We start from the raw sequence: 54,442 nt of genomic DNA, 5'->3' as shown, positions 1-54,442 counted from the left end.
CAGCCCCAAGCCCAACTTGCAGGTGGATTCTGGCGATGCCCTGGCCACCATGAAGCGCTTGGCAACTTCAGGCAAGCGATTTGATTTGGTGGCACTCGACCCCCCGTTTCGAAGTGAGTTGATGCATGCCACCTTGCCTTCCATCCCCAATTTACTGAAACAAGGTGGCTTGGTGTACGCTGAATGGCATGAAAACCTGTTCGCCGACGAGCCCGCACTGTGCAAGGCTTTGAATGTGCAAGAAATTGAGGCTTTGCGCCATTTAAAAGCAGGCCAAGTGCACGCTCATTTGTTCGCCCTGCCTGCTGTGTGATACAAAGCGGGAATAGAGTTAATCACACGCAAACCTTTGACATGGAGATCAGCGATGCGCGTTGCTGTATATCCCGGAACATTTGATCCCTTAACCCGTGGCCACGAAGATTTGGTGCGCCGTGGCGCGAAGATTTTCGACAAGCTTGTAGTTGGTGTGGCCGACAGCCCCAACAAGAAACCATTCTTTTCGATGGACGAGCGCGTGCAAATTGCCCGCGAGGTGTTAAGCCACTACCCGAATGTGGAAGTGAAAGGTTTTCGCGGTTTGTTGAAAGACTTTGTTCGCGAGAACAATGCCAACGTAATTATTCGCGGCCTGCGCGCGGTCAGCGATTTCGAGTATGAATTTCAAATGGCAGGCATGAATCGCTATTTGCTGCCCGACGTGGAAACCATGTTCCTGACGCCGTCTGATCAATACCAGTTTATTTCCGGCACCATTGTGCGGGAAATTGCCTCACTGGGCGGCGATGTCAGCAAGTTCGTGTTCCCTTCGGTTGAACACTGGTTGAACCAGAAGCTGGGCTTGAACCCGCAGCAGGTTGCCAACAAATAAAAGTAGGTTTATGGCTTTAATCATCACCGACGAATGCATTAACTGCGATGTGTGCGAGCCCGAGTGCCCCAACGGCGCAATCAGCATGGGTGAGGAAATTTACGAAATAGACCCCAGCAAATGCACGGAATGTGTGGGGCATTTTGATGAGCCGCAATGCGTCGTGGTGTGCCCGGTTGAATGCATTCCCCTTGACCCGGCCCACCCAGACACCCGGCAGCAATTGCTGGGCAAGTTTTTCAAACTACACCCCGACAAAACGCCTTATTTGCCTGTGGGCGTGCCTGCCGCTGATTCTGCGGCGCCTGCCAAGCCAGCGCCCGCTGAGGGTTGTTGAACCGGGCACAAAACAAGGCTTGAACTTTCTAAAGGGTGTTCGTTCAACACCCTGAACCAGCCGTCTTGCCAAGCCCAGTAGGGCTTGTCTTCCCGAATTTTGCTTTCGTCTGCAACACAGTTCAATTCGCGCACCTGCTGCTCGGCCGGAATGCCTTCACTGCCCGCAATTGTTTCAGGCAACAGTTCAAGCAGGCCACTTGATGCCTCGTAATTCATGTTGAAGGTCCACGCTTGTGCATCTTCGTGTGTGTACGTCCATTCCGCTTTTTTCAAGGCCCAGTTTTGCGCTGGCAAACCACCTTCAAACTGCTGCACTGAAAACGCGGCTTGGTGCGTTTCAGGCAGATCGTCGCGGCGCACGTAGGTGCGCAAGTTGTCGCCATTCACTTTCACAAAAGGCGCACCTTGCTCATTGTTTGCTTGCAAAATTCGAAGCACCAGAAAGTCCTGTTCAGCGCTGGCCGTCCAAGGGAATCCGCCCCACTGGCCATCAATATCCGTTGTGAGTTTTTTCAGGCTTACTTCCCGCACTGGGCCCAGTTCAGCTTGGGCATTCATGGCCACATACAATTGGTTGTCAACTTCCGGTGATTTCACGCTTAATCGCCAGCCCAAACTGAATTGATTCTTCTCGGGGGTATCTCCAATCTGGAATTTCAGTTGTTCAAGTTTGCCGATGAGTAGTTGCTGGGCTTGTTGGTTGGAAACTGAAAACAACGCCTGTTCAATTTCAAGATTTCTTAAAGCAAGTTGGGGTGTGAAGAAACCGGGGTTGGCCACTTGGGTGCTTTGCCAGGCGCGTGCGGTCAGCGCCACTGGCAACACGGGTGTGCAGCTTAATTTAAGACCACTGCAATCGACCTGTTTTTCGGCTTGAACAGCAAGGCCTTTTAGCGTGAGAGTATCGATCTGAATTCGCTTTTTCTGAAACGAATCATAGCCATTCGCCCCCACACGAAGCAGGGCGATTTTCACATTTTCTTTGCGTGTGGGGTCGTCAATTTCAATTTCTGAAATCATGAGTTGCGGGTTCATTGACAAAGCAAGAACCACGCGTTTGGCGTTGATGGTTTGGTCTGGATACTGGTTCTGGATGCTTTGCAGGCGTGGCTCCCACACGAAGCGGGGCACCACAATGCCATGTGCAACAATAACCACCACCACAATCAAAAGAAGGGTTGCTGCAATTGTTGTAAGAACTTTTGACATGGCCGGGTGCTGCAAGTTGAAACTGCCACAACCGTAGCACACAATTGCGTCTGCCAAAAAACAAGGCCCCGCAGGGCCCGGTTTTTAGCGCTGAATGTCAGGTTTAAACATTGAACAGGAAGTTCAGCACGTCGCCGTCTTTCACTACATATTCTTTGCCTTCCGCCCGCATTTTACCGGCTTCCTTGGCACCATTCTCGCCCTTGAACTGAATGTAGTCTTCAAAGGCAATGGTTTGTGCACGAATGAAACCCCGTTCAAAATCGGTGTGAATAACACCTGCTGCCTGGGGTGCTGTGTCGCCAATGTGAATGGTCCATGCACGCACTTCTTTTGGGCCAGCGGTGAAGTAGGTTTGTAAGCCGAGTAACTTGAAGCCCGCGCGAATTACGCGGTTCAAGCCGGGTTCGGTCATGCCCATGTCGGCCAGGAATTCCATTTTGTCGGCGTCGTCCAGGTCGGCCACCTCCGCTTCAATGGCAGCACACACTGCAACCACCGGCGCATTTTGTTTGGCGGCATATGCTTGCAAGCGTTCTACAAAAGGGTTGTTCTCGAAGCCGTCTTCAGCCACATTCGCCACATACATCGCGGGCTTGGCAGTGATCAAGCCAAAGCTTTTGATGGCAAAAAGTTCTTCTTCATCCAGGCCCAATGCGCGCACAGGTTTGGCTTCGTTCAACTGGGCTTCACAGCGCTGCAAAATTGCCAATACCTTTGCCGCTTCTTTGTCGTTCGCACGGGCTTGTTTTGCCAGGCGATGTATGGCCTTTTCCACTGTGCCCATGTCGGCCAGGCACAGTTCGGTTTCAATGGTTTCAATGTCAGAAAGTGGGTCCACTTTGCCGTTCACGTGAATCACGTTGTCGTCTTCAAAGCAGCGCACCACGTTCACCACTGCGTCGGTTTCGCGGATGTGGGCCAAAAACTGGTTGCCCAGGCCTTCACCTTTGGATGCACCGGCCACCAGGCCGGCGATGTCAACGAATTCCACCGTGGCATGCAAAATTCGCTCGGGCTTTACAATTTCAGCCAGCTTGTGCAGGCGTTCATCTGGCACTTCAACCATGCCCACATTGGGTTCGATGGTGCAAAAGGGATAATTTTCTGCTGGAATACCCGCTTTCGTCAGCGCGTTGAACAGGGTGGATTTACCGACGTTGGGAAGGCCAACGATGCCGCATTTGAGGGTCATGAGAATTCGCTAAGTGCTTAATTGAATGGGGTGAATTGTACCTTGTTCACCCCATGCTGTTCACTTTTGAAGTCTAAATTTGGTTGCCGCCTGTTCCAGCTGGTTCACAACTTCAAGAATGGATTGGGTGCTTTCAAGGTTTTTGTTCAGGGCTTTTTCACTGGTGTCCATCATGGTCACAATTCGAATCAGGTTTTTTGACACCAAATCGGATGCCCTTGCCTGTTCAGCGACTCCGTTGGTGATGCTGTTGACTTCGGCCAGCGAGCGCTGTGCTTGCTGCTCGGTTTCAACAATGGCGCTCACTGCAAGGTCGGCATAGCTCCTTGAACTGGCAATCGAGCCAAGTCCATCGCCCACTGCACCTTCAACCACTTTGGCCAAGCTGTTCAGTTCAGCGGTTGTTTCTGAAATTTTAACGGCAGACACAGAGCTCATTTCCGCTAGTTTGCGAACTTCATCGGCCACCACGGCAAACCCCCGACCCTGATCCCCAGCGCGTGCTGCTTCAATTGCGGCGTTCAATGCCAGCAAATTGGTTTGGTCTGCTATCTGTTTAATTTCGTTGGTCATGGTGGTAATTTTTAGCGTGGCCTTGATAAAGTCGCCCACACTGGCCGACATGTGTTGAACGGCATTTTCCACATTGCCGATTTCAGACACCAGCACAGTAATTCTTGTTTTGCTTTGTTCGGTTTGCTCCAGGCTTTGTTGCACATTGCCCAGCACTTGGCCTGCGGATTCCGACACCTCTCCCATGCTGCTGCCCAATTCCTCGACCGCAGCGGATGTGCTGGTGGTTGATTCAGACACTCCTGACGATGAGTGCTTCAGCACTTTGGAAGACGAGTTCAACATCTCGGTGATCGACTTCAACTGGTGTGTGCCACTGATCATGGACGACACAGTTTCACGCAGCCCGTTGCTCATTGAATTCAGGTTGTTCAGAAGTTTGCCCGTTTCATCGTCGCTGGTGTTTTGAATGTTCTGCGTTAAATCGCCGCTTTCAATTGCCTTGCTGATTTCGATGGCTTGTTGAAGCGATGTGCGCATGTGTGTAATTGCCCGGAGCGCCATTGTGGATGCCAACGCGATGGCCAACAAGGCGATGATGCTTGCAGTTAAAGTGAATGTATTGATGTGCGAAATATTTGCTTCTGTGGCGCTGGTCATTTCCAGGTTCAACTGATCAGCGAACTTGTTAAATCCGCTTACTGCTGCGCTGGCTGCCTGATAGCAATCAGTCAGCATCAGCTGAATAGCAAGATCGAAGTTCCTCTCATTGGTGGCAGTTTCAATTTTTCCAACCACCGCTTTTAAGGCAGTCCAACCCGCAATTCCTTCATTCAGGTGCTGGCTGGCTTTGGCCGAAAGTGAGCGTTGTTTCAATTTGCCGACAAGCGCGTCTACCTGCACGGCCAAGTCCTGATACGTACTTTGGTAGTAGCGCACACGGTCAATCGGTGCACCGGCCTGCGTGGCGAACAGTGCATCGCGCAAATTCACGCGGGCGCGTTGAATGAAGTTCAATGTGTTGCCCACATCAATAATGGGTTCAACATTGAGCTGAACTTTGTTGGTTTGCCCCTTTAATTCGTATGCAAAGACTGAAAGAATCGAGATGGAGAGGACGATTAAAATACTTATCGAAACCGTTAATTTTTTCGCAATCGTCCAGTTTTTCATACGGCAATATCCTAGCTACATCAAAGGGAGTAGCAATGATATGTTGTTGCACTCTCGCCCAGTTCCCCCGCAATGTGTGCCCTGAACAGGTGATTGGATAAACTTACCCAGGGAATTTTTAACCCCCGTTTAACTTGTCCAGCCAGTTGGAAAAGTCATCTGCCATGCGTTCGCTTTCGCGAATCGCGCTTTGCCACATGGGTATGCGCACGCTGTGGTCAAATTTGTAGCGCTTGAAGTCGCTGCGGTCAGGAATTTTTTTGGCAGGCAGGCTAGCAACAAATTCTGGCGAAGGGCACACCAAAATCACATTGCTCATCCATTCTGGCCGGGCTTTGCGCACTTTCAAAAACTTGTCCAGCCAACCGGGTGTAACAGTGGGCGCAAAGTGTGGGTACAGCACCAAACCGTCGAGGCGGTGGTAGGGCAGGGCCAGGTGGTAATCCGTCAGCCCACCATCCCAAAAAGGGCCTTCGTGATGTTTCACTTCAGCTGCATCATCAGCCAGTGCCTGCGCAATTTTGTGCACCGGGTTCAGCACAAACGGAATGCTGCCGCTGGCCAGCAGCGCATCGTGAATATTCAATGCATCCAGATTTTCAATTCGGGTCGGAATGCGGTCGAATGCTTGTTGTAGCCACTCTGTGTTGGCCCCGGGGGTTTGAAACACCCAGCGCTCGAAATAGGTTGCCAATTTGTTGCGGTTTACACTGTTGGCCAGCACAGCGGATGCGAAACCACGCATGCGCGCGTGTTGCTGTTGAGCCTGCGCATAATGCAGTGGCGTTAATCCTTTGTTTACCCACACCAGCAACTCTTTGCCCACAGGTTTCACCATGTGTTGCGCTTCTTCCGCAACCACGGCCTGCACCATCGCTTGGCAAACCCGGCTTATTTCATGGCGGTCCACACCCTTGCGGTAATCTTGCGCTTCCACATACTGCTGGGCCAGGCGTTTGAATGTGGCTGCAGGGTTGCTACTGGCTGCGGCCGCCATGCGCCACGCGCCGATGGACGCACCGATTAACTGCAAGGGCTTCACACCTTTTTCAGCGCGGGTTTTTAAGTGGTCCGCGCCCAGCCAATCGTTGAACAAATACTGGTCTAGCCCTTGCAGAATCAAACCTTTCGGGCCGCCTGCTGCGGCGGGAATTGCGCAAATGTCTTCAGGCTTCAAACCTTTGTTCGCAATGTGCGCTTTGGCGCGTTCGCCCAGAATAATTTGAATGCTGCTGCTCATACACACTCCGTGTGAATGTGGGTAGTGGCCTGCCCAATTTGTCCTTTCAGAATAAGTTCTGTGTGCTTCAGCAACACGTCGATTGATTTGTCGATCACTTGTTGTTGATCGCCGCTTGGGCGATGCAACACAAAATCAGCCACGCCCTGTTGCAGGTTCAGGCTGCGGGGGTGGCCAATGCCGATGCGTGCGCGCCAGAATTCGTTGCTACCCATGTGGGCGTGAATATCTTTCAAGCCATTGTGGCCTGCATGGCCGCCACCTTTTTTCATCTTGATTTGGCCGGGCAACAAATCCAGTTCATCGTGCGCCACCAGAATTTCTTCAGGCATTATTTTGAAAAACTTGGCCAGTGTGCCCACTGCCTGGCCCGACCGGTTCATGAAGGTGGTGGGAAACAGCAGCCACACGTCTTCACCTGCAAACTTGATGCGGGCCAGGTCGCCAAAAAAACGCTTGTCGCTTTGTAAAAACACATTGTGTTTGCGCGCCAGCGCTTCCAGATACCACACGCCAGCATTGTGGCGAGTGTCTGCGTACTGGGGGCCTGGGTTGCCCAGGCCGACGATCAACTTGATGGGGGTGTTGCTGGACATGAAAAAACAGCCCTGTGAATCACAAGGCTGTATTTTCACCGATTATTTGATTGCAGTGGCGGCTTTGATACTCGAAGTTTGATCAACTCTGCGCCAAGCACTGACCAGCGCCATCAAACTGGCGGTGGTGATGTTGTCGTGAAAGCCCACGCCAAACTTGCTGCCTGGCACATTCGGCACACTCACTTCAATAATGGCCATGGCCTTTGATTTGGCACCCTGGCCCACGCTGCGTTCCTCGAAGCCCACAATGTCCATGGGCACACCAAGGGCTTGCACAGCGGCATCCAGCGGGCCGTTGCCCACGCCCTCTAGCCGTGAAGTTTCGCCGTGTTGTTGCACGGTAATTTCAATGCCTTGGCCACCCTCAGCATCAAATACCTTATGACCGATGTAGCGCGGCTGGCTTTCGTCATTTTGCAAATAGGTTTGTTCAAACAAGGCCCACAAGGCAGGTGATGTCATTTCCGCTGCGGTGCTGTCACTGACTTTTTGCACCACACTTGAAAACTCCACTTGCATGCGGCGTGGCATTACCACGCCATGTTCGCGTTCCAGAATGTAGGCAATGCCGCCTTTGCCAGATTGGCTGTTCACGCGGATCACGCTGTCATAAGTGCGGCCCACATCAACCGGGTCGATGGGCAGGTAAGGCACTTCCCAAATGGCATCGGGCTTTTGAATGTCGAAACCTTTTTTGATGGCATCCTGGTGCGATCCTGAAAATGCGGTGTACACCAAGTCGCCCACATACGGATGACGAGGATGAATAGGCAACTGCGTGCAACTTTCCACCACACGGGCCACGGCATTGATGTCGGAAAAATCAAGCTTGGGGTGCACGCCTTGGGTGTACATGTTCAAGGCCAGCGTCACGATGTCGACATTGCCACAGCGTTCGCCATTGCCGAACAAACAACCCTCAACACGTTGTGCGCCGGCCATCATTGCCAATTCAGCAGTGGCCACGCCTGTGCCACGGTCATTGTGTGGGTGAACGGAAAGCACCACATGTTCACGGCGATTCAAGCGCCGATCCATCCACTCAATTTGGTCGGCGAACACATTGGGTGTACTCCACTCCACAGTGGTGGGCAGGTTGATGATGATCTTTCTGCCGGGCCCGGCTTCCCATGCCTCAATGGCGGTGTTGCAAGCTTGTAAGGCCACGTCCAGTTCTGTCATGTTGAAACACTCGGGCGAGTACTGCAAAACCCATTGTGTTTCGGGGTGTGCGTCAGTCAGTTCCTTCACTTTCTGCACACGCTTTTTCACCATGTCGATGACTTCAGGCACAGTCATGCGGAACACCGTATTTCTCCACACGGGTGCGGTGGAGTTGTAGATGTGGACGATGGCGCTTTTGGCACCAATCACCGATTCCACTGTTCGCTCGATGAGGTCGTCTCGAGCCTGGGTCATGACCATGGGGGTAACGTCTTCCGGAATCAAATCGTTGTTGATTAAATGCCGAACCACGTCGAAGTCGATTTGCGAAGCGGCGGGAAAGCCGACTTCAATTTCCTTAAAACCGATGCGCACCAATTCCTTGAAGAAGTCCAGTTTTGTGGCCACACTCATGGGCTCAAAAATCGCTTGGTTGCCGTCGCGCAAATCGGTGCTTAACCAGATTGGCGCATTCTCAATGGCCTTGTTGGGCCATGTTCTGTCGGGCAGGTCCACTTTGTAAGCGGGGCGATATTTGGTGGCGGGGTTCTTCAACATGCTGCGTTGGCCTCCTTGGGCCGTTTCAAATTAAGTACCGATGAAGAACAGTGTAGGCGCTTTGCAATGAAATATGATTGCGTTTATTGCTTTGATAAAAAGGTTATTTGGCAGATAATTGCGCTTATCAATAAATTAATGGCATAAAAATTGATATGCAAGAACTTGACCGCTATGACAAACGCATTTTGACCTTGCTGCAGGCTGACGGGCGAATGAGCAACCAAGACCTGGCCGATGCCATCGGCTTGTCGCCTTCGCCCTGCTTGCGGCGTGTGAAAGCGCTGGAAGAGGCGGGGCTGATTACCGGCTACCGTGCCTTGGTGGATGCGAAAAAACTGGGGTATAGCCTGATGGCGCTAATTTACATTTCCATGGATCAGCATACGCCGGAACGCTTTGCCAGTTTCGAGGGCGGCATTGCTGCGATTCCCGAAGTGCTGGAATGTTTGCTGATTACGGGGCAGCAGGCCGATTACCAGTTGAAGGTGATTGTGGCCGACATGGATGGCTATCAGGATTTGTTGTTGAACAAAATTACGCGCATCAAAGGCGTAACCGGGGTGCACACCAGCTTTGTGCTGCGTAGGGTGGTGGACAAAACCGAGGTGCCTGTTTAATTTTGCAGCAGGTTTTGAATCATGATGCCACCACCACCAATCAGCACACCGAAGTAAACAATGGATGCCACATTGGCCAAGTGGCCCAGCAGCACGGCTGTGCCGTCGCGTTGAATTAGCCCCACGGCCAGAAACAACAGGGCGATACCCGGAATGGTGTTGCTAAAAGGAATGAAGCCAAAAGGCGCCATCAATAGCACTGCGCCCAAAATTAAGCCAAGGTCATTTAAAAGATTCATTCCACGGCCTGTGGTTAGCCATGCCAAGCGGTGGGGTTTGCTGATTTTTTCTAGCCGCGGAATCCAGACCATGCCTTTTTCCAGGGCATTGCGCAGTTTGTCTGCAGGCAGTGCCCGTTCTTTAACGCGCTTGGGCAGCCACAAAGTGCGGCCAAACAGTCGACTAACACCGATCAACAAAATGGCAGCGCCGAATACGGTGCTTACACCGGGAATAGACACCGGTACCATGAACACCAGCGTGAGGAAAGCGACCAGCAGCAACATGCCATCTCGACCTACCAGGTCTAGAATTTCACCCAGACTTACGGTGGTGGAGGGAAGCTGCGCAATGACCTGCTTGATTTGGTCGCCCAGTGGCAGTTCATCGAAATTCTTGGTGTGGTTCAATTCGAGCATTGTGATGATTGTTTACTAGAGGCACATTGTGCCCATAAAAAAAGCCGCTGGACCAAGGTGCAGCGGCTTTCCAAAGACTAATGTCGGTCTGGCGATTTATTCGTCGCCTTTCACAGCACCTGCCTTGATTTTCACTGAAACCACTGACAAGTCTTGCTGACCGTGGTTGGGAATGCTGACGCCTTCAGGGAACTGCAGTTCAGTCACGTGAATTGAACGCTTGGTCACATCCAATACGCTGCAATCGACTGCGATGAATTCTGGCAGGTCTTTCGGCAGGCATTCGATTTCGATCTGGTTGGCTACAAAGGTAACCTGGCCAGCGTACAGCTTAACGGCCGGGCTTTCCAGGTGACCAGAGAAGTGCAAAGGCACGTTCATGTGGATTTTCTGGTTGCCGTCGATGCGCTGAAAATCGATGTGCAGCAATTGTGGCTTGTAAGGGTGTGACTGGAAGTCGCGCAGCAACACTTGCTGTGACTTGCCGTCAATTTCCAGGTCCAGAATACTGGAGTGGAATTTTTCTTTTTGCAGGGCGTGCCACAAGGGGTTGTGCTCAATTTGCACAACCTGAGCTTCTTGATTTGCGCCATATACAATGCCAGGTACCTGGCCTGCACGACGCAGGCGGCGGCTCGCTCCGGAACCCTGCTCTGTGCGGGATGTTGCAACTACTTTCATGTTGATTCTCCAAAATTGACTTCACCGCGACCAGTGAAACCAAATTATGCGGCACTTAAGGGCGTCCGCAAAAAAGCCCAAAAAACTTTCTACTGCTGATTCACTTCTTAATCGATAAATAGCGAGCTGACAGAGTCAGAGCGCACAATGCGGCGAATGGTTTCGGCCAACAGTTCGTCGACACTCAGCACACGAATTGTTTTGCTGCTGCTCGCTTCGTCGGACAAAGGAATGGTGTCAGTAACCACCAGTTCATCCAGATCAGATTCTTCAACGCGTTGAATGGCACCACCGGACAAAACAGGGTGTGTACAGTAAGCCACCACTTTTTTCGCACCGTTCGCCTTCAAGGCGGCAGCTGCTTTACACAGGGTGTTGGCTGTGTCGACCATGTCATCCATGATCACGCAGGTGCGGTCTTTTACGTCACCGATGATATTCATTACCTCGGCCACATTGGCGCGTGGACGACGCTTGTCGATGATCGCCAAATCACAGTTCAAGCGCTTGGCCAGTGCACGGGCGCGAACTACGCCACCCACGTCGGGCGACACAACCATGAGATTGTCTAGGTTCTGTTTCCACACGTCGCCCAGCAAAACGGGCGATGCGTAGATGTTGTCCACGGGAATATCGAAGAAACCCTGAATTTGGTCGGCATGCAGGTCCATCGTCAAAACCCGGTCGACGCCCACCACCTGCAACATGTTGGCCACTACCTTGGCAGTAATCGCCACGCGTGAAGAACGCACTCGGCGGTCTTGACGGGCATAGCCAAAGTAGGGAATTGCAGCGGTAATGCGGCCAGCAGATGCGCGCTTCAGCGCGTCGATCATGACCATCATTTCCATCAGATTGTCGTTCGTGGGTGCGCAGGTGGACTGCAGCACGAACACATCTTTGCCGCGCACGTTTTCATTAATTTCGACCATGACTTCGCCGTCGGAGAAACGACCCACAGTGGCCTTGCCCAGCGGAATGTTCAGCTGTTTGGCCACTGACTCGGCCAATGCTGGTATCGCATTGCCGGTGAAGATCATTAGACTGCTGTCGCTTGCCATTGTTTACCCCGGGGCTTGACGTGTGCGTTGGCGAAATAAAAAAAGGGCCAACCTGTGGCTGGCCCTTTTTGGTATTGGCAGAGGAGGAAGGATTCGAACCTTCGAATGCCGGAATCAAAATCCGGTGCCTTAACCAACTTGGCGACTCCCCTAAAAACTTTTATCGATTCAGTTTGGCTTTTTCGGTTTGCTTGAATCAAGTGGCTTATGCCACGATTTCACATTCAAACCATTTTCCAGCCTGTAAGTCGGGTGCTTCGGCTACTGCTGCCACTGCATTGCTGGACTGGCTTGGGCTGGCAAACACAGCAAACATGGCGGAACCGGAACCTGACATTCGAATCAACTGCGGGTTGAATTTCGCAACGCTGCTTGAAAACGCTTCAAACTGCTGTTCCCATTCGGGAAAGTTGCTTGACACAACAGTTTGTAATGCATTCTGTGTGTTGGACCGAATAAAGCCCATTAACCCGCTGTTCACTCGGCTTGCCGAATCGAAGACCGCTATTTTGACGTCACTTGAGTTGCGTGTCAATTGCGGATCGCTAAAAATTTTCGGTGTTGGGCAAGAAAGTGGTGGTTTATAAACAATTAGATGACCACTCGCCCCTGCAATCGGGGTAATTATCTCGCCGATGCCTTCTACGAATGCACTTTTGTCTTGTAAAAAGAAAGGCACATCGGCTCCCAAGGCCAATGCGATGTCATCCATTTGAATGGGCGAGAGCAGATTGCCGTAATGTTGGTTCAGCATGCGCAGCACTGTGGCCGCGTTGCTGCTACCGCCGCCCAACCCGGCTTGTTCAGGAATGTTTTTGCGCACTTGAATGCAAACCCGTTGGGCTTGCTGAATATTGGCCAGTTCAAAAAATTTTTCGCATGCTCGAACAGTCAGGTCGGTGAGCTTGGGAATGTGAACCAGATCGCCTAGTCTTTCAATGTGAAGCTGGTCATCCGGGCTGGGCTGTAACGTTAGCTCGATCTTGTCACTCAAGGTGATTGGACAAAACACACTTTGCAGAAGATGGTAGCCGTCCGCCCGACGGCCGGTGACGTGCAAAAACAAATTGATTTTTGCTGGGGAACAAGCGGACAGGTGAACGGGGGGGGCGAGGGTACTCACGCTTTCAGTTGTTCAATGAACCTTGCGGAATCAGGTCAATGCGTCCGGAAGTTTCGTTCGCGATAAAAACGATACGGTAACGGCCATTTTGATTTTCCCATGACCAATTGGCAGGCAAGGCTGGTAACTCGGTGGGGTTGGGATTCTCCATCCACTGAACAAGTGCCTCGGCGGGTAGTTCAACCGGGAACATCAGGTCAAACAGGCTTTGCCAGTCTTTGGCCAGGTAAACCCGGCCATCTGCGGCACGAACCTCGTAAAAATTCCCCAACCGTTTCGCACTGCCCAAAGAGGGTCCCAAGGTTGAATTGACTTCCATGTAGGCGATTTCAGGTGCTAGGCTGGGCCCCGATCTTCCTGAGCGCCATTCATAGCTGCCAGACACGGATTCAGCCTCAACTTTACCGTCGGCTTGTTGAACTTTCCAGATCAAGCCAAAGCGGCCATAGTGACAACTGGACTGTAGTGCTTTGCAATCCACTTCAATACCGCTTTCCTGGCCCAATGTGCTGCAGGCGCCAAGCGTTGCTGCCACCAGCCCAATGCATGCAAAGCGCAACAGACGAAAATTACCCGATACCATGCGCTTAAATTTCCTCCAGTTGTTGCACCAGTTTCTTCAAAGCTTGGCTGTTTGGGTAACTCACGCTCAATTTGTTGCCCAATTGGCGTGCTTCTTCTTTTTTGCCGGACCTGATCAAGACTTCAAGCAGATGCAGGCCAATTTCTTCGTCCTGGCGCAATCCGTAGGCCTTTTTTAGCGCCGCTTCAGCACTGTCGATTTCACCAAGGCGGTAGTGCACCCAACCCAGAGAGTCCAATATGAAAGGATCATTCGGTGCAAGTTCAACCGCTTTTTTGATCAGTTCCATGGCTTCGTTCAGCCGGATGTTGTTTTCAGCCCAAGTGTAGCCCAGCGCATTGTAGCCATGCGGATTGTCAGGATTCACCGCGATTAGCCTTCTTAGATATTGCTCCACACGGGGAAGGTCGTCTTGACGCTCGGCGACCATGGCGCGTTCGTACAGCAAATCAGGCTGGTCCGGAAAAGTGGAAAGTGCTTGCTCCAGTTCCGTGGCTGCTTCTGCCGGCGCTTTGCGGGATTCCGCAAGTTGTGATTTGGCCAGTGCAAGGCGAACCGATTCATCCTCATTTTTTGCTTTGTACTGGTTCAGCACGCGTTTGGCCGCTTGTGCGTTGCCTTGTTTGTCAAAGAGGGCGGATTTCTTGAGTTGAACATCGATGTTGTCGGCCGCATTTGGCGTGCTGTCCAGCCATTTCAGTGCCGACACAAAGTCTTTCCTTTCCACGGCCATGTCAGAAAGCGTGGCATGAATCAGCACCTCATTCTGACGGTCAGCAGCAGGAGTTTTGTTCAGGTAAGTCCTGAAATGTGTTTCGGCGCCTTTGTAGTCTTTAAGTTGAGTGAGTACAAAACCCTGGCTTGAATACAGCGGAATGTTGTTGGGTTGAAGCGCCAGCATTTCCGCGAAGCGTTGGCGCGCCTGCTCCCACTGCCCAAGCTGGGTGTGGTTGCGTGCCAGGTAAAGGCGGGCGCCAAACCAGTCGGGGTTTAACTGTGCCTGGGCATCGATCAACTTCATGGCAGCATCGGTGCTGCCATCGCGTTTTTCCATGAATTGGGCGGTCAGTACGTAGAAGCGTTCTTGCGGAGAAATGCGCAACACGTTTTCCATGTGCCCCACAGCCTGCGCGTGCAATTCCGATGAGTTGGCGAGCTGAGCCAGCAGCGTTTGAATATTCAAATCATCGGGCGCGTTGCCAAACAGTTCAAGGCCGGTTTGATAGGCTTTTGTTTTGTCGGGGATGCGCGTCAGCATGTCGAGCGCCACTTTCTCTGGGCTTACACCGCCAAGGCCGGGGTTGGAATTTTCAACCTTTTGGACTTCCGCCAGGTATGCGCGCAGGGCTGGTAAAGCCTCGTCTACTTTGTTGGTGCCCAGTTGAAGCAACATAATGGATCGGCTGGCTTGCTTATCTTCTGGCGCTAGCTCGGCCCAAACCTTTGCAGCGGTCAATGCCAGTTCAAGCTGGCCTTCACCTAGCCCCAGTTCAACAGCTCTTTTGGCCAATTCGGGGTTGTTTTGCTGTTTGGCCGCTTCTGTATAGGCCAGCATGGCAGAATAAATGTCACCACGTTGGCTGGCTATTTCAGCAGTCAGCAGGGCAAACAAAGGGTCTTGTTTCACCATTTCTGCGACGCGGGCTTCATAGGCCTGCTGTTCTGGCGGTATTTCCTTTTCAGCGCTGGATTGTGCGGCAGGTGCTGTTGCACAGCCTATCAACGCGCTGGTGGCCAGTAAAATCGCAGTACTGCGAACGGTCCATTTAAAACAAGTCATACTGTTGAACCCAAAAACATTGATGAATCACCATTCTTTTTTATCACATTAACAGATGCGCGTGCGTGCTTTAGCTTATGCCTGAATTACCCGAGGTAGAAATCACCAAAAGAGGCGTGGCCCTGCATTTCACAGGTCAACGCCTGTTGGCGTGCACAGTGCGCCAGCCCCGCTTGCGCTGGCCTGTTCCTGTTGAAGTGCAAAGTTGTGTAAAGCAGATTTTGCAGGGGGTGGACCGCCGCTCGAAATACATGTTGATGGATTTTGGCGTGCATGTGCTGGTTGTGCACTTGGGCATGTCGGGGTCCATGAAAATTGTGAGCGCAAGCACCCCTTGGGACAAACATGACCACATCGAATGGAATTTTGGCGACAAGGTTTTGCGCTACAACGACCCGCGCCGTTTCGGCAGTGTTGAATACGCCGCAAAGGCACCCGGTTGGGAATCGATGTTCCCAAGATTTGCAAAGTTGGGACCCGAACCATTCAGCGATGCATTCACCCCCGAGTCATTTTTCAAAGCCACGCGGGGCAAGAAAATTTCAATCAAAGCCCTGTTGCTTAGTGGACTTGCTGTGGTGGGTGTGGGCAATATTTACGCCTGTGAAGCACTGTTTCGAAGTGAGATTCGACCCGGCAAGGCTGCTGGTCGTCTAAGCCGTGCAAATACGACAGCTTTGCATGCAGCTGTTGTTGCGGTGTTGGCCGAAGCAATCGAGCGGGGCGGATCTACTTTGCGCAACTTTCAAGCCATTGATGGTGAATTGGGGCACTTTCAGTTGCACTGCGATGTGTATGGTCGGGAAGGCCAACCCTGCAAACGTTGCAGTGGGGTAGTGAAACGCCGGGTGATGAATCAACGAAGCACCTTTTATTGCGCGCAATGTCAGAAATGAGTTCAGAAATGCCCTCAGCTTTAAACCTGCTTAATGGCCAGCCTTTTGCAGACGTTCTGGTGCGCTGGCAAAAGCAGCATGGCCGCCAAACCTTGCCCTGGCAGCACACTGGCGACGCCTACAAGGTGTGGCTAAGCGAAGTGATGTTGCAGCAAACGCAAGTGGCCACAGTGCTGGCCTACTATGCAAAATTTTTGCAGGTCTACCCCACCGTGGCTGACCTGGCTGCAGCGCCTGAACAAGATGTGATGCAGCTTTGGGCCGGCTTGGGTTATTACACCCGTGCGCGGAACTTGCATGCGTGTGCCAAACAGGTGGTGGCGAGGTTTGGCGGCCAGTTTCCGCACACGGTGGCTGAACTGGAAAGTTTGCCTGGCATTGGCGAGTCCACGGCCGGAGCGATTGCTTCGCTGGCCTATGGTGTACAAGCCCCCATTCTGGACGGCAATGTGAAGCGGGTGTTTTGCAGGTACTACGGTGTGGAAGGGTACCCTGAGCAATCTGCGATTAAAAAGAGTTTGTGGCGCATCGCAGCAGGCAACGTGCCTGTGGCCCAGCCGGGTGTTTACAACCAGGCCTTGATGGATTTGGGGGCCACCTGCTGTGTGCCACGTAACCCGAACTGTGCAGCTTGCCCTTTGATGAAGAGTTGTGAGGCGCTTCGCAAAGGCATGGTGGGTTTGTTGCCCACGCCAAAACCCAAAAAGGCACGTCCAGAGTTGTTTTTCATCAGCTTGCTTGTTGAGGATGAGCACGGTGGTGTGCTGCTTGAACTTCAAACCGAAAAAGGCGTGTGGCAAGGCTTGTGGATGGTACCCAGCGTTCAGTGTGCAAGCGCACCCAGCGTTCGGGATATTCAGCAGTGGCTGGATGCGCGCCTCGGCGATTTTTCACTGCTAGATTTCAGGGCCCAGCTTGTGCAGCAGCTCGATGCGCTTGATCAACAGAATTGGCTTGTTCATGAATTAACCCACCGAAAAATGCATTTCAAGGTGCTGCATGTAAAGGTGAACGGCGAGTGGCCCCAGTGCTACACGCCCAATGAAAAACCAGTGCCTAAAATTGTGCACAAGTTGATTGTGCAGGCAGCGAACCAGAACGGCTCAGTCCAGGGTTCGGTGGCGAATCAAAACGCTCTCGATTTCTGACAATTGTTTTTCAGTGAAACGGCGTGCAAGTGTTTCAGCTACATACACCGAGCGGTGTTGGCCGCCGGTGCAGCCGATTGCCACTGTGACGTAGCTGCGTTGTTCATTCAAATAAGAAGGAAGCCATTTTCGCAGATACGCTTCAATGTCGTTGATGAGTTCGTCACTGCGTAGATCGCTTTGTATGTGGTGTTGAACCTCAATGTCTTTGCCGGTCAAGGGGCGAAGGTTTTTGATGTAATAGGGATTGCTTAGGCAACGCACATCGAAAACAAGGTCCGCATCGCTGGGCAATCCTTTCTTGAAACCAAACGTTTCAAAAACAAGCGTCAGTTTTGCAGATTCCTCTTCAACTGTTTCCAGCACCCATCGACGCAATGCATTGGGCAACAAGGCCGATGTGTCAATACAGCTTGCAATTTCCCGAAGTGGTTCCAGCGCTTCACGTTCGGCATCCACACATTCCTGAACCGTCGCTTGTTCACCAAGGCGCGCGCTCATGGGGTGGCGTCGTCGGCTTTCTGAATAACGGGTGACCAATGTTTCATCGTCTGCATCCAGGAACAGGATGCGGACATCGGTGCCACTGGTTTTCAATGCACCAACGATTTGGGGCACATCCACGATGTCTCTGCCGGTGCGTGCATCAGCAGCAATGGCAATTTGTGAAATACCTTCGGTGGACAAGCGGTTGATTACCTGCGGAATAAACGACGGTGGCAGGTTGTCGACACAATAAAAATGTGAATCCTCAAGTGCGCGAATGGCCACTGATTTACCCGATCCGGACAAGCCGGTGACCAACACCACTTTCATTTCAATCGTGCCCCATGTCGGTTTCTGTATCTGGGTCTACCTGCAAATGCTCAATACCGCCGAGTTCGCTAAGCATGGCTTTTTGCTGTCGAATCATGAATTCATCCAGTGTGTTGATGCCCCGCATCTGCAGAATGGAATTGCGCACCGCAGCTTCGAGCAAAACCGCAAGGTTGCGGCCTGCGGCAACTGGCAAAATTGCTTTGCGAATTGGCAAGCCAAGCACTTCCTGAAATTGTTGCTCGGTCACCAAGCGTTCCTGGTGAAGTTCAAGCGAGGCTTTGCGCACCAGGTGCACAATCAGCTTCAGGCGCATTTTGCGCCGCACGGCGGTTTCACCAAAAATTGCCTTAATGTCCAATAGGCCAACACCGCGCACTTCCATCAGGTTGCGAATCAGTTCCGGGCAGCGGCCTTCGATTAAATTGGGTGCAACGCGTGAAAATTCGACCACATCATCGGCCACAAGGCCATGCCCGCGTGAAATCAACTCCAAACCCAATTCGCTTTTGCCAAGTCCCGATTCACCACAAATCAGCACGCCCATGCCCAGAACATCCATGAATACACCGTGCATCATGGTGGTGGGTGCAAGCCATTTGTTGATGAATACGCGAAGGAAGTCGATGATTTCCGCGGCGGAAAGCGGCGTGGCCAGCAACGGAATATTGGCTTCGTCGCAGGCTGCCTTTAGTAGCGGGTGAGGCTGGAATGATTCAGCCACGATGATTGCAGGTGGGTCGCCTTCGACGAGTTTGTCGATTTGGTGTTTTTTGCGGTCGTCGCTGATGCGCGCGAAGTATTCAATTTCTTGACGACCAAACACTTGAATGCGACCGGGGTGAATGGTGTTCAGGTGACCCACGAGGTCAGAGGACGCAAAGCACTGCAGGTCGAGGTGACGTTCACCACCGTTCAAACCCCCAAGCCAATCCAGCTTGAGTTTGTTGCGGTTGGCTTCGATCAGTTCTTTCAGTTGCTTCACAGGCGTTTAACTCGCGGGTTGGTAAGGCTCCCAGTTGGCGATAAGCTGGTGCGTGGCGCCGGGATCAGCTTCGGTCATTAATTTCTCGCGGAAATCTTTGTCGGACAGCATTTGAGCCAGTTCTGACAGTATATCCAGATGATGCTGGTTTGCGCTTTCCGGTACCAGTAAAAACATGAGCAGCTTAACGGGTTGGCCGTCGGGTGCATCAAAGGGAATCGGGTCTTGAACCCGCACCAAAGATGCGATCGGTTCGCGCAGCCCTTTGATGCGCCCGTGCGGCACCGCGACTTGCTGACCTAAGCCGGTGGAGCCCAAACGTTCGCGCGCAAAGAGGCTGTCAAACACCTTGGACCTTGCGATGCCTTGGTTGTTTTCAAAGACCAGGCCTGCTTGTTCAAACACGCGCTTTTTGCTGGTGACCTGTGTATCCAACAAGATGTTGGATGGTGGAAGTAGATTTGCGATTAAGTTCATCGCTGTTGATTCCTGGGACCCGCCTTTAATCGTGGGGCCGATTATACGCCATAAAAACAGAAAAGGCGGATTGAACTCCGCCTTTTGATTTTCCCTGAAATTACAGTGGTTTATTCAGCTTCTTCAACCGCTTGGTGTTTCAAGGGGGTGTGGTTGTGGTTGGTTAGCTTGTCTTTGTGACGTAACACCTGCCGATCCAGTTTGTCGGCCAGCGCGTCAATGGCGGCGTAAAGATTTTCGTGCGTAGCTTCGGCATGAATGTCTTTGCCGCGAACGTGCAGTGTGACATCTGCCCTTTGAACAAGTTTGACGACCGAAATGGTCACCGAAGCATCAATGACATGGTCAAAATGCCTTTTCACCCGATCCAGTTTCTCGATCACGTAGTTTCGAATAGCTGGGGTAACTTCCAGATGATGACCATTGATGTTCAAGTTCATAAGGTATCTCCTTTCGTTGCTGCGGGGGAAGCTTTAACAGTTAAAGCGACTTGCGCATGTTCACCGGGGGGATTTTCAGTGATTCCCGGTATTTAGCGACCGTGCGTCTTGCGACCACGATGCCCTGTTGACCGAGTAGGTCGGCGATTTGGCTGTCAGATATCGGCTGCTTGGCGTCCTCCGCAGAAATCAGTTGCTTGATGAGTGCACGAATTGCCGTGCTGGAAGCCTGACCACCTGAATCGGTAGAAACATGACTCCCGAAGAAATACTTTAGCTCAACCAACCCATAGGGCGTCAACATATATTTTTGCGTGGTGACCCTTGACACGGTCGATTCATGCAGTCCCAACAAGTCGGCAATTTCTCTAAGAACCAAGGGCTGCATTGCGATTTCGCCATGGTTGAAGTAGCCGATTTGTCGTTCAACGATCGATTGGCTAACCCGTAAAATAGTGTCAAATCGCTGCTGGACGTTTTTTAACAGCCAGCGTGCTTCTTGCAAGTGGGCGCTAAGTTGTGCGCTTTGGCCTCGATGGGACCGCAAGATGGAGGCATACATTTCATTGATGCGAATTTTTGGCATTACATCAGGATTCAGTTGAACATGCCACTGGCCGCTAAGTTTTTTGACAATGACATCCGGCACGACATGGTCATCGTCAATTCGACGGAAACGGGCACCCGGAAAGGGTTCCAGCGAACGAATGATCTGATGGCAAAGCTTCAGCGCGTCTTCTTCAATGTTCAAGGCTTTTTTCAGCTTGGTGAAGTCGCGTTGGGCCAATAAGCCAAGGTGGTCGCGAATGATGGCTTGGCAGCTGGCGTAAAGACTGGCTTGGCTGGTGATGTCTTTGCGCTGGGCCAGCTGCAGCATCAGGCATTCAGACGCGTTGCGCGCGCCCACGCCGGATGGGTCGAAGCTTTGCAGCAGGCGAAGTGCGGCACTGAGTTCTTCGAATTCAAGGTCAGGTTCGTCTTGCAGGGTCTCCCACAGGTCTTCCAGTTCCACGGTCAAGTAACCGTCGTCGCTCAGGTAGTCGATCAGCCACAGCACCAGATTTTTGTCGCGTTCGGAAGCCTGCGTCATGCGCAATTGGTCGATCAGGTGTTGGTGGAGGCTGCTGTCGGGTGCAGCCAGTTGCAGACCTGGTTTTTCTTCGTCGCCATCGGCGCCAGCACCGCTGTTGTCGCGCCAGTCGCCTTCCCAGTTGTCCTGAATGGAATCGATGGTTTCGCGTTGAACAATGTCTTCACTCTGGTTGTCTTGCTCAGCCTGTTGATCGCTTACAGGATCAGGGGCTTTACGCGGATCGGGTTCCGCCTCAAAGTTGTCTCCTTGGGGCTCATGCAACTCACCGTTGCTACTGTCCAGACTCAAGGTGCGTTCGCCCTCGATCGCTTCTTCGTCGGCCAATTCAAGCAAGGGATTTTCGGCGAGCGCCTGCTGAATTTCCTGCTGCAATTCCAGCGTGGAAAGTTGTAGCAAACGAATGGATTGTTGCAGCTGAGGCGTAAGCGTCAGGTTTTGCGAAACTTTAAGCTGAAGGGATTGTTTCATGCGGCTTTCAGCTTTACATCCGGAAATGTTCGCCGAGGTACACCCGGCGTACGTCGTCGTTTTTTACGATTTGCTCGGGGCTGCCCGAGGCCAAAACCCGACCTGCGCTGATAATGTAAGCGCGGTCGCAGATACCCAGTGTTTCACGTACGTTGTGATCGGTAATCAGCACGCCAATGCCTTTGGACTTCAAAAACGCAACAATGCGTTGAATTTCCAGCACGGCGATCGGATCAACGCCAGCAAAAGGTTCATCCAGTAAAATGAATCTGGGTTGGCTGCCCAGTGCGCGCGCTATTTCAAGTCGGCGGCGCTCACCGCCTGAAAGCGATGCGGCCAGGGAGGTGCGAATGTGGGTAATTTGCAGGTCGTTCAGAAGGTCTTCGACTGCCTGGTCCACTGTTTTGTCTTTCGGTGGATTAATTTCCAGCACAGCACGTATGTTGTCTTCTACTGTTAACTTCCGGAAAACCGACGCTTCTTGCGGCAAATAAGACAAACCTGCGCGGGCCCGCTCATGAATGGGTTGTAGCGTGATGTCACGACCTTCAAGGCAAATATTGCCTTCATCAGCAGCCACCAAACCTACAATCATGTAAAAACAGGTGGTTTTGCCAGCGCCGTTGGGGCCGAGCAAGCCCACCACTTCGCCGGTGTCAACATGAAGGGAAACGTCTTCAATCACCCGTTTGCTGCGGTAGGCTTTGCGCAGGCTAAGCGCCTGGAGGCGGCCTTGGCCAGTCAGTGTTTGTGCGGCGGTGTTGTTGCTCAATTTGCTGGTTCCGAAGCTTGGGTTTTTGGCTTGATCACGGCCTGAACGCGAGAGCCGCCGGTTTTGCCGGGCGTGCCCAGTACATTCAAAAACTCGGTGTTCTGTTCGTAAGTGATTTTGTTGCCCGAAATGGACTCGGTCAGTTGACCATTGGTGCTTTTCTGAATGCTGGCGCCGCCTGTCAAAGTGACGATGGATTTGTCACCATCAAATTCAATAGAATTGCCTGTGCCGTTAATCAACAACACCTCGCCAGGCGTTTCAGAGTCGCGCTGTTGTTTGAATCGTGCGGGCTTGCCCTCAACCTTGGCGAACTGTGTGCCATCACTGCGTTCTGTCAGGGTCAGTTTGTCGCCCCGAATGACCAGGCTTCCGCGTGTCAGCAACACATTGCCGCTGAACACGTTGACGTTGGACTTTTCGTTGTAAGTCATTTGGTTGGCATCAATTGTGGTGGGCTGTTGCTTGTCTGATTGCAAGGCTTGTGCAGCAGAACCCATCGCGAGCATGCCTGCAAGTGTTGCTGCAGAAATCCATGGTGTGAGTTTCATTGTTTTGCCTCTAAGCGAAACTTGACTGAACCTTGCGCTGTGAGTTCGCCGGTGTCGTTGTTAAGGGTAGCCCCCAGTGCTTCAAACCTTTGACCGGGCCTGACGACCAGAACTTTTTTGTCGGTTGAGATCTCGTTGGTAATGTTGTCGACTTTCATTTCGTCAGAGGTCAGGGTGGTGGTCAATCCTTCATTGTTGCTGTTCACGATCACGTTTTCTTTCAGGAAAATTTGATCCTCGTCCAGCAGGTAAACGCCTTTGTCCGCATTGGCTTTCACCATCACATTGGCAGGCTCAAACTGCTCAAGCTCGGGTTTTTCGATGTTCCAGACATTGCCTTGCGGGATGTGTTCTGCGAATTCGCTACGAATGATGGAGTACTTGTTTTCCGCGAGGTTGTGGCTTTGTACGGAAAAGTTTCGTAAATAGTAATCACTGGTGGTGGGGTCGGCTTTTCCCTGTGTGCCGAACAGGCTTAATTCAGACTGAACCGCAAACCAGTACGACGCCGCTGCCATGAGAAATGTCAGCAGCAGCGGGATGAATTGCGAAATCAGGTTGAAGAAAGCGCTGATAGGTCTCACTGGGATTCCCAGGGGTTTTTGTAACCCGCTTGGTTCATCAAAATGAAATCACACAGCTCGCGCGCTGCGCCGTCTCCGGGCGGGCGGGTGTTGATCCAGTTTGCAGTGCTTTGCATGGCTTGGGGCGAGTGTGGTGTGGTGGCTGCCAGGGCAACCTGTTGCAACACAGGGTAATCTGGCCAGTCGTCGCCGAAAAAGCCACATTCTTGCCACTGTAGGCCGAGCGACTCGCGTATTTCATCGTAGGCGCGAAGTTTGGTTTTACAGCCTTGCACCAGCTGGTAAATGCCCAGGTCTTTGGCACGCTTTTCAACAATGGTGCTTGATCTGGCCGTGATCCACACCACTTTGATGCCATGGTCCATTAAAAGCCGAAGCCCTTGCCCATCGAATACGCTAAAACGCTTCATGGTCTCGCCATCGTTTCCGAAGTAAAGCCCGCCGTCGGTCAGGGTGCCATCGACATCGAATCCCATTAACTTGATCTGTGAAGCAGCTTGAACTGCGGTGGGTTTGTTGTTCATTACACTACCTTGGCTTCAAACAGATCATGGAAATTCAGCGCACCAACGATTTGATTTTGTTCGTCGGTTACCACCACTTGGCTGATGTGGCACACCTCCATCATGCGGACCGCTTCAACAGCCAGTTTTTCGGCAGAGATGGTTTTGGGTGCACTGTTCATGACCTCACTAACCGACAAACCCCGCAAATCGAGGCCCTGTTCAATCAAGCGACGCAAGTCGCCATCGGTGAATATGCCCAGGAGCCTGTTGTCAGGTGAGGTAACAGCTGTCATGCCCAAACCCTTCTTGGTAATTTCCAGAATGGCATTTGAGATGGTGGCTGAAGGAGGTACTTTGGGGATTCGGTCGCCCTTGCGCATTACATCGCTGACATGGGTCAGCAATTTGCGGCCCAAGCTGCCGCCAGGGTGCGACATTGCAAAGTCTTCTTCGCTGAAGCCCCTTGCTTTCAGAACCACCACGGCCAGCGCGTCACCCATGGCCAAGGCAGCAGTGGTGCTGGCTGTGGGTGCCAGGTTCAAAGGGCAGGCCTCCTTTTCTACACCACAATCCAGAACCAGGTCTGCTTGGCGCGCCAGCGCAGAGTCAAGTTTGCCGGTCATGGCCACGATCTTGGCACCGCGGCGTGTGATGGCAGGCAGTACCGCAACCAGTTCTTCGGTGCTGCCTGAATTGGACAGCGCAATGACCACGTCGTCGTGGGTAATCATGCCCAAGTCGCCGTGCGAGGCTTCCGTGGCATGGACGAAAAAAGAGGGCGTGCCCGTGCTGGCAAAAGTGGCTGCAATTTTCTTGGCCACCAGGCCAGACTTCCCGACGCCGACCAGAATAACCCGGCCAGTGCAATTCAAAATGGATTGGACTGTGTCGGCGAACTGCGTGTCCAGACGGTCAGCCAAAGCCGATACTGCGTTGGCTTCAATTGACAGCGCTTCCCTGGCCAAGGCTAGAAATTCATGATTGTCGATATTCGACGGTGTTGTTGGCATGGCGGACCCTGATAGACTTAGCCCCAAAGGAGCTTGAGACTGTTCTCGAATCAGGGCAGTATAGCAAAGCGCATGCCACTTCACTTCACTTCCTAAGCATTAAACGTGCCCAACGCCCTAGAGCTGTCCTTGATCTTAATGCTGGTCGCCGTGTTGGCGGTCTCGCTGTTCCGTCACTGGAAACTGCCCGCCATGCTCGGCTATCTCTTTGCGGGCACGCTGATTGGTCCCTATTCATTCGGAATTGTTCCTGACACACCTGAAACACGCCACCTTGCCGAGTTCGGTGTGGTGTTTTTGATGTTCTCGATCGGCCTTGAATTCAGCCTTCCCAAATTGCACGCCATGCGCCGGGTGGTGTTCGGCCTTGGCATGGCTCAGGTCAGTTTGACCATGTTGGGCGTGATGGGCCTTGGCTTGGTGGTGGGTTATTTTCTTGAGGTGCCACTGAGCACTGCCTTCGTTCTGGCGGGCGCTGCCGCCATGTCGTCCACTGCAATTGTCAGCAAATTGTTGTCGGAAAGACTGGAACTGGACTCGCCCCATGGCCGGCAAATCATGGGCATCCTATTGTTTCAGGATTTGGCGGTGGTACCGCTGCTGATTATTATTCCAGCACTGGGGCAAGACGCTGAGAACTTGACCGTAACCTTGAGCCTTGCGGTGGTGAAGGCCGCTTTGGTATTGGGCGTCATGCTGGTTTTTGGCCAGCGCATGATGAACTGGTGGATGACATTTGTTGCGCGCAGCAAGTCGCAAGAATTGTTTGTGCTGAATGTGTTGCTGATCACTTTGGGCTTGGCGTGGCTAACCGAACTTGCGGAACTTTCCCTGGCGCTGGGCGCTTTTTTGGCGGGTATTTTGATCGCAGAAACCCAGTACAAACACCAGGTTGAGGAGGACATCAAGCCGTTCCGCGACGTGTTGCTGGGTTTGTTTTTTGTCACCACCGGCATGTTGTTGAATCCGCAGGTCGTCATTGACAACTGGTATTGGGTCATCTTGCTGGCGGTGATGCCTGTGTTGGCCAAGCTGGTTTTAATTGCGGCCCTTGCCCGAATTTTTGGTGCCAACATGGGCACCGCAATGCGCACCGGCATTTACCTGGCGCAGGCTGGTGAGTTCGGTTTCGTATTGTTGGCCAACACAGGTTCGGCTGGATTTGGTTTGGTGCCCGATCCTTGGTTGCAAACCATTACGGCAAGTATGGTTCTTTCCATGTTGGCAGCGCCTTTCATGATTCAACACGCTGACCGGATAGTGCTTCGATTTTCAAGTCAGGAATGGCTACAAAAATCGCTTGAGCTTCACCAAATCGCCCAGAAAAGTTTGGCCACCACCAAGCACGTATTGGTTTGTGGCTTCGGGCGCAGCGGCCAACACCTGGCGCGTTTGCTGGATCGTGAGGATTTGGAGTATGTGGCTTTGGATCTTGATCCTGACCGCATTCGTGAAGCCACGGCGGCAGGCGACTCGGTTGTTTTTGGCGATGCCTCCAAACGGGAAACGCTGGTTGCCGCAGGCTTGCTTCGAGCATCTTGCGTGGTTGTCACTTTCGCAGAATTCAAATCGGCCGAACGGGTGCTGATTGCAGTACGTGCCTTGGCACCGAACGTGCCCGTCGTGGTGCGTACTTACGATGAAAGTGACCTGGAAAAGTTGATCGCCGCCGGGGCAACCGAGGTGGTTCCTGAAATTCTGGAAGGCAGCCTGATGTTGGGTTCACAAGCGCTAATGTTGCTCGGCGTGCCTGTTTCGCGCGTAGTAAAGCAAATTCGCGCGATTCGGGAGTCTCGTTACCAAATGTTTCGAGGTGTGTTTCGAGGCGTGGACGATGAAGCAGACACCCCAGAGAACCAGTGGGTTCGGTTGCATTCCGTGTTTGTGGAGCCTGGGGCCAGCGGGGTTGGAAAAAGTCTGGCTGAACTTGGTATTCTTGATCTGGAAATCGAAGTCAGCGCCATTCGCAGGCGTGGTATCCGCGGTGGCGACCCGTCGCCCGATACACAATTGGAATCGGGCGATATTTTGGTGCTGAAGGGGCAGCCCGATGCCTTAAGCCTTGCAGAGGCAATAATTCTTGGGCGCAAGCCGTTGGGCCGGTAGTCCTTCTCCGGCCCTCAAGCATTCTTTGCCTTTCAACGGATGATGTAAAGACCAGCACAAGGCTCGCCTTCCACTTCGTCCCAATTGCCATCGGTGGTTGTGCAGATGTCTTCTTCGCCACTTAATACCTGCACTGCACCCCGCAGTGGATTGCCATCGTCCAGTTTGCGATCAATCTCCGCCAGTTGGCTTACGGGCACGGCATTACCCAGTTGCAGGGTCATGGCGTTGGCACGCGAGTTCGGGCCTTGCAATGTGCTGCTGAGCAGGTAATTCCCGTTGAACTGATTCTCCATGGTGCTGGCCGGGGTGCAATTGCCACTTGCATCGGCTCCGGCCGTGAAATCGCCCTGAATAAAGCCAGACAACTGCAAGTGCGTGAATACGTCACAAGATTCGTCGCCTTCAATCAGCCCGTTGCCGTTACCCCCGTCGGTGCCCAAACCTGCAGCGTTGGCCGCAATAAAATCGCCGGGTAGTGCCGAGTAGCGCGCCTGAAATGCAGAAAGTGCTGTTTCAAGATTGGCGATGTCGGTCAAAGTGGCTTGAACCCGTGCACTGTTCAGCAATTCGCGACCTTTCAATACGCCGCCTGCGAGAATGGCAAGCACAGCAAGTGCAATTGCGAGTTCGAGCAGGGAAAAGCCAGACTGATTCTGGTGCTTCATTTAATTCTCCAAGGGTTGTTGATGATGAATTGAGTCGAGCGCACCGCGCTTCATCCACAGCCAGTTCAGGCGTTCAAATGAAAGCCAGGCAGGGTTCAATGCGGGTTGTTCGGGCAAGATAAAAAACTGCTGATATCGGTTTTGATTCACTGCTTCATTGGGGTACGCAACCCAAACCGCGCTGGCGCTGAGCAGGGTGTGCTGTCCACAGCCTGCCGTCGTGTTGGCAGGCAAATTTTGGCCTGCAATTTCTTGACACAGGTGGATGGCTGGAAGCGGTCCGGTGCCCAAGGCATAGTTCGCGGTGTAGGGTGCCAACACAATTTCAGCCAATTGTTGCGGGCTGAGTTCAGCGAAGGGTCGGTTGGAAACCAGCGCATTCAGGGCTGGCTCACCGGCCTGTTCAAGTGTGGCCACCGCAGTGCGCCAAGCGCCTGTCAGCCCCCAGGTGTTTAAGGTCGATGAGGGCAGCCAACCCTCCCGGTTGGTGCAGGCGTCACCAAGTCGCGATTCAAGTCCATCTTTTTGAACGGCTGGGCATGGCAGCCGACCGTTTGCAAGTACAAAACCTTCAACTGCTTCAAGCACCATTTGCCGGTTTCGCAGTTGCTCGATGACCAGGTCTTTTCTGGATTGGCTGGCCATTAAATGAAGCACTGGTCCCAGAATAATCGCCACCAGCATGATGACGAGTGCCACTTCGATTAGCATGAATCCGCGACTGTTGCTCATGGTTGTCTCGGGGCGACTTGAAATTGGTCGGTGGGTGACAGGGAAATTGTGTAGTCACCCAGATTGGATTTGGTGTTGTCTGGCCAGGAAAAATCACAGGTGCAGGCGTCGCTGCCAGTGCTTAAGGGGCATTGGTTAATCACGCTGGGTCGGCATGATTTGTTGGCCGCAGCCACAGGTTCAAACCGGCCAACAGGCCATTCATTTTTTAGCCAGCTTGGCCCTGCGAATACGCATGGGGCATGCACATCGCTGGTACAAATCGATTGGTTTTCCTGTTCATTGCAATTTGCATTGCTGCCCACACAGGTGCCGGCTGATTGCCACTGCGCGGGCATACCGCAATTGCAGTTGCATCGTGTTTTTGTGCACCTGCAACTGCACTGTGAATCGATTGCTGAATAAGTGTTTGTAGAGGCGTTGGCAAGTTGCAGGTTTTCATGGTCAGCCAGTTCAAGTATTGGTGATGATTTGGTTTCTTGCCATGTTTTCAGGGTTTGCTTGATCAAGCCAGTTTGAATGGACGCCATGTGCGCGCGCAGTTCACTGACCCGAATCAATGCATAGGGTGGTGTAACCCGGTATTGATGCTTACCAATCGGTTCAAGCTGGTGTGCAACCACACCTGCAATTTGAGTTTCCACACGATTGTTTTCAGCGGGTATTTCAATCTGGATCGCTGGCTGGGTGTAGTCGACCCAACGGCTCCAGCCCAAGGCATTGGGCTGTATTAACTGGGCAGACACCGCATAGTGCCAGTGGTGGCGAGTGCTGGGCTCAAGTTCATTCTGGCGTGCATCAATGCCTTGGTTCAGGTAGTTCACAGCCGTTTTGCTTTGCACCGGAAGAAACCCCCAGGGCTTGTTAAGGCAGGTGGTTGCGGGAATACCCCCTGCTTGAATGGCCGGGCATGGCAAATGACCCAAATGGCTTTGACTGTGTATGCCCTGATTGCCAGCGAAGCCCAGCAAACCCGTTCGAATGTGGTCCAGAATCTGGCTTTCGCGTGCGTGCTGTTGCAGCTTTAATTTTTGCTGCAAGTACCCCGCATTGCTGACCTGCGCCAAGGCGAAACCACCCAGGACAAGCAGCACCAACAACACCAATAGTGTGAGACCTTGTTGCGAACTAAGCCTGTTCATTCAATCCACCTTTGCTTGGCAGGGTCGAAATGTTTCCGGCCCGCTGGGGTGTTCACCCAGCCTTGAACAACAACGGGCGGTGCAACCACCAACTTATCGGGTGTTTTTGTGACTGTTTTTTGTGACGTTGGGGTGGGCTTTGTTTTCGGGATTACAAAAACATGTTGAATGGGCAGTTCTGCAGGCAGAGGATTTGCCTTGGTATTGGCCTTTGTTTTGTCAACCGCGTTTCCGGCACACAACAGGCCATAGGCCACAATTACTTCTTGAGCAGTGGTTTCGAATCTACAGTTGCCTGTGGTCGTTTTTGAGTCGCGTAACCAGTTGAAGAAGGAGTCCCACATCATGGCTTCTGAATCATGTGTTTCTTCCAGATAAGCCACAGCTTGTGATTGGGTTTTCACCTCGATGCTCGGCTTAATCGGTGCAGGTTGGCGGGAATTTCCAGACATGTCCTGTAAATAAACGAACACAGCAAGTCCTGAGAGCAAGAAAACAACATCGAGAACCGGGCGAAGCATGCGCATCCACTTTACGGTGTTGCGAAGTGTTTTTGACGATGTCATCGGGCGCTCGCTTTTGCGCTACATTGCACCCGCACTGGCGTTTCAAGCGTGCAACCTTTCGGTACGCGTTTCCGCTCCCGCTCCAGCACTGCGTAGGAATACACGTCCCCGTTGTTGTTCCAGTGAATGTTCAGTGATTGAAGGTTGGCCCGGTTGCTCTTCCCAAATTTGTTGATTTGTTCAGACCATTGTTCAAACGACATAGCAGCCGGTTCTGCAGCTGCCTTTGTTCTGCTTAGCTGAATTGACCTTTCGATTTGATGCCCTTGTTTTTCCAGTTGTTGTTCCATGTTCCAATTCATCACGCCCAGGGAAAGTGCGGTACATGCAAGGGCCGCCAGGCGCAAGTGTTGGTAACTGGACTCCGCCTTAAGCCAAAGTGCTGCACAAAGCTGTAATCCGCCAGAAAACTTCCGCGCACCGCTTTTCTGCGAGGCCAACCAGTTTTTTAAATGTTGATGTTCTTGCGCGTGCACCAACATCATTTCAATGCCACGCTCAAAATTCTGTGGCTTGTCGACACAAATTGTCCTCGCAACTTTGCCCATGGTTCGAATTTCATGAAGCTGTCGCGTGTGAATCTGGTTGTCTTGCACCTCGATCAAGCGAAGCGGGTCATGACATAACCCGACCCAGCATTTGCCTTGGCCACTTTGTTCTGGGTTCTGAGTGTTTTTCAGGTTGATGTGGATTGAGGTATCAGGCAATGTGAAGCTGGAGAGTGCTGTTGCACTACCCAGAAATTCATTGAAAGGCATGGCGATTTCCTGTTGCCATTGCTGATCACGTCGACGGAATAAAAGCGCCTGACTTTCATGAATGATCCATACCTCGGCGGTGGAAGGAAAAGTATTCACGAAAGCCCCGTCAGGTTGCCATACAGAGGCGCCAAGGTGAATTGGTAGGCCATGGCCAGCGTGAGCGCAGCAATGCCCAGTGCCAGTGGTGGCAGTACGCTCTGCAATTTTCGCTGTGCGTCCCTGGCTTGTATTTCGTACACCTTGGAGGCCAGAAAAAAACAATATGCCAAGTTGCCCGTTTGCTCTGCGAGTTGGCTTTGCCGAACCAAGAAGCTGGGTGCTTTGGCCTGTTGCATGGCTTGGGCCAGGTTCATGCCTTGCTTTAAATGGCGCTGTACCAAAGTCATCATTTGATTTAGGTTCAAAGTGGTTTTGGCTTCTTGTGTCAGCAGGTTCGACCATGAACTCGGGGGCATTACCCGAAAACGCAGGCAATGCATCAGGTCCAGACCCGCTTGCAGTTCACATGCAATCACATGGTAAAAGTTGGATGCGAGCCACGCCTTGTGAGGCATCCAGTGTTGCTCGGTGGTGTGGGTTTGAGCCTTCATCGCCTTGCTAACCCCAGCCGCCAATAGCAGACCCGCGCCCAACAGCAACAGGCCATCGGAGAAAGATGAGCTTGCAGTTTGATTTGTGTGGGTTGTGGCCAAATGGGGGCTGCTAACCTGGTGCAAAAATACCCAGCATGCAATGGCTAAAAGTAGCACCACGCCTGGATAAATCAAACTACGCCCCAAGGCCTGGCTTGCCTCGCTTGTCACCTTCCATCGATGTAATTGCTCATTCACCGAGCCCCCCAGGTCCCCATTGGCCTGAGCACACAGCAATGCGACTTCAAGCGGTAATGGCAGCGTGCCACAGGCTGCACGGAATGCTGTTTGCAAACTTTGCCCCTGTTGAAGAAACTCGGTGGTGCGCATTAATCGGGCCTGCAGCAGGCGCGACTGTTTGTTGCTGCCCTGCAATTCGGTGCTAAGGGTCAGTGCGTCGAGCACTGGCATACCAGACTGGATCAATTCCGCCCATTGACCCATCCAGGTTTGCCAGGTGAGGGCCTTGATTCTGGCTCTCGGAAAGTTAATGTTCATCGTACGGGCGTGGTTCGTTGTCAGGAAAAGGCAGATAAGAATCGGGGGTGCACAGGTCCATCAACGCATCGCTTGCCTTGCAATTCAACACTACTTTTCGATCCATTTTTTTCAAGTTAAGTACTTCAGCCCACAGCATGCGTGGTTGCATTCGCTCCGCAGATTGAAGGCGAAGTGTCACGATGCCGTTCAGGCAATTCAGCAAACTGCCCAAACGAATATCCAGCTCAGTGAGGCGGCAAAGCGCTCCCAGGCAGTCGGGTGCGTGAATGGACGCAAATACCCGGTGCCCTGTCAATGCTGCATTCAAAGTCAGCTCGGCCGTGTCTTCATCGCGAATTTCCCCGACCAGAATGGTGTCCGGGTCTTGTCGCATCAGTGAGCGCAGGCCCGCAGCAAAATCGAGGTTTGGCAGCCGTGACAGATCAGTTTGTACTGCATCCGGGTTGATGATCTCAACCGGGTCCTCCAGGGTTGCAATTCGACCGGACTTGTTGCCCAGTGAATTCAGCATGGCGTGCAAAGTGGTTGTTTTTCCGCTGCCTGTTGCACCGGCGACCAGAATTAGCCCGTGTTCATGCTGTAACAGCTCGGTGATGTGTTGTTGTGCTGATGGAGTTAAACCCAGTTCGGCCAAGTGGCGGCGCTGGTGCATGTTCAGCAAGCGAATCACGAGATTTTCACCGTGCAGGGTGGGGTGGGTAGCCAGGCGCATTTCCACACCCTGCTTTGTCATCCGAGCGTCTTGGGGGCGTCGGGTTTCAGCAATATTCATTTTGCCTTCTGCCTTGAAGGCTTGAATCAGCGATCGACCCGTGTCCTGTTGAATTTCAATGGCGTTTGTCAACAAGCCATTCACCCGCAACCGCACCTGAAAACACAGCGCAGTGGGAGTAATGTGAATATCCGATGCATTCAATTCGGCGGCATGTGCCACAGTGGAGTCAATGCCGCGAATCAAGGAGCCGTCGAGCGACTTATTCATGGCAGCCTGGCCTGGATTAAGGCCCGTACAGTCAGCATGGGTAATTCGCACTGGCGAGATTTGCACAATGCTTCCGCCAGGCTCAATTGTTTTAGTCCTTCCTCAAAATTTCCCTCTTTGCCTTCCAGCAACGCCAAGTTAAAAAATGGCTCGGGCGCATGCGGAAATTGCGTGATCAACAACTGAAGCAATGCCCGCAGGGCGTTGTTTTGACCTGCCTGATAGAGGCTCAGGCCAGAGGCCAGTGCATTCGCAAGCTCTTTGTTGGGTACTTCAAGACCCTGTTGGCTTGCTGATGCGCTGTCCAGCACCGTGGCTTTTAGAAGTACGACCAACTCAATGTGATTCTCATTTCGAGTGGCGCTTTCGGTAACAATGTCGAGTAATTCCGGGGCGCCAGGAATACCGCGGTTCAAGCCACTGTTTTCTTTTTGACGAAGGCCTCCAAGCAAAGCCATCTCGCCACTTTTTAAACGCAGAATGGACTCAAGTTCACGGGTTTGCACTTCAGGCACCCGGCTAACGATATTGAGTTGTTGCAAGGCTGGGTTGGGGTCTTGAACAAATCCAACAATTCGGCTCAGTGTGGGCCGCACACGCAACTGAATTGCATTGTTGTCTGCAATTTGTGGCGTCACGGTCATTAGGAAACCCACGGGCACGGTTTGCACCTGGGTTGTGAATGTCGAGAACGCAGGGCTGTTCTGGGTGGGCGCACTGGTTTGCACATCAGTGGTGAAGTACACCCGGTTGTCGATCACTTTCAGAACCGCGGCTTGCTGGTTCATCGTGACCACCCTCGGCGATGAAAGCACAGACGTACGGCCGAATTCCTCCAGCAGTGAAAGCACTACACTTGCATCGGTGTTGCTGCTTGATCTTGCCACATTCAAAATTAGGGCTGGATTGGCCAAGTTGGCCCCCTGAACAGCCAAACCTGCTGTGATGCCATTTCGTCGAAGTACATTCCAGTCAATGCCGCGTTCGTAGCGGTCATTCAGCGAAATTTCCGTGATCACCGCTTCAATCACAATTTGTTTGTCGACTCTGCGTTGCACCTGCTCGAGCCACTGCAGAACCCGACGGTGTTGGCTGGGTTTTGCGATTACGGCCACGGTCCCCGATTCCGGGTTGGCAATTACCCGGCCAGAACGGGTTTCCTTTCGTGTGGTGGTGATGTCGCGCCGTTCGCTGTTCACCTGTGTGGCGCTGCGCAAATTGGGCCTGGCGCGCCGATCAGCCTGAACACGGCTGTTGCTGTATTCGCGGTCTTGTTCTTCATCCACGATCCGTTCGCGTGTTGAAAACTCCAGCGGCTTGATCTGCGCCTGAATGATTTGCTCAATCTGTAGTTCAACGTTTTGCCACAGGTTGTGTTGTTGTGTGTTGTTTAACAACAGTTCCGACCGGTTGCCTGTGTCCCTGCGGTCTGACAACTCCCTTGGATTTCCAGCGATGGCGGAACTCAAGCTGGAGGTGTCGTTCATTTGGCGGGAAATGGACAAATAGTCGAGCGTATAAACCCGCAGTTGATCTGCCTCGCAACGCATGGACAACTGCTTGCCCTGCATGTTGACGCTGGCGCCGGCCTGTTCCTCCAGGCTTTCGATCACTTGCAGCAAGGGCATGTTGCGCCCCACCAGGCTGACCGGTTCGTTGCCGCAACTGTCCATCTCGTAACCCAGGTCCAGTTCCGTCGAAATCAGTTCCAACACCTGGCTGGCAGGGATGTTTTCAAGCCGAAAGGTGAATGTTTCGGGATGATTGCTCCAGGCGTTGCTGGTGTGCAAAATCCGATCTGCCCAAAACACTGCATTCAATTCAAGTGCGCTGTTGGATGCCTGAAGGCTGGTTGGCGCCATCGGCTCACCTGGCAAGGTTGGCGCAGCGGTGCAACCGTGGATCAATACCACACCGGTGATTAGGCAGATCAGTGTGTTTAGCCTGACCAGGAATCGATTCAAAATGGGCACAGGGGCTCTTCTGGCGAATTAAATTACACCGGAGCTTACTTTGCGGGAATCATTTTCACGCTAGATGGTCATCCCTTGCGGGTGAGCCCATCACCTTTTGGGAAGTGGTTTGTGTTTAATACCAACGCTTTGCCCGCTCATGCTATCCCTTCGGGGTACAATGGAATTCTATATTGTGTATACGTCTACAATAGGAGCCCCCATGGGCTTTGTTGCTCAGTTAAAAAATGTCGATTTCGGTTATGCAGACCGCCTGATCTTGGAAAACATTTCCTTGGAAATACCCAAAGGGAAAGTGGTTTCAGTCATGGGCGGGTCGGGCTCCGGTAAAACCACCTTGCTGCGCTTGATGTGTGGTCAATATGCCGTGAACCGTGGTGAACTTCAGGTTCTCGACCAGAATGTGGTCACTGCCAGCACCCAGCAGTTGTATGCGTTTCGAAAGCGTATTGGTGTGTTGTTTCAGTTTGGCGCCCTATTTACCGACCTGACCGTATTCGACAATGTGGCGTTTCCGCTTCGTGAACACACCAACCTGCCTGAAGCTGCCATCCGTGATTTGGTTATGCTGAAGCTGCATGCGGTGGGTTTGCGCGGTGCCAGCAAATTGTTTCCTGCTGAAATATCTGGTGGAATGAGCCGGCGTGTGGCTTTGGCGCGGGCCATCGCACTCGACCCCGAACTGATTTTTTACGATGAGCCCTTTGCCGGGCTTGACCCAATTTCCTTGGGCATTACTGCCAACTTGATACGCACCTTAAACGATGCTTTGGGTGCAACCTCTGTGGTTGTTACTCACGATATTCATGAGTCGTTTGCAATCAGCGACCATGTGATCGTAATTGCGAATGGCCGGGTGTTGGCACAGGGCTCACCTGCCGAGGTCCAGGCCAACCAGGATCCTTACGTTCAGCAGTTCATTCAAGGTTTGCCCGAAGGCCCGGTTAAGTTTCACTACCCTGCCACTGATTTGCTGGAGGACTTTGCATGAATCCAGCCATCCTGATTTCTCGTTTGGGTGCCGGCGTAATCGACACAATTGTGGGGCTGGGTGTGTTTGCCCGTTTCGTCGGGGCGCTGTTTTTGTTGCTGCCCAAGGCGTTGCTACGGCCGCGCTTGATCATCGATCAAATTCATTTTATTGGTAACTACTCGCTGGTGATCATTGTAGTGTCAGGCCTCTTTGTTGGCTTCGTACTGGGGCTTCAGGGCTACTACACTTTGAACCGCTACGGTGCCGAGCAAGCACTTGGTTTGTTGGTGGCCTTGTCTTTGGTGCGTGAATTGGGGCCGGTGGTGTCCGCGTTGTTGTTCGCTGGCCGGGCGGGAACGTCACTGACAGCCGAAATTGGCCTAATGAAAGCTGGAGAGCAGCTTACCGCCATGGAAATGATGGCTGTAGACCCCAAAGCACGTATCGTGGCTCCGCGCTGGGTCGCTGGTCTGGTGTCGTTGCCCTTGTTGGCCGCCTTGTTTAGTGCTGTCGGTATTTTTGGTGGCTATGTTGTAGGCGTGTTGTTGATTGGTGTGGATTCAGGCGCATTCTGGTCGCAAATGCAGGCTGGGGTGGATGTGCGCGACGATATCCTGAACGGCGTGATCAAAAGCGTGGTGTTCGGCCTGGCTGTCAGCTCGATTGCCTTGTTTCAAGGCTATGCATGTCAGCCTACCCCAGAGGGTGTTTCACGGGCCACCACGAGAACCGTGGTGATTTCGTCCTTGACAATTTTGGGGCTCGATTTTGTGCTTACAGCACTTATGTTCAGTATTTAACGGATCAATGGTATGAAAAAGAACGCAGTAGTGGATTTTTGGGTTGGCCTGTTTGTACTTTTGGGTGCGCTGGCCTTGGTGTTTTTGGCGCTCAAGGCCGGTAATCTGAGCTCCTTCACCACTGGTGACCAGTACAGAGTGACCGCTGAATTTGACAACATTGGTGGACTGAAGCCTCGCGCGCCTGTTAAAAGTGCTGGCGTAACTGTTGGACGAGTCGGTAACATCAACCTTGATCCGGTTACTTTTCGTGCGGTGGTTGCCCTGGATTTGGAGGAAGGCTTCGAGTTTCCAAAAGACTCTTCAGCTAGAATTCTGACCTCGGGTCTGCTGGGCGAGCAATACGTCGGTATTGAGGTTGGCGGTGATCTGGAAAACCTTGCGGGTGGCGACAAATTTGGGCGTACGCAGTCTGCTGTGGTACTCGAAAACCTGATTAGTCAGTTCCTGTTTAGTAAAGCGTCGGAAGGCGACTCCGAAAAGTGATGAAGGGGATTTGAAGTGTTAATGTCCATTCGTAAATTGTGTTTGTTGGTCGGCGTGGTGAGTTTGTCCTCCGCCTGCACCACCATGCGAGCCCCTTCAGACGCGGATCCGCTCGAAGGCTTTAACCGATCAGTCGACGGTTTCAATCAGGTTGTGGACAAGGCGGTGCTCAAGCCCTTGGCCCAAGGTTACGACAAAGTCACTCCGCCTGAGATCAAAACCGTGATCGGGAATTTTTTCTCGAACCTGGACGACATCAGCATTGCGGTTAATAACCTGTTGCAGGGCAAGCCCAAGGCTGCAGGCAGCGACATCACACGCTTTGCCCTGAACAGCACCATAGGAATTGTTGGTCTGGCAGACGTGGCCACTGAGTTGGGTTTCCAGAAAAACGACGAAGACTTCGGTCAAACCCTGGGTGTGTGGGGGATTGGCTCGGGGCCTTACCTGGTGTTGCCTTTGCTTGGGCCAAGTACGTTTCGTGATGCGCCGGCACGTTTTGTTGATGCCCCGCTTGATCCCTTGTACCACTACGAGAATGTGCGCGTGCGCAACAGCTTGCTGGTCGTGAATGTGGTGAATACCCGTGCACGTCTGTTGCCGGCAACCGATTTGGTGGAACGCATTGCACTGGATCAATACGCCTTTGTTCGTGATGCGTTCTTGAAACGACGCGCCAGCCAGATTCGTGATGGTGCACCCGATCCAAATGAACAGGTGTATGACGATTACGACGATGAGTCCAGCAGCGAAGCGCCCGAGGCATTTCCACCCTTTAAAGCGGCTTTGGTTCGCAATGCCCAGGTTGATCTGGACCGCAATTTGATTCTTTCTGCTGATCTGAAACAAAGTGAGCGTGCAAGGCTTGGTTTGGGTTTGGTGAACTGATTGCGCTGACGGTGGTCAACCACCAGGTGAATGTCGCGTTTTAAATGAATAATGTTTTTTGGAAAAATCATGAATACTGCTTTGAACAGAATGTTTCGCTGGGCGGCTGTTGCAACCCTGGGCCTTGGTTTGCTGTCCCAGCCTGCATTGGCTCAAGAGGTTCCAGCCAATGAGTTTGTTGAGAAGTTCAGCAATGAAGTGTTGGCCGACATCAAGGCGCGCAAGCAGGAGTTGATTGCTGATCCCAGGAAACTGGATGCCCTGATTGATCAAAAGGTGATGCCGAATGTGAATTTTCGCCGCATGACCCAGTTGGTCGTTGGCCGACCCTGGCGCGAAGCCACACCTGAGCAACGTGAACAGATCATCAAAGAGTTTCGCGTGTTGCTGGTGAAAACGTACTCTGGTGCGCTGTCTCAAGTGGGCGATCAAACCCTTCAGGTGGATCGCTTGCGTGCTCGTCCGGAAGACACGGATGTGATCGTCAATAGCCGGGTAATCCAGAAGGGTGCGCCTCCAATTGACTTGGCCTATCGCGTTGAAAAGAAAGACGGCAAGTGGCTGATTTATGATTTGAGCGTACTAGGCCTGTGGCTGGTCGACTCTTACAAGGCGCAGTTTGGCCCAGTGCTTGCCAGTACTGGCGTGGATGGCTTGATTCAAACCCTGAAAACACTGAACACCAAGGGCTGAAATGAAAGTACAGGCCGATCACATCACCGTGCGCAACGGTGACCAGGTTATTGCTGAGGTTACCAAGGCTTTTGCAAATGGCGATCACGTGATCGACTTCTCTTCTGTCAAGCAAATTGATTCAACCGCATTGGCTGTCATTTTGGCAGCCAAGCGTGCGCTTAAATCAGACAAAACCCTTGAACTACAACACCCACCCGCACAGCTCGACAGTTTGATTGCTGCCTACGGAGTACAATCTCTCTTCTCCTAAAACTCGTAGCACCTTACATCGGTGCGAGAAGTCATGTCGTTTGCACTAGAGCTCAGCTCGGTATCCAAGTATTTCGGTGAATTTCGTTCTTTGAACGATGTCTCTCTAACCGTGAAGGAAGGGGAGTTTTTTGCGCTGCTTGGCCCCAATGGCGCTGGCAAAACCACCTTGATCAATATAATTGCTGGCTTAAGCCGCGCAAGCGCAGGCACTGCCAAGGTGATGGGTTTTGATGTAGTAGGGCAGTTTCGCGATGCCCGCCGCAGCATCGGCATCGTTCCTCAAGAATTGGTGTTTGATCCTTTTTTCTCGGTACGCGAAACTTTGCGCTTTCAATCTGGTTATTTTGGCCTGAAAAAGAACGACGACTGGATTGATGAACTGCTTCATTCCTTAAGTTTGATGGACAAGGCCAACAGCAATATGCGTACCCTTTCAGGCGGCATGAAACGCCGTGTAATGGTCGCGCAGGCTTTGGTTCACAAGCCGCCCGTGATCGTGCTGGACGAACCCACGGCGGGCGTGGATGTTGAACTTCGTCAAACCCTGTGGAAGTTTATTGCGGGCTTGAACGAAAAAGGTCACACGATTTTGCTGACCACCCACTACCTGGAAGAGGCCGAAACCCTCTGCAATCGAATTGCCATGTTGAAAGGTGGTGCGGTGCTCACCGTGGACACTACACCCAATCTGCTGAAGAAACATGCCAGTCAAACCCTGAACATGCAGTTGAACGGCGTGTTGCCGGCAAGCCTGCAAGCTCGTGTGTTAAAAGCCAATGTCAGCGAGGGGCGCTACACCCTGGCTTTAAACGGTCCAGCTGAAATTGAACAAATTTTGGCGCAATGCCGCATTGAACACCTGGATGTACTGGAATGCAGCATCGAGAAACCAGATCTTGAGGAAGTGTTCGTGCAATTGATGAGCGGGGGTAAGAAATGACTGGTTGGCAAACCCTGTTCAAAAAAGAAATTCTGCGTTTCTGGAAGGTTAGTTTTCAAACTGTGCTGGCACCCGTGGTTACGGCCTTGCTGTATCTCATGATCTTCTCGCATGTACTGGATGGCAAGGTAGAGCCTTACCCCGGCGTAAGCTATGCGGCATTTCTAGTGCCAGGCTTGGTCATGATGTCGGTGTTGCAGAACGCGTTTGCCAATTCTTCGTCCAGCCTGATTCAATCGAAAATTACAGGCAACTTGGTGTTCGTGTTGCTGCCACCCTTGTCGCATTTAGAGTTTTTCTCCGCCTATGTATTGGCCTCCATGGCGCGCGGCATTGCAGTGGGCTTGGGTGTGCTGCTGGTTACAGTGGCCTTTGTGGGTTTGCATGTGCACAACCCCTTGTGGATTTTGGTGCACGCCTTGGTGGGTTCTGCTTTGTTGGGCACCATGGGCGTTATTGCGGGCATCTGGGCGGAAAAGTTCGACCAGCTTGCCGCATTCCAGAATTTCATCATCATGCCGGCCACGTTTTTGTCGGGTGTGTTCTATTCCATCCATTCTTTGCCCGATTTGTGGCAAACCATTTCGCATTTCAACCCTTTTTTCTACCTGATCGACGGCTTCCGTTTTGGTTTTTTTGGGGTAAGCGATGTAAGCCCATGGTTCAGCCTGGCGGTTGGTGTGGTGGCCTGGGTGGTTCTGACCGCAATTGCGTTGCGCATGGTGACCTCTGGCTACAAATTGAGGGGATAATAGTGCTGTTGAATCAAAAGGATAGGAAAAATCATGTTGTTGCCTGAAACCGTTCGCGGCTATATTGCGCAGGGTCTGGAATGCGAACACCTGACTGTGTCTGGTGACGGTCAGCATTTTGAGGCAGTCATCGTGGCGAGTGCCTTCGAAGGCCTGCGCCTAATCCAGCGGCATCAAAAAGTGTATGCAGTACTGGGAGACAGAATGCGTGCAGAAATCCACGCCCTGTCGATGAAAACATTAACGCCCACTGAGTGGGCGCAAAAACAAGTATAAAAAGGACTGCCTTTCAATGGATTCTTTTTTGGTTCGTGGCGGAAAGCCGCTTCACGGTGAAGTCACAATTTCTGGCGCTAAAAATGCAGCGCTACCAATTTTGTGCGCCAGTTTGCTGACCTCTGAACCGGTCAGCATTACCAATGTGCCGCGTCTGCGTGACATCAATACCTGCCTGCGTTTGCTGGGTTCCATGGGCGTGCAGTGTTTTTGGCATGGTGAAAATCAGCTGGCTTTGCGCGCTGAGGAGATTTCCGAGCCAATTGCCAGCTACGACCTGGTGAAAACCATGCGTGCCAGTATTTTGGTGCTGGGCCCACTCGTTGCGCGCTTTGGTGAAGCCAGCGTGAGTTTGCCAGGCGGTTGCGCCATCGGCCAGCGCCCCGTGGACCAGCACATCAAGGGTTTGCAGGCTATGGGTGCGGAAATCACGATCGAAAAAGGTTACATTCACGCCAAAGCCAAGCGTTTGAAAGGCGCACGCATTGTGACCGACATGGTGACAGTGACCGGTACTGAAAACTTGATGATGGCTGCCACACTGGCAGAGGGTACTACCATCATCGAGAATGCTGCCCGAGAACCGGAAGTGGTTGATTTGGCTCACATGCTTGTGAAAATGGGCGCAAAAATTGAAGGCATAGGCACCGACACTGTGATTGTGCATGGCGTTGAAAAGCTGCATGGCTGCGAGTACCAGGTAATGCCTGATCGAATTGAAGCCGGAACCTTCTTGTGCGCAGTGGCTGCGTGTGGTGGCAACATCACCTTGAACAACACCGATGCCAACAGCATGGACGCCACCATCGAAAAGCTGCGCACGGCCGGTGTGAAAATAGACGTGGATGGCACCCGTATACACGCCAGCATGAACAGCCGCCCAATCGCGGTGGGTGCGCGCACCGCGCCGTTCCCTGGTTTTGCCACCGACATGCAAGCCCAATTGATGGCGGTGAACTGCGTGGCCGATGGCACTGCAGTGGTGAACGAAACCATTTTTGAGAATCGTTTCATGCATGTTCAGGAAATGGTCCGTTTGGGCGCGAACATTGAAATTGAAGGCCACACCGCCGTGATCAAGGGCGTGGAACGCCTGGAGGGCGCCACGGTGATGGCAACTGACCTGCGGGCGTCTGCTGGCCTGGTGATTACCGGCCTGGCTGCCAGTGATGAAACGCGGATTGACCGCATTTATCACCTGGATCGTGGCTACGACCGCATGGAAGAAAAATTGCGCAAGCTTGGCGCTGATGTACAGCGGGTAGCCGAATGATTACATTGGCTTTGTCCAAAGGACGCATTTTCGAAGAAACCCTGCCCCTGCTTGAAAAGGCGGGCATTGTGCCTTCTGAAGACCCGGAAAAATCGCGCAAGCTGATTATCGGCACCAACCGTGCAGACGTGCAAATCATCATTGTACGCGCCACTGATGTACCCACTTATGTTCAGCATGGCGCTGCCGATTTGGGTGTTGCCGGCAAAGATGTGCTGATTGAACATTCTGGCGCTGGTTTGTATCAACCTCTCGACCTGGAGATCGCCAAGTGCCGTTTGTGCGTGGCCGCTCCGGAAGGTTTCGATTATGCCAGCGCAGTGAAGCAGGGCGCACGTTTGCGCATTGCCACCAAATATGTGAACAGCGCGCGCGAGCACTTTGCCAATCGCGGTGTGCACGTCGATTTGATCAAGTTGTACGGTTCCATGGAATTGGCACCGTTGGTGGGATTGGCCGATGCAATTGTGGATTTGGTCAGCACTGGCTCTACTTTGCGCGCCAACAAGCTGGTCGAGGTTGAGGAAATTTGTGAAATATCTTCACGATTGGTCGTGAACCAGGCCGCATTGAAAATCAAATACGAGGCTTTGCAGCCAATTCTGGATGTGTTTACCCAAGCTGTTGCGTGATATTTAAAAGGTAGTAAAAAATGTCTTCCCAAATTCGTCGATTGTCTACAGTAGATGCCAACTTTGCCGAGCAGTTCCGCGCATTGCTCGCCTATGAAGAACAACGCGATCCCCATGTGGAAGGCGCAGTGGCCGATATTATTCATGCGGTGCGCCAGCGCGGTGACGAAGCCCTGCTGGAATTCACGGAGAAATTTGACCGTGTGAAAGCCAGCTGCGCCGCTGAACTTGAAATTGGGCAAGACGAACTGAAGCACGCGTTCGACACGCTTGACCCTGCCCAGCGCGAAGCCTTGAAAGTGGCCGCACAACGCGTGCGCGCGTTTCACGAACATCAAATTGCAGAAAGCTGGGAATTCACCGAGGCCGACGGCACCCGCCTAGGCCAGCGTGTTACTTCCCTCGACCGTGCTGGTTTGTACGTACCGGGCGGCAAGGCCGCTTATCCTTCATCTGTACTGATGAACGCAGTGCCTGCCAAGGTTGCGGGTGTGAAGGAAGTCATCATGGTGGTGCCCACACCCAGTGGCGTAAGAAACCAGATGGTATTGGCGGCGGCGCACCTTGCGGGTGTAGACCGTGTGTTCACCATTGGCGGCGCACAAGCAGTGGCAGCCCTAGCCTATGGAACGCAAACCGTGCCACGCGTGGACAAAATTGTAGGCCCCGGCAATGCCTATGTGGCCGAAGCCAAGCGCCGTGTATTTGGCGCCGTGGGCATTGACATGATTGCTGGCCCGTCTGAAATTCTGGTGATTTGTGATGGCAGCACCAACGCCGACTGGATCGCCATGGACCTGTTTAGCCAGGCTGAGCACGATGAAATGGCCCAGTCTATTTTGGTCAGCCCCAGCAAGGAATTTCTGGACAATGTGCAGGCTAGCATCAAGCGCCTGATGGACACCATGCCCCGCGCAACGGTGATCGCCACATCTTTGAAAAATCGCGGTGCGCTGATCCAGGTGCGCGACATGGAAGAGGCCTGTGAGCTGAGCAACCAGATTGCGCCAGAACACCTGGAATTGAGCGTGCAAGACCCGGACGCCTGGGTTGGCAAACTGCGCCATGCGGGCGCTATTTTCATGGGCCCGTACACCAGTGAATCGCTGGGCGATTACTGTGCAGGACCCAACCACGTGCTGCCCACTGCTGGCACAGCGCGTTTTAGTTCGCCCCTGGGTGTGTACGATTTCCAAAAACGCAGCAGCATTATTTTTGCCAGCCGTGAAGGCGCCAGCACGCTGGGTGAAGTGGCCGCTGAATTGGCCTATGGGGAAGGTTTGCCCGCGCACGCGCGTTCAGCCGAATACCGCGTGGGCCCCAAATTTCGCAAGGCAGATTAAACAGCCCATGAGCCTACTTCAAAAAACAATTCGTGCCGACGTTCAAGCCACGCAAGCCTATGTGGTCGCGCCTTCTGCTGGCATGCTGAAGCTGGACGCCATGGAGAACCCGCAGGGCATGCCTGCGGATTTGCTCGATGAACTTGCACAACAGCTAAAAGCAGCGGAATTGAATCGCTACCCGGCACCCAAGGCGCTTGAACTGGAAGCGGCCTTGCGCGCCTGCACGTCCATTCCAAAGGCCGCCCATGTGCTGTTTGGCAATGGTTCCGATGAGCTGATTGACCTGATTATTCGAGCTTGTTGCATGCCCGGCGATGCAGTGCTTTCGCCCGTGCCTACATTTGTGATGTATGCGGTTTACAGCCAGTGGAGCCATGCCCGCTTCGTGGGTGTTGATTTAAACCCGGATTTCACGCTGAACATGCCGGCCCTGTTGAAGGCCATCGCCACCAACCAGCCCAAAGTAGTGTTTCTTGCGTACCCTAACAACCCCACCGGTGTTGCGCTTCGCGAAGCTGAAATTGTTCAGATTATTGAGGCCACGCCCGGTTTGGTGGTGGTCGATGAAGCGTATGAAGCGTTCGCGGATGCTTCATTTATGGCCCGTGTGCTTGAGTTTCCGAATGTGTTGGTACTGCGCACCTTTTCCAAGCTGGGTTTGGCCGGTGCACGATTGGGCTATGCGGTGGCCAGTCCTGCCTGGGTTGAGCAAATCGACAAGGTTCGACCGCCTTACAATGTGAACGTACTTACCCGCATCGCAGTGCAGTTCGCGCTTGAACATTTTGGGGCTTTCGAGGCGCAGGCCAAATTGCTGCGTGATCAGCGCAATGTGCTGACCGACGCACTAAAAAACCTGAAAGCACCCAATGGTGGCGTTGAAGTGTTTGATTCTTGCGCCAATTTTGTGCTTTTTCGAGTGGCTCACGCGCTTGAAGTATTTGATGCCCTCAAAAACAAGGGTATCTTGGTGAAGTACGTGGGCAAGGCGCACCCCCTGTTGCAGAATTGCTTGCGCGTTACGGTAAGCACCGAGCAAGAGAACCAGCAGTTTTTGTTGGCCGTGCAAGAATCCATCGATGAAGTGGCTGCCAAGGCCGCATAACTTTTTTAGAAAATCATGAGAACCGCAGAAGTTACCCGCAATACCCTGGAAACCCAGATCACAGTCAAAATCAATCTGGATGGAACAGGCGAACGTCACCTGGACACCGGAGTGCCATTTTTGGACCACATGCTGGAACAAATCTCGCGTCATGGCCTGTTCGATCTGCACATTGTGGCCAAAGGTGACTTGCACATTGACGCACACCACACTGTAGAAGACACCGGTATTACGCTGGGCATGGCTTTCACCAAAGCCTTGGGCGACAAAAAGGGCATTGTTCGTTATGGGCACAGCTATGTGCCATTGGACGAAGCCTTGTCGCGCGTGGTCATCGACCTGTCGGGTCGCCCCGGTTTGCATCAAGACATTCCCTTTACACGCGCCAGCATTGGCGCATTCGATGTTGATTTGGTGTTTGAATTCTTTCAGGGTTTTGTGAATCATGCCCTTTGTACCTTGCACATCGATAACTTGAAGGGCTTGAATTCACACCACCAGTGCGAAACCGTGTTTAAGGCATTTGGTCGTGCCCTACGCATGGCCGTGGCGATTGACGAACGCCAACAGGGCGCCATTCCCAGTACCAAAGGTGCTTTGTGAGTCTAGTTGCCGTTGTTGACTACGGCATGGGCAATCTGCGATCGGTGGCCCAAGCCTTGCAACATGTGAAGCTTGATAATCAGGAAATCCGAATCACCGATGACCCGGCCGTAATTGACCGGGCCAACCGCGTGGTGCTGCCCGGCCAGGGCGCAATGCCCGATTGCATAAAAGCCTTGCGTGAGTCAGGATTGATGGAAGCGGTGTACCGGGCCGCCGAAAGCAAACCGCTTTTTGGTGTGTGCGTGGGCGAGCAAATGATGATGGAGCGCAGTGCCGAAGGGCCTGCCGAATGCCTGTCGCTGTTTCCCGGCGATGTGGTGAAGTTCGACCCGCGCCTGACCGTGGAGTGTGGCCTGAAGGTGCCCCACATGGGTTGGAATCAGGTTAACCAGCGAATCAAACACCCCATGTGGGCAGGCATTGAAGACTGCGCCTGGTTTTATTTTGTACACAGTTATCACGTTAACCCTGTGAACCCCGAGCATGTGGCCGGCGAGACAGACTATGGTGTTCGCTTTACCTGCGCCATCGCACGGGATAACATCTTTGCAACACAGTTTCATCCCGAGAAAAGTGCCGATGACGGTCTTAGGCTGTATTCCAACTTTTTGCGGTGGAATCCGTAAGTTTTAATTGACCATTTTTTTCACCCACTTGAATAGCTAACAACACAGTCTCATGTTACTCATTCCAGCAATCGACCTGAAAGACGGTCAATGTGTTCGCCTGAAGCAAGGCAATATGGACGATGCCACCATTTTCTCGGCAGACCCGGTCGAAATGGCCATGAAATGGGTCGAAAGCGGCGCACGCCGCTTGCACCTCGTTGACTTGAATGGTGCGATTGCGGGCAAACCCGTGAATGAAGGGGTCATCATCGACATTCTTGATGCGGTAGGTGGCGCAATTCCCGTGCAGCTTGGCGGTGGCATTCGCGATCTGGACACCATTGAGCGTTATCTCGATGACGGCCTAAGCTACGTGATCATTGGCACAGCTGCGGTGAAAAACCCTGGCTTCCTGCACGATGCATGCGGCGCATTTCCTGGCCAAATTATTGTGGGCCTGGATGCGAAAGACGGCAAAGTGGCGACGGACGGCTGGAGCAAAATTTCCGGGCATGACGTGGTAGACCTCGCCAAGAAATACGAGGGGTATGGTGTTGAGGCCATTATTTACACCGACATTGGCCGCGACGGCATGTTGAATGGCGTCAACATTGAGGCCACGGTACGTTTGGCCAATGCGTTGACCATTCCGGTGATTGCTTCAGGTGGCATCACCAATCTGGACGATGTAAAGCAATTGTGTGAGGTAGAGCATGAAGGCGTGATGGGCGCCATCTGTGGCCGTTCCATTTACGAAGGCACACTGGATTTCGCCAAAGGCCAAACACTGGCCGATGAATTGAACGGAAAAGCCTACTAATGCTGGCAAGCCGAATTATCCCTTGCCTGGATGTGACCGCAGGCCGGGTGGTTAAGGGCGTGAACTTCGTCGAACTGCGCGATGCAGGCGACCCCGTGGAAATTGCACGTCGCTACGACGAGCAAGGCGCCGATGAGCTCACATTCTTGGACATCACCGCGTCTTCTGATGACCGAGATTTGATTTTGCATGTGATTGAATCGGTGGCCAGTCAGGTTTTCATTCCGCTGACGGTGGGCGGTGGCGTGCGCAAGGTTGAAGATGTTCGCCGACTGCTTAATGCGGGCGCAGACAAAATCAGCATCAATACTTCGGCTGTCACCAACCCTGAATTGGTGGGCGAAGCTGCCACCAAATATGGTTCGCAGTGTATCGTGGTGGCCATTGATGCCAAGGCCAAAACCAACGGCGAGCCTGGCTGGGAGGTATACACCCACGGCGGGCGCAAGCCGACCGGGCTTGATGCCGTTGAATGGGCGTGCAAAATGCAGGCCTTGGGCGCTGGTGAGCTGCTGTTAACCAGCATGGACCGTGACGGCACAAAAATCGGTTTTAACCTGGAGCTGACCCGCGCAGTTTCTGACGCCGTGACCATTCCCGTAATCGCCAGTGGCGGTGTGGGCAATCTGGATCATCTTGTTGACGGCGTAATTAAAGGCAAGGCCAGTGCCGTGCTGGCCGCGAGCATCTTCCATTACGGCGAATACACGGTGCAGCAAGCCAAGGCCCACATGGCCAAAGCGGGTATCACAGTTCGCCTGTAAGGACAAAACCCAATGAGCAAAGACGTGGTAATCACCGACAATTGGCTCGACAGTGTTGCTTTTGACGACAAAGGCCTGCTGAATGTGGTGGCACAAGACCACATCACCAAACGTGTGTTGATGGTGGCCTGGATGAACCGCGAGGCCCTTGAAATTACCGCCAGCAGCGGTTTTGCAACGTATTATTCACGTTCGCGCGGTAAACTGTGGCACAAAGGTGAGGAATCGGGCAACCAGCAGAAAGTAAAGGAAATTCGCCTGGATTGTGATGGCGATGTGCTGGTGCTGATGGTTGAGCAAGTGGGTGGAATTGCTTGCCACACAGGCCGTGAAAGCTGCTTTTACTATGCGCTGGAAGGTGCACAGGGCGACAAGCCCAAATGGGTCGCCAAAGACCCGGTGCTGAAAGACCCTTCCGACATGTACGGCAAGAAATAAGGATTGAGAAACCATGGCTGACCTTGAGAAAGCGTCTGGAGATTTGCTCGAACGTTTAACGCAAGTGCTGGAAGCACGCAAAAAAGGCGACCCGGAAAGTTCTTATGTGGCGAAGTTGCACCACAAGGGTCAAGATGCCATTCTGAAAAAAATTGGTGAAGAGTCGTGCGAATTGGTGATGGCTTCCAAAGACCAAGACCCAGCCAAGGTGGTGGCTGAAACAGCCGACCTGTGGTTTCACAGCCTTGTGTTGCTGGGCTGGCATGGCTTGCAGGCAGGCGATGTGCTGGCCGAGCTGGATCGTCGAATGGGGCTTTCTGGTCTGGTTGAAAAAGCCAATCGCTCCAAATGAAAGCATTTGATAAAGGCGTGACATGACTGATTGCATCTTCTGCAAAATCATCGCTGGGGAAATCCCTAGCAGAAAAGTGTATGAAGACGAGGATATCCTCGCGTTTCACGACATCAAGCCGGCTGCGCCTGTGCACTTTCTGATTATTCCGAAAAAGCACATTCCCACCTTGGCCGATGCCACTGAAGAAGACATTCCAGTCATGGGAAAAATAATGACGATTGCCGGAAAGCTGGCAAAGCAAGTGGGTTGTCACGATGGTTTCCGAACCATCGTGAACACGGGAAGGGTAGGTTGCCAAGAGGTGTATCATGTGCATGTACACATCCTTGGCGGCGACAAACCATTGGGCGTCATGCTCGGCATGCCGGCCTTGTAAAGCAACGAGACACAGAAACAAATTAGGAGTAAGTCATGGGTTCATTTAGCATTTGGCACTGGGTAATCGTGCTGGTTATCGTGATGTTGGTGTTTGGCACCAAGAAATTGCGCAACATTGGTTCGGACTTGGGTGGTGCCGTGAAAGGCTTCAAGCAAGGAATGAAAGATGGTGGTTCTGATGAAGAGCAAAACACGACCAAACTGGCTGATGAAAGCAGCAAAAAATCGGACACCATCGATGTAGAAGCCAAAGAGAAATCTTCCAGCTAATTCTCCTTTTTTTCGGCGCGCAGCATGTTCGACATTGCATTCTCAGAGATGCTTATCATTGCAGTCATTGCGCTGATAGTGATAGGCCCTGAAAAATTACCCAAGGTGGCCAAAACGGTGGGTCACCTGCTGGGTAAGGCTCAACGTTACGTGAGTGACGTGAAATCAGAAATTAATCGGGAAATGGAAATTGACGAGTTGCGCAAGCTGCAAGCAGAAATGCAAACCGCGGCCCGAAAGATGGAAGGCGATGTTCAAACCACGCTGCGCGACACCGAGGCAGATTTGAACAAATCCGTGAAGTCGATTGAAGACGACATTGCCGAGCTGGAAGGCAGCAAGACCACGGGTGTGCCCACACCGCAAACCACAACGCAGACTGACGTCAGCAAATCAGAGGTATCTGCGCCAGAGCAGACTGTCGGGCCCGGTCCCAAGGCAGAGGCCAAATAACAAGGTGCAAGGGTCATGAGTCAGCAAGAGAATTTTGTCAGCCATTTGGTCGAGCTTCGCGACCGCCTGTTGCGCGGCGTAGTTGGGTTTTTGATTATTTTCGTGGGCTTGATGGCCTACCCCGGGGCGGCCTTCATTTTTGATTTGTTGGCTCAGCCCATTCAAAGCGCCCTGCCTGAAGGCACAAAAATGATCGCGACAGGTGTGGTTACACCGTTCATGGTGCCGGTGAAGTTGACTGCCATGGTCGCATTTGTAATTTCCCTTCCAATTTTGCTGTACCAGGCTTGGTCTTTTATTGCGCCGGGCTTGTATCAGCATGAAAAGAAAATGGCCTTGCCCATTATATTTTCAAGCACCGTGCTGTTTTTGATTGGTATTGCGTTTTGTCATTTCATCGTGTTTGGCAAGGTGTTCGCCTTTATCAATGATTTTGCGCCGCAAAGCATTACGCCTGCGCCAGACATTGAAGCCTACATGAGCTTTGTGCTCACCATGTTCATGGCTTTTGGCATGACTTTTGAAGTGCCGATTGTGGTGGTGGTGCTGGTGTATCTAGGTATCGTTACTGTTGAAAAGCTGGTGGAAATTCGCGGTTATGTGATTGTGGCAGCCTTCGTAATTGCTGCAATTGTTACGCCACCCGATGTCATGTCGCAGCTGTTCCTGGCCATCCCCATCTGTATTCTTTACGAGGTGGGTATTTTGTTTGCAAAAGTAATTGGCAAACAAAAGCAACAACTATTGGAGTAGCCTTTCCTTTTTGCGTCAACTAACGCTTGATGAAATCGCCTGGCTTGGGTCGAAGTCCGATCTCGATGGTCAGGCTTTCCTTTTTGCCGTCCCTTAATAGTTCCACAGACTTCTTCTCGCCCGGAACGTAACCCGCAATCTGGTTCAGCATTTGCGTGGTATCGGAAATCTTTTTATCATCCAGTTTTAATAAGATATCGCCCACTTTCAGGCCAGCTTTGTCGGCTGGACCGTCTTTCACGATGCCAGCAATGATCACACCGTCTTTTTGGGGCAGGTCAAACGCTGCGGCCAATTCCTCGGTGATGTTTTGTTGTTCAACGCCAATGTAGCCGCGCGTTACCGTGCCTGTACGCACAATTTGATTAAGCACGCCTTGAACTGTTTTGGCCGGAATTGCAAAACCAATGCCCAGCGAACCGCCTGATCTGCTGTAAATGGCGGTGTTGATGCCCAGCAAATTTCCAGCAGTATCGACCAATGCGCCGCCCGAGTTACCGGGGTTGATTGCCGCGTCGGTTTGAATGAAGTTTTCGAAGGTATTGATGCCCACCTTGTTTCGCCCCAAGGCGCTCACAATTCCCATGGTTACAGTTTGGCCCACACCAAACGGATTGCCCATGGCCAATACAACATCGCCCACCCGCAGATTGTCCTCAGAAGCAAACTTCAGGCTGGGCAGGTCGTCCATTTTAATTCGAAGTACGGCCAGGTCTGTCTCCGGGTCGGTGCCCACCAGTTCGGCCTTCGCAGTTCTGCCGTCGTTCAAGCCCACTTCAATTTCATCGGCAGATTCCACAACATGCTGGTTGGTTACAATCAGGCCATCGCTGTTAACGATGACGCCGGAACCAGAGCCTGCGATCTGTTCCTGGGGGTCAAGTTGTTCTTCTAGTTCATCGCCAAAAAATTTGCGAATTTCAGGATCTTCGAAAAATGGGTGTTTTGGCACTTCCATTGCACGTTTGCTGGTGAAAATGTTCACCACCGCAGGCATGGCTTTGTCCACTGCATTGCGGTAGCCTGCAACACCTTCGGGCTGGGCAATTTGGTGAGCAGGTTTTTGCAGCAGCTCTGGAACCCATTCCGGGCGCAGCACTTCGGTGATGAAATACAATGCAAGCAGCACTGCGAGGGCCTGGGAAAAGGTCAGCCAGAGTTTTTTCAACATATCAAAATGCAGGGGTGCGCCATTGAGTTCAGTGGATCGGAATGTGCTTGAACGTGATTTGCAGGAATTGCTGGATCAGGCTCGCATGCCTGATTATTGCCCAAATGGCCTCCAGTTGGAAGGAAAGCCCCGTATTAAGCGCCTTTTGACGGGCGTTACCGCATCCAAAGCCTTAATTGATTTGGCGGTGGAATTGAATGCAGATGCCATCCTGGTGCACCACGGTTTGATGTGGAAGGGCGATCCGCAAACAATTACCGGATTTCGCAAAGAACGTTTGTATGCCGCACTTGCGCATGATTTAAATGTGTTTGCCTATCATTTGCCTTTGGATAAGCACCCCGAGCTGGGCAACAATGCGCAACTTGGGAAAATGCTGGGTTGGCCAAGCCAGCAGGTGGTTGGCGACAAAGGCCTGATTCACATGGGCAGACTGCCGCAGCCACAAAATCTGCAAGTGTTGGTGAGTAAGGTGGCAGAGGTGCTGGGGCATCGCGTTCAAGTGGAAGGCGCAGAAGACCTTGATCGAATGGTTAGTACCGTGGCCTGGTGCACGGGTGGAGCGCCGGGCTATGTGGAAGAAGCCGCGCGTCAAGGGGCAGATCTGTATCTAACTGGCGAGTTGTCTGAACCGGCCGTGCATGTTGCCCGTGAATGCAAGGTCAGTTTGTTGGGCGCAGGCCACCACGCAACAGAGCGGTGCGGCGTTCAGGCACTGGGTGAGTGGATCGCGCAGCGATATGGCATTGAAGTGATTTTCAGGGATTTGTTTGTTGCGGTTTAGATGTTTTCAAATGTATGGGCGCAAATATCTTGTTGTTCAGGCCATTTGATAGAAAATATCCCCAAAACTATTCCTCGTTTTGGGCTTGCTAGAGTACAATCTCCGGTTGCATGGATCACTGGTTTTTACTTTCGGGGTTATTTTGATGAGCAATAATCAACCTGTAGACAAAGAACGCCGCGTCTGGATGATCGCCTGTGGTGCGGCAGGTGGAGTAGCAGCGACCGCAACGGGTGCTGCATTTCTGACTTCAATGGCACCCTCCGAGCGCGCGAAAGCTGCTGGTGCGCCTGTTGAGCTTGATATTTCCGGCATGCAGCCGGGCGATATGAAAACTGTAGAGTGGCGCGGAAAGCCAGTGTGGGTTGTTCGCCGTGATGCGGCAGCCGTTGAAGCCTTGCCTGCCCTTGACGACCAGTTGGCCGACCCGAATTCCGAGCGAAGCCCTGACATGCTGACGCCTGAATATGCACGCAACACACACCGCTCAATCAAGCCCGAATACTTGGTCGCGGTCGGCATTTGCTCACACTTGGGCTGCTCCCCTTCAGCCCGCTTCGAAACTGGCCCGCAGCCCAGCTTGCCTGATGACTGGCAGGGCGGTTTTTTCTGCCCTTGCCATGGTTCCACATTTGACTTGGCTGGCCGCGTATACGCTGGCAAGCCTGCACCAGACAACCTGGAAGTGCCACCCCACACATATTTGTCAGACACCAAGTTGTTGATCGGTGTAGACGAGAACAACGCCTGACATCTGAGAGCGAGGAGTAGTAATTATGGCGGCAGACAAGAAAGTCGAGACAACAGGTGTGATGGGCTGGATTGACCAGCGCTTCCCCCTGACTTCGACCTACAAAGCGCATTTGTCCGAGTACTATGCGCCCAAAAACTTTAACTTCTGGTACTTTTTTGGTTCCCTGGCCTTGTTGGTGCTGGTTATCCAGATCGTGACTGGCATTTTCCTGGTCATGCACTACAAGCCCGATGCCGCCAAGGCATTCCAGTCTGTGGAATACATCATGCGTGATGTACCGTGGGGTTGGCTGGTGCGTTATATGCACTCTACCGGTGCTTCCATGTTCTTCGTGGTGGTTTACCTGCACATGATGCGTGGCTTGTTGTATGGCTCTTATCGCAAACCCCGTGAACTGATCTGGATCTTCGGCGTTGCGATTTTCCTGTGCCTGATGGCGGAAGCTTTCTTCGGTTACCTGTTGCCATGGGGCCAAATGAGCTACTGGGGCGCGCAAGTGATCGTGAACCTGTTCTCAGCAATTCCAGTGATTGGCCCAGATTTGGCAATCTGGATTCGCGGTGACTATGTGGTCTCTGATGCAACACTGAACCGATTCTTCTCATTCCACGTAATCGCCATTCCATTGGTGTTGCTGGGCTTGGTGGCAGCGCACTTGGTGGCCTTGCACGAAGTAGGTTCAAACAATCCAGACGGTATCGAAATTAAGGAAA

Annotated in this window: 64 protein-coding genes and 1 tRNA gene (2 of these 65 cut by a window edge); 33 read left to right on the top strand and 32 right to left on the bottom strand. The window is 52.5% G+C overall.

Going from position 1 to position 54,442, the window contains the following annotated elements:
• The 3 genes in view from rsmD to NSP04_RS00770 are tightly spaced (at most 54 nt apart) and all read left to right on the top strand, a layout consistent with a single transcriptional unit that may run on beyond the window.
• Positions 1 to 313 carry the 3' portion of a 16S rRNA (guanine(966)-N(2))-methyltransferase RsmD gene (rsmD, locus tag NSP04_RS00780; protein WP_257510429.1) on the top strand. 293 nt of this gene lie to the left of the window's left edge, so only the last 313 of its 606 coding nucleotides appear in the window; its start codon lies beyond the left edge, outside the window; its stop codon occupies positions 311 to 313.
• A 54-nt stretch (positions 314 to 367) separates the two neighbouring features.
• Positions 368 to 871, top strand: coding sequence for a pantetheine-phosphate adenylyltransferase (gene coaD, locus NSP04_RS00775; protein ID WP_257510428.1), 504 nt, complete (start codon positions 368 to 370; stop codon positions 869 to 871).
• Positions 872 to 881: 10 nt separating this feature from the next.
• Entirely contained in the window at positions 882 to 1,208 is a 327-nt protein-coding gene (locus tag NSP04_RS00770; RefSeq protein WP_257510427.1) for a YfhL family 4Fe-4S dicluster ferredoxin, read from the top strand.
• Here NSP04_RS00770 and NSP04_RS00765 read toward each other — a convergent pair.
• The 6 genes from NSP04_RS00765 to leuA all read right to left on the bottom strand — a co-directional run bounded on the left by NSP04_RS00765 (position 1,136) and on the right by leuA (position 8,861).
• Positions 1,136 to 2,419: a hypothetical protein gene (locus tag NSP04_RS00765; protein ID WP_257510426.1), complete on the bottom strand. Its 1,284-nt coding sequence runs from the start codon at positions 2,417 to 2,419 to the stop codon at positions 1,136 to 1,138. The genes NSP04_RS00770 and NSP04_RS00765 overlap by 73 nt on opposite strands.
• Positions 2,420 to 2,522: 103 nt before the next feature.
• Positions 2,523 to 3,614, bottom strand: coding sequence for a redox-regulated ATPase YchF (ychF, locus tag NSP04_RS00760; RefSeq protein ID WP_257510425.1), 1,092 nt, complete (start codon positions 3,612 to 3,614; stop codon positions 2,523 to 2,525).
• 60 nt (positions 3,615 to 3,674) lie between these two features.
• Positions 3,675 to 5,300, bottom strand: a complete 1,626-nt coding sequence (locus NSP04_RS00755) for a methyl-accepting chemotaxis protein (RefSeq protein WP_257510424.1) — start codon at positions 5,298 to 5,300, stop codon at positions 3,675 to 3,677.
• 118 nt (positions 5,301 to 5,418) lie between these two features.
• Positions 5,419 to 6,540 carry a patatin-like phospholipase family protein gene (locus NSP04_RS00750; RefSeq protein ID WP_257510423.1) on the bottom strand — a complete coding sequence of 374 codons (1,122 nt, stop codon included), beginning with the start codon at positions 6,538 to 6,540 and terminating at the stop codon, positions 5,419 to 5,421.
• On the bottom strand, positions 6,537 to 7,136 hold the full coding sequence (gene pth, locus NSP04_RS00745) for an aminoacyl-tRNA hydrolase (protein WP_257510422.1): 600 nt from the start codon (positions 7,134 to 7,136) through the stop codon (positions 6,537 to 6,539). Before pth ends, NSP04_RS00750 begins: the two co-directional genes overlap by 4 nt.
• Before the next feature lie 42 nt (positions 7,137 to 7,178).
• The gene (leuA, locus tag NSP04_RS00740; protein WP_257510421.1) at positions 7,179 to 8,861 is read right to left on the bottom strand and encodes a 2-isopropylmalate synthase; all 1,683 of its coding nucleotides are present in this window, start codon (positions 8,859 to 8,861) and stop codon (positions 7,179 to 7,181) included.
• 155 nt (positions 8,862 to 9,016) lie between these two features.
• On the opposite strand from leuA, the gene NSP04_RS00735 reads away from it, so the two are divergent.
• Entirely contained in the window at positions 9,017 to 9,481 is a 465-nt protein-coding gene (locus NSP04_RS00735; RefSeq protein WP_257510420.1) for an Lrp/AsnC family transcriptional regulator, read from the top strand.
• On the opposite strand, the gene NSP04_RS00730 is transcribed toward NSP04_RS00735, so the two are convergent.
• The 7 genes from NSP04_RS00730 to NSP04_RS00700 all read right to left on the bottom strand — a co-directional run bounded on the left by NSP04_RS00730 (position 9,478) and on the right by NSP04_RS00700 (position 15,347).
• Complete coding sequence (locus NSP04_RS00730) at positions 9,478 to 10,119, bottom strand: exopolysaccharide biosynthesis protein (RefSeq protein WP_257510419.1); 642 nt, start codon at positions 10,117 to 10,119, stop codon at positions 9,478 to 9,480. The genes NSP04_RS00735 and NSP04_RS00730 overlap by 4 nt on opposite strands.
• Before the next feature lie 96 nt (positions 10,120 to 10,215).
• Positions 10,216 to 10,800, bottom strand: a complete 585-nt coding sequence (locus tag NSP04_RS00725; protein WP_257510418.1) for a 50S ribosomal protein L25/general stress protein Ctc — start codon at positions 10,798 to 10,800, stop codon at positions 10,216 to 10,218.
• A 107-nt stretch (positions 10,801 to 10,907) separates the two neighbouring features.
• On the bottom strand, positions 10,908 to 11,861 hold the full coding sequence (locus NSP04_RS00720; RefSeq protein WP_257510417.1) for a ribose-phosphate pyrophosphokinase: 954 nt from the start codon (positions 11,859 to 11,861) through the stop codon (positions 10,908 to 10,910).
• Between the two features lie 75 nt (positions 11,862 to 11,936).
• A tRNA-Gln gene (locus NSP04_RS00715) sits at positions 11,937 to 12,013 on the bottom strand.
• A 53-nt stretch (positions 12,014 to 12,066) separates the two neighbouring features.
• The gene (ispE, locus tag NSP04_RS00710) at positions 12,067 to 12,984 is read right to left on the bottom strand and encodes a 4-(cytidine 5'-diphospho)-2-C-methyl-D-erythritol kinase (RefSeq protein WP_257510416.1); all 918 of its coding nucleotides are present in this window, start codon (positions 12,982 to 12,984) and stop codon (positions 12,067 to 12,069) included.
• A gap of 4 nt (positions 12,985 to 12,988) precedes the next feature.
• A complete protein-coding gene (locus tag NSP04_RS00705) occupies positions 12,989 to 13,567 on the bottom strand; it encodes a hypothetical protein (protein ID WP_257510415.1) in 579 nt (192 codons plus the stop codon).
• Positions 13,568 to 13,571: 4 nt separating this feature from the next.
• The gene (locus NSP04_RS00700) at positions 13,572 to 15,347 is read right to left on the bottom strand and encodes a tetratricopeptide repeat protein (protein ID WP_257510414.1); all 1,776 of its coding nucleotides are present in this window, start codon (positions 15,345 to 15,347) and stop codon (positions 13,572 to 13,574) included.
• Positions 15,348 to 15,424: 77 nt separating this feature from the next.
• On the opposite strand from NSP04_RS00700, the gene mutM reads away from it, so the two are divergent.
• Positions 15,425 to 16,243 (top strand): bifunctional DNA-formamidopyrimidine glycosylase/DNA-(apurinic or apyrimidinic site) lyase, encoded by an 819-nt coding sequence (mutM, locus tag NSP04_RS00695; RefSeq protein ID WP_257510413.1) that lies wholly within the window; start codon positions 15,425 to 15,427, stop codon positions 16,241 to 16,243.
• An 8-nt stretch (positions 16,244 to 16,251) separates the two neighbouring features.
• Entirely contained in the window at positions 16,252 to 17,391 is a 1,140-nt protein-coding gene (mutY, locus tag NSP04_RS00690) for an A/G-specific adenine glycosylase (RefSeq protein WP_257510412.1), read from the top strand.
• Here mutY and rapZ read toward each other — a convergent pair.
• The 10 genes from rapZ to NSP04_RS00640 form a co-directional block, all read right to left on the bottom strand.
• A complete protein-coding gene (gene rapZ, locus NSP04_RS00685) occupies positions 17,347 to 18,207 on the bottom strand; it encodes an RNase adapter RapZ (protein WP_257510411.1) in 861 nt (286 codons plus the stop codon). The two genes, mutY and rapZ, sit on opposite strands and share 45 nt — an antisense overlap.
• Position 18,208: 1 nt before the next feature.
• Positions 18,209 to 19,192, bottom strand: a complete 984-nt coding sequence (hprK, locus tag NSP04_RS00680; RefSeq protein ID WP_257510410.1) for an HPr(Ser) kinase/phosphatase — start codon at positions 19,190 to 19,192, stop codon at positions 18,209 to 18,211.
• A gap of 6 nt (positions 19,193 to 19,198) precedes the next feature.
• On the bottom strand, positions 19,199 to 19,669 hold the full coding sequence (locus NSP04_RS00675) for a PTS sugar transporter subunit IIA (RefSeq protein WP_257510409.1): 471 nt from the start codon (positions 19,667 to 19,669) through the stop codon (positions 19,199 to 19,201).
• Positions 19,670 to 19,779: 110 nt separating this feature from the next.
• Complete coding sequence (hpf, locus tag NSP04_RS00670; RefSeq protein WP_257510408.1) at positions 19,780 to 20,109, bottom strand: ribosome hibernation-promoting factor, HPF/YfiA family; 330 nt, start codon at positions 20,107 to 20,109, stop codon at positions 19,780 to 19,782.
• A gap of 40 nt (positions 20,110 to 20,149) precedes the next feature.
• Positions 20,150 to 21,670 carry an RNA polymerase factor sigma-54 gene (locus NSP04_RS00665; protein WP_257510407.1) on the bottom strand — a complete coding sequence of 507 codons (1,521 nt, stop codon included), beginning with the start codon at positions 21,668 to 21,670 and terminating at the stop codon, positions 20,150 to 20,152.
• A 13-nt stretch (positions 21,671 to 21,683) separates the two neighbouring features.
• On the bottom strand, positions 21,684 to 22,442 hold the full coding sequence (gene lptB / locus NSP04_RS00660; RefSeq protein ID WP_257510406.1) for an LPS export ABC transporter ATP-binding protein: 759 nt from the start codon (positions 22,440 to 22,442) through the stop codon (positions 21,684 to 21,686).
• Positions 22,439 to 22,993, bottom strand: a complete 555-nt coding sequence (gene lptA / locus NSP04_RS00655) for a lipopolysaccharide transport periplasmic protein LptA (protein WP_257510405.1) — start codon at positions 22,991 to 22,993, stop codon at positions 22,439 to 22,441. The genes lptB and lptA overlap by 4 nt, the downstream gene beginning before the upstream one ends.
• Complete coding sequence (gene lptC / locus NSP04_RS00650) at positions 22,990 to 23,577, bottom strand: LPS export ABC transporter periplasmic protein LptC (RefSeq protein ID WP_257510404.1); 588 nt, start codon at positions 23,575 to 23,577, stop codon at positions 22,990 to 22,992. The genes lptA and lptC overlap by 4 nt, the downstream gene beginning before the upstream one ends.
• Positions 23,574 to 24,101, bottom strand: coding sequence for a KdsC family phosphatase (locus tag NSP04_RS00645; RefSeq protein WP_257510403.1), 528 nt, complete (start codon positions 24,099 to 24,101; stop codon positions 23,574 to 23,576). The genes lptC and NSP04_RS00645 overlap by 4 nt, the downstream gene beginning before the upstream one ends.
• A complete protein-coding gene (locus NSP04_RS00640; RefSeq protein WP_257510402.1) occupies positions 24,101 to 25,093 on the bottom strand; it encodes a KpsF/GutQ family sugar-phosphate isomerase in 993 nt (330 codons plus the stop codon). Before NSP04_RS00640 ends, NSP04_RS00645 begins: the two co-directional genes overlap by 1 nt.
• A gap of 105 nt (positions 25,094 to 25,198) precedes the next feature.
• On the opposite strand from NSP04_RS00640, the gene NSP04_RS00635 reads away from it, so the two are divergent.
• Complete coding sequence (locus tag NSP04_RS00635) at positions 25,199 to 27,199, top strand: monovalent cation:proton antiporter family protein (protein WP_257510401.1); 2,001 nt, start codon at positions 25,199 to 25,201, stop codon at positions 27,197 to 27,199.
• Positions 27,200 to 27,231: 32 nt separating this feature from the next.
• On the opposite strand, the gene NSP04_RS00630 is transcribed toward NSP04_RS00635, so the two are convergent.
• Genes NSP04_RS00630 through NSP04_RS00595 form a run of 8 tightly spaced genes read right to left on the bottom strand, consistent with a single transcriptional unit; the run spans position 27,232 to position 35,045 of the window.
• Positions 27,232 to 27,867 carry a type II secretion system protein gene (locus NSP04_RS00630; protein WP_257510400.1) on the bottom strand — a complete coding sequence of 212 codons (636 nt, stop codon included), beginning with the start codon at positions 27,865 to 27,867 and terminating at the stop codon, positions 27,232 to 27,234.
• The gene (locus NSP04_RS00625) at positions 27,868 to 28,599 is read right to left on the bottom strand and encodes a type II secretion system protein (protein ID WP_257510399.1); all 732 of its coding nucleotides are present in this window, start codon (positions 28,597 to 28,599) and stop codon (positions 27,868 to 27,870) included. It abuts the gene before it with no gap.
• Complete coding sequence (locus NSP04_RS00620) at positions 28,596 to 29,741, bottom strand: hypothetical protein (RefSeq protein ID WP_257510398.1); 1,146 nt, start codon at positions 29,739 to 29,741, stop codon at positions 28,596 to 28,598. Before NSP04_RS00620 ends, NSP04_RS00625 begins: the two co-directional genes overlap by 4 nt.
• The gene (locus NSP04_RS00615; RefSeq protein WP_257510397.1) at positions 29,738 to 30,307 is read right to left on the bottom strand and encodes a hypothetical protein; all 570 of its coding nucleotides are present in this window, start codon (positions 30,305 to 30,307) and stop codon (positions 29,738 to 29,740) included. The genes NSP04_RS00620 and NSP04_RS00615 overlap by 4 nt, the downstream gene beginning before the upstream one ends.
• The gene (locus tag NSP04_RS00610) at positions 30,304 to 31,164 is read right to left on the bottom strand and encodes a hypothetical protein (RefSeq protein ID WP_257510396.1); all 861 of its coding nucleotides are present in this window, start codon (positions 31,162 to 31,164) and stop codon (positions 30,304 to 30,306) included. Before NSP04_RS00610 ends, NSP04_RS00615 begins: the two co-directional genes overlap by 4 nt.
• Positions 31,161 to 32,198, bottom strand: a complete 1,038-nt coding sequence (locus tag NSP04_RS00605; RefSeq protein ID WP_257510395.1) for a type II secretion system F family protein — start codon at positions 32,196 to 32,198, stop codon at positions 31,161 to 31,163. Before NSP04_RS00605 ends, NSP04_RS00610 begins: the two co-directional genes overlap by 4 nt.
• Positions 32,188 to 33,183 carry a GspE/PulE family protein gene (locus tag NSP04_RS00600; RefSeq protein WP_257510394.1) on the bottom strand — a complete coding sequence of 332 codons (996 nt, stop codon included), beginning with the start codon at positions 33,181 to 33,183 and terminating at the stop codon, positions 32,188 to 32,190. Before NSP04_RS00600 ends, NSP04_RS00605 begins: the two co-directional genes overlap by 11 nt.
• Positions 33,180 to 35,045 carry a type II secretion system protein GspD gene (locus NSP04_RS00595; RefSeq protein WP_257510393.1) on the bottom strand — a complete coding sequence of 622 codons (1,866 nt, stop codon included), beginning with the start codon at positions 35,043 to 35,045 and terminating at the stop codon, positions 33,180 to 33,182. Before NSP04_RS00595 ends, NSP04_RS00600 begins: the two co-directional genes overlap by 4 nt.
• Before the next feature lie 313 nt (positions 35,046 to 35,358).
• On the opposite strand from NSP04_RS00595, the gene NSP04_RS00590 reads away from it, so the two are divergent.
• The 23 genes from NSP04_RS00590 to tatC all read left to right on the top strand — a co-directional run bounded on the left by NSP04_RS00590 (position 35,359) and on the right by tatC (position 51,020).
• Positions 35,359 to 36,147 (top strand): ABC transporter ATP-binding protein, encoded by a 789-nt coding sequence (locus tag NSP04_RS00590; protein ID WP_257510392.1) that lies wholly within the window; start codon positions 35,359 to 35,361, stop codon positions 36,145 to 36,147.
• Complete coding sequence (gene mlaE / locus NSP04_RS00585; protein ID WP_257510391.1) at positions 36,144 to 36,929, top strand: lipid asymmetry maintenance ABC transporter permease subunit MlaE; 786 nt, start codon at positions 36,144 to 36,146, stop codon at positions 36,927 to 36,929. The genes NSP04_RS00590 and mlaE overlap by 4 nt, the downstream gene beginning before the upstream one ends.
• A gap of 12 nt (positions 36,930 to 36,941) precedes the next feature.
• Positions 36,942 to 37,415: an outer membrane lipid asymmetry maintenance protein MlaD gene (mlaD, locus tag NSP04_RS00580; RefSeq protein ID WP_257510390.1), complete on the top strand. Its 474-nt coding sequence runs from the start codon at positions 36,942 to 36,944 to the stop codon at positions 37,413 to 37,415.
• 21 nt (positions 37,416 to 37,436) lie between these two features.
• Positions 37,437 to 38,303 (top strand): MlaA family lipoprotein, encoded by an 867-nt coding sequence (locus tag NSP04_RS00575; RefSeq protein WP_257510389.1) that lies wholly within the window; start codon positions 37,437 to 37,439, stop codon positions 38,301 to 38,303.
• A 69-nt stretch (positions 38,304 to 38,372) separates the two neighbouring features.
• Positions 38,373 to 38,996, top strand: a complete 624-nt coding sequence (locus NSP04_RS00570; RefSeq protein WP_257510388.1) for an MlaC/ttg2D family ABC transporter substrate-binding protein — start codon at positions 38,373 to 38,375, stop codon at positions 38,994 to 38,996.
• Between the two features lies 1 nt (position 38,997).
• Complete coding sequence (locus tag NSP04_RS00565) at positions 38,998 to 39,249, top strand: STAS domain-containing protein (protein ID WP_257510387.1); 252 nt, start codon at positions 38,998 to 39,000, stop codon at positions 39,247 to 39,249.
• A gap of 33 nt (positions 39,250 to 39,282) precedes the next feature.
• On the top strand, positions 39,283 to 40,191 hold the full coding sequence (locus NSP04_RS00560) for an ABC transporter ATP-binding protein (RefSeq protein ID WP_257510386.1): 909 nt from the start codon (positions 39,283 to 39,285) through the stop codon (positions 40,189 to 40,191).
• Positions 40,188 to 40,943 carry an ABC transporter permease gene (locus NSP04_RS00555; RefSeq protein ID WP_257510385.1) on the top strand — a complete coding sequence of 252 codons (756 nt, stop codon included), beginning with the start codon at positions 40,188 to 40,190 and terminating at the stop codon, positions 40,941 to 40,943. Before NSP04_RS00560 ends, NSP04_RS00555 begins: the two co-directional genes overlap by 4 nt.
• 33 nt (positions 40,944 to 40,976) lie before the next feature.
• Positions 40,977 to 41,219, top strand: coding sequence for a BolA family protein (locus NSP04_RS00550; RefSeq protein WP_306815184.1), 243 nt, complete (start codon positions 40,977 to 40,979; stop codon positions 41,217 to 41,219).
• 16 nt (positions 41,220 to 41,235) lie between these two features.
• Complete coding sequence (gene murA, locus NSP04_RS00545; protein ID WP_257510384.1) at positions 41,236 to 42,492, top strand: UDP-N-acetylglucosamine 1-carboxyvinyltransferase; 1,257 nt, start codon at positions 41,236 to 41,238, stop codon at positions 42,490 to 42,492.
• A complete protein-coding gene (hisG, locus tag NSP04_RS00540) occupies positions 42,489 to 43,124 on the top strand; it encodes an ATP phosphoribosyltransferase (RefSeq protein WP_257510383.1) in 636 nt (211 codons plus the stop codon). The genes murA and hisG overlap by 4 nt, the downstream gene beginning before the upstream one ends.
• Positions 43,125 to 43,144: 20 nt before the next feature.
• The gene (hisD, locus tag NSP04_RS00535; RefSeq protein ID WP_257510382.1) at positions 43,145 to 44,467 is read left to right on the top strand and encodes a histidinol dehydrogenase; all 1,323 of its coding nucleotides are present in this window, start codon (positions 43,145 to 43,147) and stop codon (positions 44,465 to 44,467) included.
• 7 nt (positions 44,468 to 44,474) lie between these two features.
• Positions 44,475 to 45,575, top strand: a complete 1,101-nt coding sequence (hisC, locus tag NSP04_RS00530) for a histidinol-phosphate transaminase (RefSeq protein ID WP_257510381.1) — start codon at positions 44,475 to 44,477, stop codon at positions 45,573 to 45,575.
• Positions 45,576 to 45,590: 15 nt separating this feature from the next.
• Complete coding sequence (gene hisB, locus NSP04_RS00525; RefSeq protein ID WP_257510380.1) at positions 45,591 to 46,178, top strand: imidazoleglycerol-phosphate dehydratase HisB; 588 nt, start codon at positions 45,591 to 45,593, stop codon at positions 46,176 to 46,178.
• On the top strand, positions 46,175 to 46,807 hold the full coding sequence (hisH, locus tag NSP04_RS00520; protein WP_257510379.1) for an imidazole glycerol phosphate synthase subunit HisH: 633 nt from the start codon (positions 46,175 to 46,177) through the stop codon (positions 46,805 to 46,807). Before hisB ends, hisH begins: the two co-directional genes overlap by 4 nt.
• 52 nt (positions 46,808 to 46,859) lie before the next feature.
• Positions 46,860 to 47,609, top strand: a complete 750-nt coding sequence (gene hisA, locus NSP04_RS00515; RefSeq protein ID WP_257510378.1) for a 1-(5-phosphoribosyl)-5-[(5-phosphoribosylamino)methylideneamino]imidazole-4-carboxamide isomerase — start codon at positions 46,860 to 46,862, stop codon at positions 47,607 to 47,609.
• Entirely contained in the window at positions 47,609 to 48,373 is a 765-nt protein-coding gene (gene hisF, locus NSP04_RS00510; protein ID WP_257510377.1) for an imidazole glycerol phosphate synthase subunit HisF, read from the top strand. Before hisA ends, hisF begins: the two co-directional genes overlap by 1 nt.
• A gap of 12 nt (positions 48,374 to 48,385) precedes the next feature.
• Positions 48,386 to 48,811, top strand: a complete 426-nt coding sequence (hisI, locus tag NSP04_RS00505; protein ID WP_257510376.1) for a phosphoribosyl-AMP cyclohydrolase — start codon at positions 48,386 to 48,388, stop codon at positions 48,809 to 48,811.
• A gap of 13 nt (positions 48,812 to 48,824) precedes the next feature.
• Positions 48,825 to 49,163, top strand: coding sequence for a phosphoribosyl-ATP diphosphatase (locus NSP04_RS00500; protein WP_257510375.1), 339 nt, complete (start codon positions 48,825 to 48,827; stop codon positions 49,161 to 49,163).
• A gap of 22 nt (positions 49,164 to 49,185) precedes the next feature.
• Positions 49,186 to 49,542 (top strand): histidine triad nucleotide-binding protein, encoded by a 357-nt coding sequence (locus tag NSP04_RS00495; RefSeq protein WP_257510374.1) that lies wholly within the window; start codon positions 49,186 to 49,188, stop codon positions 49,540 to 49,542.
• A gap of 35 nt (positions 49,543 to 49,577) precedes the next feature.
• Positions 49,578 to 49,814 carry a Sec-independent protein translocase subunit TatA gene (tatA, locus tag NSP04_RS00490; RefSeq protein WP_257510373.1) on the top strand — a complete coding sequence of 79 codons (237 nt, stop codon included), beginning with the start codon at positions 49,578 to 49,580 and terminating at the stop codon, positions 49,812 to 49,814.
• 24 nt (positions 49,815 to 49,838) lie between these two features.
• Positions 49,839 to 50,267, top strand: coding sequence for a Sec-independent protein translocase protein TatB (gene tatB, locus NSP04_RS00485; protein ID WP_257510372.1), 429 nt, complete (start codon positions 49,839 to 49,841; stop codon positions 50,265 to 50,267).
• Positions 50,268 to 50,282: 15 nt separating this feature from the next.
• Entirely contained in the window at positions 50,283 to 51,020 is a 738-nt protein-coding gene (gene tatC, locus NSP04_RS00480) for a twin-arginine translocase subunit TatC (RefSeq protein ID WP_257510371.1), read from the top strand.
• Positions 51,021 to 51,039: 19 nt separating this feature from the next.
• Here tatC and NSP04_RS00475 read toward each other — a convergent pair whose 3' ends face one another.
• Positions 51,040 to 52,191, bottom strand: a complete 1,152-nt coding sequence (locus NSP04_RS00475; protein WP_257510370.1) for a Do family serine endopeptidase — start codon at positions 52,189 to 52,191, stop codon at positions 51,040 to 51,042.
• 31 nt (positions 52,192 to 52,222) lie between these two features.
• On the opposite strand from NSP04_RS00475, the gene NSP04_RS00470 reads away from it, so the two are divergent.
• From NSP04_RS00470 to NSP04_RS00460, 3 genes are all read left to right on the top strand, one after another.
• Positions 52,223 to 52,975, top strand: a complete 753-nt coding sequence (locus tag NSP04_RS00470) for a Nif3-like dinuclear metal center hexameric protein (protein WP_257510645.1) — start codon at positions 52,223 to 52,225, stop codon at positions 52,973 to 52,975.
• Between the two features lie 145 nt (positions 52,976 to 53,120).
• A complete protein-coding gene (gene petA / locus NSP04_RS00465) occupies positions 53,121 to 53,726 on the top strand; it encodes a ubiquinol-cytochrome c reductase iron-sulfur subunit (protein ID WP_257510369.1) in 606 nt (201 codons plus the stop codon).
• A 25-nt stretch (positions 53,727 to 53,751) separates the two neighbouring features.
• Positions 53,752 to 54,442 carry the 5' portion of a cytochrome b gene (locus NSP04_RS00460; RefSeq protein WP_257510368.1) on the top strand. Its footprint extends 575 nt past the window's final position, so 691 of the gene's 1,266 nt are visible here — the first part of the coding sequence; it begins with the start codon at positions 53,752 to 53,754; the stop codon falls past the right edge of the window.

Origin of the sequence: Limnobacter parvus, from assembly GCF_024623725.1 — a bacterium.
Taxonomy (GTDB): domain Bacteria; phylum Pseudomonadota; class Gammaproteobacteria; order Burkholderiales; family Burkholderiaceae_B; genus Limnobacter; species Limnobacter parvus.
Note: the sequence above shows the minus strand (reverse complement) of the source record. Positions and strands in the feature narration are given on the sequence as shown.

Bases quoted from the DNA above. Each gene is read 5' to 3' on its own strand.
- coaD (WP_257510428.1), top strand. From the start codon at position 368: ATGCGCGTTGCTGTATATCCCGGAACATTTGATCCCTTAACCCGTGGC.
- NSP04_RS00770 (WP_257510427.1), top strand. From the start codon at position 882: ATGGCTTTAATCATCACCGACGAATGCATTAACTGCGATGTGTGCGAG.
- NSP04_RS00765 (WP_257510426.1), bottom strand. From the start codon at position 2,419: ATGTCAAAAGTTCTTACAACAATTGCAGCAACCCTTCTTTTGATTGTG.
- ychF (WP_257510425.1), bottom strand. From the start codon at position 3,614: ATGACCCTCAAATGCGGCATCGTTGGCCTTCCCAACGTCGGTAAATCC.
- NSP04_RS00755 (WP_257510424.1), bottom strand. From the start codon at position 5,300: ATGAAAAACTGGACGATTGCGAAAAAATTAACGGTTTCGATAAGTATT.
- NSP04_RS00750 (WP_257510423.1), bottom strand. From the start codon at position 6,540: ATGAGCAGCAGCATTCAAATTATTCTGGGCGAACGCGCCAAAGCGCAC.
- pth (WP_257510422.1), bottom strand. From the start codon at position 7,136: ATGTCCAGCAACACCCCCATCAAGTTGATCGTCGGCCTGGGCAACCCA.
- leuA (WP_257510421.1), bottom strand. From the start codon at position 8,861: ATGTTGAAGAACCCCGCCACCAAATATCGCCCCGCTTACAAAGTGGAC.
- NSP04_RS00735 (WP_257510420.1), top strand. From the start codon at position 9,017: ATGCAAGAACTTGACCGCTATGACAAACGCATTTTGACCTTGCTGCAG.
- NSP04_RS00730 (WP_257510419.1), bottom strand. From the start codon at position 10,119: ATGCTCGAATTGAACCACACCAAGAATTTCGATGAACTGCCACTGGGC.
- NSP04_RS00725 (WP_257510418.1), bottom strand. From the start codon at position 10,800: ATGAAAGTAGTTGCAACATCCCGCACAGAGCAGGGTTCCGGAGCGAGC.
- NSP04_RS00720 (WP_257510417.1), bottom strand. From the start codon at position 11,861: ATGGCAAGCGACAGCAGTCTAATGATCTTCACCGGCAATGCGATACCA.
- NSP04_RS00705 (WP_257510415.1), bottom strand. From the start codon at position 13,567: ATGGTATCGGGTAATTTTCGTCTGTTGCGCTTTGCATGCATTGGGCTG.
- NSP04_RS00700 (WP_257510414.1), bottom strand. From the start codon at position 15,347: ATGACTTGTTTTAAATGGACCGTTCGCAGTACTGCGATTTTACTGGCC.
- mutM (WP_257510413.1), top strand. From the start codon at position 15,425: ATGCCTGAATTACCCGAGGTAGAAATCACCAAAAGAGGCGTGGCCCTG.
- mutY (WP_257510412.1), top strand. From the start codon at position 16,252: ATGCCCTCAGCTTTAAACCTGCTTAATGGCCAGCCTTTTGCAGACGTT.
- rapZ (WP_257510411.1), bottom strand. From the start codon at position 18,207: ATGAAAGTGGTGTTGGTCACCGGCTTGTCCGGATCGGGTAAATCAGTG.
- NSP04_RS00675 (WP_257510409.1), bottom strand. From the start codon at position 19,669: ATGAACTTAATCGCAAATCTACTTCCACCATCCAACATCTTGTTGGAT.
- hpf (WP_257510408.1), bottom strand. From the start codon at position 20,109: ATGAACTTGAACATCAATGGTCATCATCTGGAAGTTACCCCAGCTATT.
- NSP04_RS00665 (WP_257510407.1), bottom strand. From the start codon at position 21,670: ATGAAACAATCCCTTCAGCTTAAAGTTTCGCAAAACCTGACGCTTACG.
- lptA (WP_257510405.1), bottom strand. From the start codon at position 22,993: ATGAAACTCACACCATGGATTTCTGCAGCAACACTTGCAGGCATGCTC.
- NSP04_RS00645 (WP_257510403.1), bottom strand. From the start codon at position 24,101: ATGAACAACAAACCCACCGCAGTTCAAGCTGCTTCACAGATCAAGTTA.
- NSP04_RS00640 (WP_257510402.1), bottom strand. From the start codon at position 25,093: ATGCCAACAACACCGTCGAATATCGACAATCATGAATTTCTAGCCTTG.
- NSP04_RS00630 (WP_257510400.1), bottom strand. From the start codon at position 27,867: ATGAAGCACCAGAATCAGTCTGGCTTTTCCCTGCTCGAACTCGCAATT.
- NSP04_RS00625 (WP_257510399.1), bottom strand. From the start codon at position 28,599: ATGAGCAACAGTCGCGGATTCATGCTAATCGAAGTGGCACTCGTCATC.
- NSP04_RS00620 (WP_257510398.1), bottom strand. From the start codon at position 29,741: ATGAACAGGCTTAGTTCGCAACAAGGTCTCACACTATTGGTGTTGTTG.
- NSP04_RS00615 (WP_257510397.1), bottom strand. From the start codon at position 30,307: ATGACATCGTCAAAAACACTTCGCAACACCGTAAAGTGGATGCGCATG.
- NSP04_RS00605 (WP_257510395.1), bottom strand. From the start codon at position 32,198: ATGAACATTAACTTTCCGAGAGCCAGAATCAAGGCCCTCACCTGGCAA.
- NSP04_RS00600 (WP_257510394.1), bottom strand. From the start codon at position 33,183: ATGAATAAGTCGCTCGACGGCTCCTTGATTCGCGGCATTGACTCCACT.
- NSP04_RS00595 (WP_257510393.1), bottom strand. From the start codon at position 35,045: ATGGCGCCAACCAGCCTTCAGGCATCCAACAGCGCACTTGAATTGAAT.
- NSP04_RS00590 (WP_257510392.1), top strand. From the start codon at position 35,359: ATGGGCTTTGTTGCTCAGTTAAAAAATGTCGATTTCGGTTATGCAGAC.
- mlaE (WP_257510391.1), top strand. From the start codon at position 36,144: ATGAATCCAGCCATCCTGATTTCTCGTTTGGGTGCCGGCGTAATCGAC.
- mlaD (WP_257510390.1), top strand. From the start codon at position 36,942: ATGAAAAAGAACGCAGTAGTGGATTTTTGGGTTGGCCTGTTTGTACTT.
- NSP04_RS00575 (WP_257510389.1), top strand. From the start codon at position 37,437: ATGTCCATTCGTAAATTGTGTTTGTTGGTCGGCGTGGTGAGTTTGTCC.
- NSP04_RS00570 (WP_257510388.1), top strand. From the start codon at position 38,373: ATGAATACTGCTTTGAACAGAATGTTTCGCTGGGCGGCTGTTGCAACC.
- NSP04_RS00565 (WP_257510387.1), top strand. From the start codon at position 38,998: ATGAAAGTACAGGCCGATCACATCACCGTGCGCAACGGTGACCAGGTT.
- NSP04_RS00560 (WP_257510386.1), top strand. From the start codon at position 39,283: ATGTCGTTTGCACTAGAGCTCAGCTCGGTATCCAAGTATTTCGGTGAA.
- NSP04_RS00555 (WP_257510385.1), top strand. From the start codon at position 40,188: ATGACTGGTTGGCAAACCCTGTTCAAAAAAGAAATTCTGCGTTTCTGG.
- NSP04_RS00550 (WP_306815184.1), top strand. From the start codon at position 40,977: ATGTTGTTGCCTGAAACCGTTCGCGGCTATATTGCGCAGGGTCTGGAA.
- murA (WP_257510384.1), top strand. From the start codon at position 41,236: ATGGATTCTTTTTTGGTTCGTGGCGGAAAGCCGCTTCACGGTGAAGTC.
- hisG (WP_257510383.1), top strand. From the start codon at position 42,489: ATGATTACATTGGCTTTGTCCAAAGGACGCATTTTCGAAGAAACCCTG.
- hisD (WP_257510382.1), top strand. From the start codon at position 43,145: ATGTCTTCCCAAATTCGTCGATTGTCTACAGTAGATGCCAACTTTGCC.
- hisC (WP_257510381.1), top strand. From the start codon at position 44,475: ATGAGCCTACTTCAAAAAACAATTCGTGCCGACGTTCAAGCCACGCAA.
- hisB (WP_257510380.1), top strand. From the start codon at position 45,591: ATGAGAACCGCAGAAGTTACCCGCAATACCCTGGAAACCCAGATCACA.
- hisA (WP_257510378.1), top strand. From the start codon at position 46,860: ATGTTACTCATTCCAGCAATCGACCTGAAAGACGGTCAATGTGTTCGC.
- hisF (WP_257510377.1), top strand. From the start codon at position 47,609: ATGCTGGCAAGCCGAATTATCCCTTGCCTGGATGTGACCGCAGGCCGG.
- hisI (WP_257510376.1), top strand. From the start codon at position 48,386: ATGAGCAAAGACGTGGTAATCACCGACAATTGGCTCGACAGTGTTGCT.
- NSP04_RS00500 (WP_257510375.1), top strand. From the start codon at position 48,825: ATGGCTGACCTTGAGAAAGCGTCTGGAGATTTGCTCGAACGTTTAACG.
- NSP04_RS00495 (WP_257510374.1), top strand. From the start codon at position 49,186: ATGACTGATTGCATCTTCTGCAAAATCATCGCTGGGGAAATCCCTAGC.
- tatA (WP_257510373.1), top strand. From the start codon at position 49,578: ATGGGTTCATTTAGCATTTGGCACTGGGTAATCGTGCTGGTTATCGTG.
- tatB (WP_257510372.1), top strand. From the start codon at position 49,839: ATGTTCGACATTGCATTCTCAGAGATGCTTATCATTGCAGTCATTGCG.
- tatC (WP_257510371.1), top strand. From the start codon at position 50,283: ATGAGTCAGCAAGAGAATTTTGTCAGCCATTTGGTCGAGCTTCGCGAC.
- NSP04_RS00475 (WP_257510370.1), bottom strand. From the start codon at position 52,191: ATGTTGAAAAAACTCTGGCTGACCTTTTCCCAGGCCCTCGCAGTGCTG.
- petA (WP_257510369.1), top strand. From the start codon at position 53,121: ATGAGCAATAATCAACCTGTAGACAAAGAACGCCGCGTCTGGATGATC.